Raw genomic sequence first — 40,603 nt, 5'->3', positions numbered from 1 at the left:
CCCCGTCCGGCGCGACCCCCGCGAACACCGCCCGCGCCGCCTCCACCTCGCGCCGGAACCGGATCCTGAAGTCCCTGTTCGCGGCCAGCTCAGGCCGGATGACCTTGACGGCCACGGTCCGCTGCTGGTCGTCCCGGGCGAGGAAGACCTCCCCCATCCCTCCGGCGCCGAGTCGCGCGACAGGACGGTACGGTCCCAAGTGCTCCGGATCCGTGGGACGAAGTGGCTCCATTGCCCTCAGCTCGCCTGTTCATCGTCGAATGGACTTGAGGCGAGAGTAGGTGCTGGAGGGACAGTTGGTGTACGCAACCGAGCAACCTATGGCCATTACTTGACGTTTCAGATAGATACCGCCCGGACGGTCTTCCAGCCGGTCGCGGCGGATGCGTACGGGAGCGTCAAGCCCGTCCGCGGGCCTGCTGGGAGCGTCGCGACAGCGAGTCGATCAGCACCGCGGCGAAAAGCACCCCGCCCGTGATGATGAACTGGACGGCGGTGGGGGTGTCCGTGATCGCCATGCCCGAGGCGATCGACTGGATGATCAGCATGCCGAGCACCGCGGACCAGGTGGTGCCGCGTCCGCCGAACAGGCTGGTGCCGCCGATGACGGCCGCCGCGATGGCGTTGACCAGCAGGACGCCCGAGCCCGAACCCTGGCTCACCGACGTGATGCGCGAGGCCAGGAACAGGCCGCCGATCGCGGCCATGGTGCCCGATACCGCGAGTACCGCGGTCTGCACCCGCGTCACACTGAGGCTGGCGCGCCGGGCCGCCTCCACGCTGCCTCCCAGGGCGTAGACCTGCCGCCCGTAGTGCGTGCGGCGGAGCACGAGGTCGAGGCCGGCCACCACCACGAGGAAGATCAGGAGCGCGAGCGGCAGCCCCTGGAAACGGTTGAGCAGATACGCGGCGGTGAACGCCACCACCGCGACCACTCCCGTGCGCACCGTGATCCACTGGAGCGAGCGGTGCGGCATGCCGACGGCCTTGCGTCGCCGCATGTCCTGGTAGGAGACCAGGAAGACGACGCCCGCCGCGACCGTCGCCAGACCGTAGGCCGCAGCGTCGTTGGTGAAGTAGTAGCTGGTCAGCTTGGCGACGAGCCCGTTCTCGTCGAGGTTGACGGTGCCGCTGGTCCCGAGGATGTAGAGCATCAGCCCGTTCCAGGTGAGCAGCCCGGCGAGGGTGACGACGAACGCCGGCACCCGGGTCCTGGCCACGGAGAAGCCCTGGACGGTTCCCGCCAGGGTTCCCGCGAGCACCGCGATGATGACGGCGAGCCATTCCGGCACGCCGTGGTTGACGTTCAGCACGGCGAAGGCCGCCGCCGCGAGACCGCTGATCGAGCCGACCGACAGGTCGAGTTCACCGAGCAGCAGGACGAAGACGATGCCGACCGCGATCAGACCCGTACCCACGATGTCCACGCTGAGGTTGGACAGGTTCCGCGGGGAGAGGAAGTTCGAGTTGAGCGACTGGAAGGTGATCCAGACCGCGGCGAGGACGAGGACGACGGGGAGCGAGCCCAGTTCGCCGGCGCGCAGTTTGCGCCGGAAGAGAGTGACTCCCCTCTCCGCGGCACGGGCGACGGCCCGCCCGCGGTGCGGCCGACCGTGCCCGGCGCCCGGTGCGGGGGGTTCGGACCGTGTGGTGTCCGCCGTGTCGCGCATCCCTTTCACCATCCCGCCTCCTGGGAGGCCGTCCGGCGGGGCTCGTTCTCCGTGGCGCCGGTGATGGAGGAGATGATCTGTTCCTGGGACGCGGTGTTCACGTCGAAGAAGCCGTTGTTGCGGCCCAGTCGCAGGACGGCCGCCCGGTCCGCGAGGGCCTTGATGTCCCCCATGTTGTGGCTGATGAGCAGGACGCCGAGGCCACGGTCACGCAAGTGGTCGACGAGGTCCAGTACCTCGCTGGTCTGCTCGAATCCCAGCGCCGCGGTCGGTTCGTCCAGGAGCAGCACTCGCGGGTCGCCGAGCAGCGAACGAGCGATGGCCACCGTCTGCCGCTGACCGCTGGACAGCGAGACGACGGGGGCGCGCAGATCGGGGATGCCTCGGGTCAGACGGTCCAGCAGGGTTCTGGTGCGGCGCTCCATCTCCACCTCGTCGAGGAACCCGAGCCTGCGGATCTCCTGCCCGAGGAACAGATTGCCGACGACGTCGAGGTTTCCGCACAGCGCGAGGTCCTGGTAGACGGCGGCGATGCCGAGGTCCCGGGCGTCGTGGGGACGCCTGATGTGGACCGCCCGGCCCTCCCACTCGATGGAGCCCTGGTCCGCGGGGGAGACCCCGGAGATCACCTTGACCAGGGTGGACTTGCCCGCCCCGTTGTCGCCAAGCAGAGCGACGACCTGCCCGGCGTGGATCTCCAGCTCGATGTCGTCGAGGACCTCGATGACGCCGAAGCGTTTGCATACGCCGTGCAGTGCCAGCAACGGGGGACTCGGCACGGAAACCATCTCCTTCCCGGGGGCGGGCCGGACCTGGTCGGAACCTGCTTGTCAGGTGAGTCCGGCCTCTTCGCAGGCGGCCCCGAGTTGGGGGGTGCAGATCTGCTCGACCGTGTAGGCGCCGTCCTTCACCAAGGTGTCCTCGATGGTGTCGACCGTCACGGACACGGGGGTGAGCAGGACGGCTGGAACCGTGTGCCCGCCGAGGGGTGTCACCTCGCTCTTGGCGACCCGGTCGAGGCTTTCGTCGCGGGCCGCGGCCACGGCCATGGCGGCGCCGGCGGAAGCCTCGGGTCCGAAGGGCTTGTAGACGGTCATGTACTGCTCGCCGCCGACGATGCGCCGTACGGCTCCGAGCTCGGCGTCCTGCCCGGTGACCGGGGGCAGCGGGGCGACCTTGTTCGCCTTGAGGGAGGAGATACAGCCGGCGGCGAGGCCGTCGTTGGCCGCGTACACCCCGTCGATGTTCTCGACCCCGAGGGCCGCGATCGCGGCGGACATGTTCATGTGTGCGGTCTCCGTCCTCCACTGGAGGGTGTCGTACGCCTCGCCGATCTTCACCCGTCCCTGAAGCACGGACAGCGCGCCCTTCTTGAACGACACCGCGTTGGGGTCGGTGGGATCGCCGTTCATCATGACGATCTGGTCGTCCGGCGCCCTGTTGCCCATCGCTGTGAGCAGCGCCCTGCCCTGGAGTCTGCCGACCTCCTCGCCGTCGAAGGACGCATAGCCCGCGATCGGGCCCTCGGCGAGGCGGTCGTAGGCGATGACCGGGACGCCCGCCTGGTCCGCCTTCCTGACGGCGGGGCGGAGCGATCTGGCGTCCACGGCCACGAGGATGATGGCGTCGACCCCCTTGCTGAGCATCGAGTCCATCTGTTCCTGCTGGATGGCCACATCGCCCTTGGCATTGGCGTTCTCGACCGCGCAGTCGTCGCACAGCTCCGTGATCCTCTTCTGGAGCAGGGGCCGGTCCTGTGTCTCCCAGCGGGCCGTGGTGGAGTCCGGAAGCAGTACGCCGATGCTCAGCGTGTTCCCGGTGTCGGAGTTGTCCTCGGCGTCCTGCCCGCAGGCCCCGAGGGCGACAACCGTCGAGATCACGGTCATGACGACGGCCGCGCCCCGGATGCAGGCCTTCATGTGAAAGACCTCCCTTGTCCTTCACCTCGCGTGACGAGGGGCGCTCACGGTTGCCTGCGCCCGGCCTGAGACGGTCAGGGGATCCGGGTGCCTCGTGGCGTCAAGGGCTGGCGTGTGATCGGCGTGGCAAGACGAACACGTCGTAAGTGTGGCACCGGCCGTGGTGATCTGCGAACGCAGCGGCCCGGCTCCGGCCGTCGGTCGCGGCGGTTCCGCTCCGGCCGTCGGCGAAGGGCGCGGGATACCGCGCGAAAGCGGCTGTACGGCGGGCGTCGAGACGATTTCTCATGGCCGGCGCGGATGCCCGTGAGGCGGTCTGCCACTGACTGCGATCAACTGGATCTGTCGGGTTAGTCACGATATGCGATTCTGGTAAGTGGGCGCCCGATCTCAACCCAGCGGCACCTGCCGCATGGACCGGAGGTAGGTCGCGGACATGCATCATGACGGCCGCGCCCTGGCCGGAGTCTCGGAGCCGCGGGAGTCCCGGGCCGGCGCCGACGACAACGGTTCACGGCCACCTCTGCCGGAGGCCGCCGCGAGCGACAGGCCCCTGGCCTTCGCCGGAGTGGCGTTGGCAGCGGTCTATGTCCCCGATGCCGGGAACGGCGATCTCCGGCTGGTGGAGACGGCCGGCCGCGCCACGTCCCAGTACCTGCCGCCGGAGCGTCTGCCCCTGTCGGGTGATTCACCTGCGGCGCACGCCTTCCGCACCGACCGGCCGCTGTGGCTGGACCTCGCGGACTTGGCTACCCGTTCGGAGGGTCGGGACTCGGAGGGCCGGAACTCCGAAGGCCGGCTTTCCGAGGGCGGGCTTGCCGGGGGCGGCCCGACGCCGTCCTCGCCACAGGCACAGGCACAGGCACAGGCACAGGAGCAGCAGGCGCAGGCGCCGCCGACAGAGGCACCGCTCGCCGCCCTGCCGCTCGGGACGGAGGGCAGGCGGCTGGGCTGCCTCGTCGTCGTGGGAGCGTCTCCGGTCGGCTTCGAGGCCGAGCAGCGGCGCTTCCTGGAGCGGTACGCCGACGCGATCGCAGGCATGCTCCGGACCGAGGCCGACCGTCCCGCGCCCATGTCGCTCCTCAGTCCCGCCCTGCGGAGTCTGGGCGTCGGCTCGTTCGTCCTGATGCCGGACACGGGTCTGATCGAGGCGGACGAGGCGCTGCTCGATCTGGTCGGCATCACACCGGCCGACTTCGACGGCAAGGTGGACACCCTGCTCGCGCACGCGCTCCCGGAGGACATGCACGCGCTGATCTCGGTACTGGAACCGTCCACGGAGGCGTTCGGCCGCCGGGAGCTGGAGTTCCGTGTCCGCCGCCCCACCGGTGGAATGCGCTGGCTGAGCCTGACCTGCCGGGTGGTGGCGAGCACCGACGAGCGTCCGGAGCAGGTGCTGGGCGTGGTGACGGCGACCTCGGTCCTGCGGCAGAGCGCGGACGACGTGTCCCGGATCCAGTGGCTGACCGCCGCACTCGACGACGCGACAACGGTCCGTGACGTCGGCCGGGTGGTGGTCACCGCCCTGCGCGAGCCGCTGGGCGCCGACCGGGTGGCACTCGCCGAGTTGCGGGACGACCGGCTCATGGTCACCGTGCTCGACCCGCCCCAGCCCGCCGCCTGGCCCGAGACATGGCGTTCCGAGTGGCGTTCGGAGTGGCCCGACGCACCGGTCAGCGCCCTGCCCACCCTGCAACTGGCCCTGCGGGACGGACGGATGAACCTGTGGTCCGCCGGCACGGCCCTCGAACCCGGACTCGCGGGCATCGGTGCCGGAGGTCTGGCCGTGCTGCCGCTGCCCGCCAAGGGCCGGGTCGCGGGCGTGTGCCTGGTCGGCTGGGACGAGCCCCACGACTTCGTCCCCGAGGAGCGGTCCCTGTTCACCGCCACCGCGGCGCTGGTCGGCCAGGCCCTCAACCGCGCGCACGCACACGACGCCGAGCAGGAGCTCGCGACGATGCTGCAGCGCAGTCTGCTGCCCCGGCGCCTCCCGGAGCTGCCCGGCGGGACGGCTGTCGCCCGCTATCTGCCCGCCCGGCGGGGACTGCAGGTGGGCGGTGACTGGTACGACGTCATCGCCCTGTCCGAGGACCGGGTGGCGCTGGTCATCGGAGACGTGCAGGGACACAGCGCCGGAGCCGCGACGATCATGGGGCAGATGCGCACTGCGGTCAGGGCCTACGCGGTCGAGGGCCACCCGCCCGACGTGGTCGTCTCACGCGCCAACCGGCTCCTCGTCGGCATGGAGACCGATCTCTTCGCCACCTGCTGCTACGCCGAACTGGACCTGGAGGAGGGCAACACCCTCTTCGTCCGGGCCGGCCACCTCGCACCGCTGATACGCCATCCCGACGGCAGGACCGAGGAGGTGCAGGTAGAGGGCGGGCTCCCGCTGGGCATTCTCGCGGAGGCCGAATTCCCCATGACCACCGTCGCGTTGACTCCCGGCACGGTGCTCGCCCTGGTCACCGACGGGTTGGTCGAGGCCACCGACCTGCCTCTGGACGAAGGCATGCGGCGCACACGCGACGCGCTCGCCGCCGCCGATCCCGCGGATCCGGGGCGGATGGCCGACGAACTGCTCGGCGGTGTCGACCGTCGCGAGGACGACGTGGCGCTGTTGCTGCTGCGCTACGACGGGATGAAGTCCCGGCCGATCCGGGCCGGTTGGGCGGTGTGGCGGCTGCCCGACGCCGTCATGCACGCCCGCCGGTTCACCGCGCGCACGCTGCGCAAGTGGGAGGTCGAGGACGTGGCCGACTCGGTGCTGCTGGTCGTGTCCGAACTCGTCACCAACGCCCTGGTGCACACCCAGGGTCCGGTCCGCGTCGATCTGATGGTCCGCGGGGACCGGCTCCGGGTCTGCGTGACCGACTCCTCGCCGCGCGCGCCCGCCAAACCCGTGTCCGTGGACTGGGAGTCGACCGGCGGTCGGGGCCTGCTCCTGGTCGAGGCGATGTCGGAGGCCTTCGGTTCGATGCCGGTGGCCGACGGCAAGCAGGTGTGGAGCGAGATCGTCGTGCCGCAGCACGAGCCGGCTCCCGCGGACCCGGAGCCCGGGGCGGAACAGGAGCCAGGGACGGGACCGGAGCGCGGGACGGGACAGGAGCCCGGCACGGAACAAGGGGCTGCGCCATGAGAACGCGTACGAGGCGTCTCGTCGCGGCGCTCGTCGCCGGGCTCATGGCGATGTCCCTGGCCGCCTGCGGAGGAGACGACGTGGCGGACACGGACAGCTTCACCATCGGTCTGCTGCTCCCGAGCCGGGCGGTCCCCCGCTGGGAGCATTCCGACAAGCCCCTCATCGAGCAGCGCCTCAAGGAGCTGTGCCCCCGGTGCACCATGGAGTACGCCAACGCCGAGAACGACGCGGCGAGGCAGCGGGAACAGCTGATGTCCATGATCACCAAAGGGGTCGAGGTCCTGATCCTCGACGCCGCCGACACCAGAGCGGTCCGCTCCTCGATCCAGGAGGCGCGCAAGGCGGACATCCCGGTCGTCTCCTACGACCGGCTCGCCGAGGGCCCGATCTCGGGCTATGTCACTGTCGACGGCGGACAGGTCGGCAGGCTCCAGGGTGAGGCACTCCTGAAGGCCATGAGTGACAGGGGGAACGGCGAGAACGTCGTGATGCTGAACGGCGATCCGACCAGCCCCAACGCGGCGTGGTACACGCGGGGCACGCTGTCCGTCATCAAGGGCAAGGTGACGATCAGCAGGTCGTACGACATCCTGGGCTGGAGCAAGGACAACGCCCACACCAACATGTCCGCGGCCATCGCGGCCCTCGGCCCCGACCGGATCGACGGCGTCCTTGCGGCCAACGACTCCATCGCCGCGGGCGCCATCGCCGCCTTCAAGAGCGCCGGCGTCAGGAAGCTTCCTCCCATCACGGGCCAGGATGCCGACATCGAGGCCGTGCGGCGCATCATCAGGGGCGAGCAGTACATGACGGTGTACAAGCCCTTCGCGGCCGAGGCCGACGCGGCCGCCGCCATGGCCGTCGCCCTCGCGCGCGGCAAGGGTCTCGACGATGTCGCCACCACGTCGACCGACAGTCCCACCACCGAGCGAATCCCGTCCGTCCTGCTCACTCCGAGCGCGGTGACCGTCGACAACATCGAGCAGACACTCGTCAAGGACGGCGTGTACACCGTCGACCAGATCTGCACCCCGGAACTCCGGCGCGCCTGCGAGAAGGCCGGGCTGTCTCCGTAAGGGGGTTGGGGCTCGGAGGGGCAGGCGCAGGGGATCCGATCCCGTACGCGGAACGGCCCGGCTCCGGTCAGCGAACGGGACGCCGCTTGGCGCGCCGGGACCAGCGGAAGGCGGCGACGATCACATCGGCGGCCAGGAGCATGATGCCGATGACCAGCAGATAGCCAAGGCCGTCCGCCGCCACGCCGATGATCCCCAGGACGACGGCGGCGAGTACCAGTAGCAGGAAGAGCACCATCGCCCGCCCACCTCCCTTCGAGTCCCTTCGAGTCCTTCGAGCGGACTGCCGTCTCAGCGGCGCGCGAGCTGCCGCTCGCCGTTGGCGCCCGGCTTGTAGGCGATGCCGTAGTAGTGGAAGATCTCTTCCTCCCGCTCGGCGGGCAGAATGTCGTCCGTGCCGATCGAAGGAGCCTTCTTCACCAGGCTCTTGGCGTAGGAGACCTTGAGGTAGCCCGGCCCGAGGGTCGTCTCGTCGAGGGGGACGAAGACCAGCCGCTGCCGGGTGGGCAGTCCGGTCCGGACGGTGGCCACGGCCGGTTCGTCGGTGGCGGTGTCCACGTAGACCGCTTCGAGCACGCCGATCCTGTGCCCCTTCGGATCGACGACGTCCTGGTTGCGCCATTCTCGGATGTCGGCCGCCTGGATCATGCCGTTTCCCCTCTGAGCGAGGCGCCTGCCGTTTGCAGGTGAGCGTGCACCAACCGCGACAATTTTACTACGGTCTGTGCTGGTCGGACATTTGCGAGTGCTGCATCGGCATCAGCAAACCTTGGGCAGGCTCAGGACAGGATGACGCGCCGTGACGTACACGCCACGCACCCGGTGACCACGCACCGCGAAGAGCAGCGGCTGCTGACGGCTGTCACTTCGCGGGGGCACGGCCCCGGTCGCCACGACGCGGTGGGCTCCAGCGGATGGCACCGGGAGCTGTGAACTCAACTCTCCGGTGCCTTCATCCGGGCCGGCCGTCGGACGCCTCTGCTGAGTAGCCCTGTCGACGGATCCCAAACACCCCCACGAATCTTGGCCGGCTCGGCTACTCGGGCCGTTGGGTCCGGTCGTTGTGGGCGAGGCCGTCCGGATGCTCCGACGTACGCTCGCCGAGCGGAAGAACCAATACCTGTAGGGCCGTTGGGCCGGGCAGCCGGTGGAGCTGGCCCGCTTCCTGCCAGCCCCAGGTCGTGAGGGCCTCACAGGTCGAGCGATCGGAGCGGTCCACCAACGTGACGCCGAGCGAGGCCTCGTGGTCACCGAGCAGGCGCTCCTGCAGCCGGCGGGCGAGCCCGTGGGCGTGCTGGTGGGGGTGGACGAGGGTGTCGAGGATCGCGAAGACATGTCCGGACGCGGTGAGTTGCTCCAGGTTCTGCGGCAAGGGTCCGCGGAACCCCTCCCACCAGGAGCCGTCGCGCGGTACCGGGACTCCGAAGGCGCAACCGGTCAGGGACTGCGCCTCGGCCACCAGCATGTCGAATCCCGGCAGTTGTACGTCGTCCGCCAGGCGGAGCAGGAACTTCTGCCGGTCGCGGAACTCCTCACCGGGCGAGGCGGCGGACGACTCGACGTACAGATCCGCCAGGTCCTCCCGCAGGCCCTCGGCCTGCCAGCGGTTCAGTCGGCGCAGCCGCACCGTGTCCATGGCGGACGGCTCGGAAACTTCGGAGGCTTCGGGGTCGTGTGGTTGCGGCGGGGTGCGCATGGGGCGCCTCGGTTCCAGACACTGGGAGACGTGTGGGGCAGGCATCGATGCCGACTGGCAGTGCACCGCCGGGGTCTGGGACGGGTACTTCGCAGCATAGCCCCGAATCAGCCCTGGACCGGGGCCCGTTGGGTGTTTGAAGGCGTGCTGCCCGGGAACCCGTCCGACGTGCTTCAGACCGGAGGCACGCCCGTGGGAGCAGCTGTCGCTGCTCCCCAGTGTGCTGCGGTCCGACGGCTCCCACGGTGAGCGATGCCACCGATCAGGGAGACACGTGCCCATGCCGAACGCACCCACGCGGAACCGGCCGACCAGACGCCTCTACGACGACGCCCCGGACACCGACGCCGCGTTCCGCCGCATCGCGGCTTTGCCGAAGGGCCCGGCGCGCTCGGCCCTGGAACAGGAAGTGGTGTGCGCCTGGGTGCCGATGGCCGTACGGCTGGCCCGGCGCTTCCGGCATCGCGGCGAGTCCTTCGAGGATCTCAAGCAGGTCGCCCAACTGGGCCTGGTCAAGGCGGTGTCCCGCTTCGACCCGGCCCTCGGCACCGCCTTTCCGAGCTTCGCCATACCGACGATCCTCGGGGAGGTGAAGCGGCACTTCCGTGACGACCTGTGGGTTGTGCATGTACCGCGGCGCGTACAGGAGCTTCGCAGCCGGGTCCGCTCCGCCGGCAACGAGTGGGCTTCGCTCAACGGCCGCGAACCCTCGACCCTTGAGATCGCCGAGCACACCGGCCTCACCGAGGCGGACGTACGACTGGGCCAAGGAGCCCTGGAGGCATACACCGCGCTGTCCATGGACGCCCTGCCGGGCCATTCAGCGGACGGCTACGCCTTGACCGACACCCTCGGTGGCATGGAGCCCGGCTTCGACCGGGTCGTCGACCGCGAGGCGCTCCGGCCGCTGCTGCAGGCACTGCCCGAACGAGAGCGGCAGATCCTGTACATGAGGTTCTTCTGCGAGATGACCCAGCAGCGCATCGCGCTGCAACTCGGCCTCTCCCAGATGCATGTCTCCCGTCTGATCACCCGCATCTGCGCGGGCCTGCGCGATCAGGTGTGGGCCGAGGCCCACGATCTGAGGAGGGTGTCGTGACGACGTGCCGAGTGCACGCGTGGCACGTGCACGGGTGACATGGGGCGACGGCCGGGGTGCGGGCCCGGGATGGTCAGGCGCCCAGACCTACGAGGGGCTCGGAGCCGTTGATGAACGCGCGGGCCACATCGACCAGGCGCCGGTTGTGGGAGCGGGCATAGCCGCGCAGTGCGGTGAAGGCCTGCTCCATGTCGATGTTCTGGCGTTCGGCGAGCTTCCCCTTGGCCTGCTCGATCAGCACCCGGCTGTTCAACGCCGTCTGGAGTTGTTCGTTGAGGACGGTGCTGCGGTGGGTGGTGCGCTGCTGCAGGAGGCTGATGGTGGCGACGTCGGCCAGGGCCTGGGCGATGAGGGTGGCGGCCGGGTCGAAGGGGCCGGGCGTGGCGCGGAACAGGTTCAGGGCGCCGACGACCTCGTCCCGCAGACGCATGGGCAGCGCCTGGACGGCGCCGAACCCGCTGCGGTGGGCCGCCGTGACGAAGCGCGGCCAGCGGTCGACCTCGCGGGTCAGGTCGGGGACGATCACCGGTGCGCCGGTGCGGAAGCACTCCAGGCAGGGGCCCTCGTCGTTCTGGAGCTGGAAGAGCTCCAGCAGGCGTACCTGTTCGTCGGAGGCGGCCATCACGCGCAGTTTGCCGTCCCGGTCGGCGAGCAGTACCCCGGCGGCGCCCGCGCCGAGCATGCCGACGCAGCGGTCGGTGAGCAGGCGCAGGAAGTCGATGAGGTCGAAGTCGGCGACCAGGTTGTCGGCCAGCTCGACGAACGTCTTGGCCAGGAGCTGCTGATTCATCGTGACACCCTTGATTGAGGCTGGTCCCGCCGGGAGGGGGCGGGAGGTGCGGCACGTTCGCCGGTCGGGGCCGATGCGTCAGGTTTCCTCGTCGGCCCGGTCGGGTTCCGTGTCCGGGGAGAGGCGGAGCCGGTGGGCCACCACGTCGGCGGCCACGTCGGCGAGCCGGAGCCCTTGCACATAGGCGTGGGCGCGGAGCCGGACGAATGCTTCCTCGATGCCGACGCCGAGCTGGACGGTGAGGATTCCGCTGGCCTGGTCGATCTCCGCCCGGTACGCGCCCAGGTCCTCGATGCCGTGCTCCGGCGCCGGTCCGCCACCCGTTGCGCCGGCCTCGACGATCTGCGTGTCGAGCAGGAGCAGCGTCGCGAGGTCGGCGAACGCCAGCGCGTCGGCCAGTTCCTCGGCGTCGAGCACGGTCGGCACGTTGGCGTACAGGTCCAGAACTCCCGGGATGATCGCACCCATCTGCAAGGGGAGCGCGAAGACGGCGCGCGCTCCGGCTTCCAGAGCCGCGTCGGCGAACACGGCCCAGTGCTCCTGCAGTTCACCGGTAAGCAGATCGGGCGTCAAGACGGCGGAACCCTGTACGAAGGCGTCCACGCACGGTCCCTCGCCCAGCGTGAGCTGGAGCTCCTCCAGCTGTGCGCTGATGTCGTCCGTGCTGCACAGCGGATGGCTCGCCGCGGTCCGGGACATCGCCGACAGCCCGGCCCCGCCGACCGGCAGCGCGGCCACGGCCGCGGCACACACGTCCACCACGCCGGCCCGGGCGCCGCGTCGGGCCGCCTGCTCGGCGACCAGCACCTGGATCCGGTCCGAGCGCCTGTCGGGCCTCACCCGGGCCACCGCGTCCGGGCCCCGGAGGCGAGGTGGTTGAGGAACCTCTGGCGGTCGGCGCGGCGGTACGGCTCACGGGGCGGCGTCTCGCGGGAGGCAACGTACGGATCCGCCGGTTCCCCGCTCATGTCCTCCGCCTGGGACGAACACCCATGCTTCTCACATCCTCACGTCGAGGCTGTCTCCCGGACCCGAGCGGTCCGGGAGACACTCGGCACGGGAAGACCCCGGCCTGTTGTCCGTGGTGCGGCGGCCGGGGTCCTGGGCTGCGGGCGGTGCGACTGGCTGAGCTCTGCGGCTCCCGCCGGAGCTGTCAGCCGGGAGAGCGGGACGGTACGACGGTCCGGGCGGCCGGGGTGACACCGGCGGCGGCGAGGACATGTTCGGCCGAGACGGCGTTGTCGTCCCGTACGGCCATGGCCATCGCGGTGTGGGCGGGGCCGGGGGCCGTCTGCGGAGGGACGACCAGGAACAGGAAGTGGTCCTGGGCGCCCCGGGTGACGATCATCGTGCTGTCCCCGACGGCGGACCAGTCGATACGGACCGTGTGCCCCGCGACGACCAGGTGGCCCGGGGTCTCGTCCCAGCCGCTCGTGTCGAGGCCGACGCGGGAGATGGTGCCGAGGCGGGCGGTCAGGGCGATGAGCAGGCCGGACAGTTGGCTTCCGATGTCGCGGGACCTTGGCCACCAGGCGCCGTCGAACGTCCCCGTGCGCTTGGAGGTGGTCTCCAACCGCAGCACCGCGGTGCCCGGACGCACCGGCTCATCGCTGGTGTCCGCCAGGAGCCGGACGGGGTCCATGACGACTCACTTCCCTTGTGTCCGGGCCCAGGCCCAGGTCCGGAGTCGCCCACGTCCCCCGCCGTCATGGCCCTGGCGATCACTCGTACCGCTCGTCGCGGCGCGACCCGGAGCCTGCTCCGGGGCCGATGGCGCGGGTCCTCGGACAGCCGGCAGCGAGCGGCTGAAGCGGAACGCCGCGATGCGCTCGTCGTGCTGGTTGTTGAGCCGATGGATCAGGAACGCGCCCAGAGCGACCATCGCCAGGATCACCACTACGGTCACGAAGGTCTCCATGGCCGTCACACCTCCTTCGCCGGATGCGGCGTCGCAAGAGCGACCGCCGGGATGCCGATTACCGGAGCAGCCACTGCCGGGATCCGCGGAGTCGAGAGCTGGCCACCGGCCTGATGGCCTCCTTCGGAGTCCCAGACCGCCTCCACCGCCCGGTCGGTCTCCGTCACCGTGCCCAGGCGCGCCGCCTCCGCCATCAGCTCGCTCGCGGTCGACGTACGCATCGGATCGCTCGCGGCGGCGAGCAGCCAGGCCGCCGAGACGGGATTCGTCTGCGGAGGGATCACCAGCAGGTCCCAGCGGCCCACGCGATAGGAGAGCAGCAACATCTGGTGCGGGTCCTGCTGGGCCATGAACGAGCCCACCTTCACGACATGCCCCGCGACGGGCACCTTGCGAGGGACGGTGGGCCAGTGCGCGGGATTCACCGTGACCCTGGTGATCCGCCCCCACAGCGAATCGAGCACTGCGGTCAGTGAGGGAAGTTCCGCTCCGAGATCGCGGGAACGGGGCCACCAGGCGCCGTCCAGCAGAGCCGGTGCGGAGCCGCTGGGAGCCAGCGACATGCGCAGGGACGGAGGAGAAGTCCGGTCTTCGAGTGTCGGCGCGTACGAAACGGTCGCAGTCATGATGCGAACCCTGCTCCGGAGCGGTCGAAACCGGCCCCGGGGTAGTCAATCGCCGAAAACGACACGAGCATGGAGGCCGGTGCGCGAAGTACTCTCGGTAACCCCAGCCTACTCCTCCGGCGATCCTCACGGACCGTGTCCAGGCGCAGCAGCGGAGACGGGCGGCTACGCGTCGATGACGAGCCCCTTCGCTTCGAGTACGGCGGCGAGGTTGCTGACCTCGATGACGCTCTTTCCGGAGCGGTAGGCGGCGATGTAGGCGTCCTCGGCCTCGACCCGTTCCTGGGACTTGCGCACGACGTCCGCCACGTCGTCGCGCCGCACCGCCACCACGCCGTCGGCGTCGGCGCGCACGACGTCGCCGGGATGCACGATCTCGCCGCCGATCAGCACCGGCTCCGCCATCGGCCCCACGGTCTCCTTGACGGTGCCCTTCATGCAGACGCTGTACGAGAAGACCGGGAAGCCGAGTTCGCGGAGTTCCCGTGTGTCCCGGACGCCGGTGTCGGTGACGAGGCCGCCCAGCCCCTTGGCGACACACGCGTTGGCCAGCACGTCGCCGAAGGAGCCCGCCTCGGCGTACTCGCCGGCGGAGACCACGATGACGTCACCGGGCCGGGCGTGGGCGATGGCGACCTGCAGCATGATGTTGTCGCGGGGAGCGCAGCGCACGGTGAACGCGGGGCCGCACAGTGACATCGCGGGGTCGACCGGCTTGATGGTCGAGTCGAGGGCGCCCAGGCGTCCCTGCGCCTCGTGGATCGTGGCGGCGGAGTACTTGCTCAGCTGCTCGACCAGGTCCGGGTCGGGCCGGTCGAACTTCGTGTTGACGCGGATCATGACGCTCCTTCGGGTCTTCAGGAGGGGCGGGCAGGTCTTCAGGAGGGGTCGGCCGGGGACAGGTCCGCGCAGGCGCGGCCGATCCGCTCGCAGGCCTCGGTGAGGACGTCGGTGGAGGTCGCGAAGGAGATCCGGAAGTAGCCGGGTGATCCGTACGCGGCACCGTGGATGACCGCCACCTGCTGCGACTCCAGCAGATGGCGGGCGAAGTCCTCGTCCGAGCCGATCACTTCACCCGCGGGAGTCCGCTTTCCCAGTACGGCCGTGCAGTTCACGAAGGCGTAGAAGCCGCCGCTCGGTGGCGTGCAGGACAGACCGGGGATGTCGTCGACCCGCTTCACCGTCACGTCGCGGCGGCCGCGGTAGACAGCCACACAGTCGCGCACGAAGTCCTGGTCGCCGGTGAGGGCGGCGGTCGCTGCGGCCTGGCTGATCGACGACGGGCAGGACGAGATCTGCGACTGCAGGGTGTTGACGGCCGAGACCAGCGAGGCGGAACCGGCGCCGTAGCCGATCCGCCAGCCGGTCATCGCGTAGGCCTTGGAGACGCCGTTGGTGAGGAACACCCGGTCGGTCAGGCGAGGTTCGACGGCGGCGAGGCTGGGGACCTGACCCGGCTCGAACCAGATCTCGTCGTAGATCTCGTCGGTCAGCACCTGGACGTGCGGGTGGGCGAGCAACACGTCTGCCAGGGCGCGGAGTTCGTCGACCGTGTACGCGGCTCCCGTGGGGTTGCCCGGGGCGTTGAGGATCACCCAGCGCGTCCGGTCGGTGATCGCCGACTCCAGCCGCCGCGGAGTCAGCTTGAAGCCCTCCGACTCCGGGCAGGGCACGACGACCGGTGTCCCGTCGTTGGCGAGAACCATGTCCGGATACGACACCCAGTACGGAGCGGGGACGATCACCTCGTCGCCCGTGTCCAGCGTGGCCATCAGCGCCAGGAAGATGACCTGCTTCGCCCCTCCGCCGACGGCGATCCGGTCGGCGGAGTAGCGCAGCCCGTGCCGCTGCTCCAGCTTCTGGGCGATGGCGGCCCGCAGTTGGGGGGTGCCGTTGACCGGGGTGTACTTGGTGTCGCCCCGCCGGATCGCCTCGACGGCGGCCGCCTTCACATGCTCGGGGGTGTCGAAGTCGGGTTCGCCGACAGTCAGGTCGAGGATGGCGAGTCCCTGTGCCTTCAGCTCGCGGACGCGCTGGGCGGCCGCGGTGCTCGGCGAGGGCTTGATGCGCTGAACGCGCAGGGCGGTCAAGGCGGTTGTGGAGGTCGCCATGTCAGTCGGTCCGCCTCTCGAAGTTGAGGCCACCTGGTACCTGGAACGTCGGCAGGATCTCGATGTGGCCGATGTTCACGTGGCGCGGCGAGCCGACGGCGAACTCGATGGCGTCCGCGATGTCCTCCGGCTTGAGCGACTCGTAGCCGTCGTAGAACCGCTTCTGGGCCTCCTCCATGTCGCCGAGGAGCCGACCGAAGATCTCCGTCTCCACCCGGCCGGGGCAGATCTCGGTCACCCGGATCCGGCGGCCGTATCCGTCGACGCGCAGCTGCCGGGAGAGCGTGTGCACGGCCGCCTTCGTGGCGTGGTAGACGGTGTTCCCGCCGAAGTTGTAGACGCCGGCGATCGAGCTGATGTTGACGATGTGCCCGAGGTCGCGCTCGACCATCCCGGGCATGATCAGGCGTACGAGGTGCAGTACGGCCTGGAGATTGACCGCGATCTGCTCGTCCACGGCGAACTCGTCGGCGGAGAGGATGTTCCCGGTGCGGGAGACCCCGGCGTTGTTGACCAGGACGTCGACCTCGATGCCCCGCAGGGTCTCGGTGAGGGCGGCCGTGTCGGTGATGTCGACGGCATGAGGGGTGCAGCCCGTACGCCGGGCGAGGTCGTCGAGCCGCTCGGCGTTACGGGCGACGGCGTGGACTTCGAGCCCCTGCTTGGTCAGCCGCTCGACGACCACGGCTCCGATTCCGGTGGAGGCTCCTGTCACCAGGGCGGTGTTGTAGTCGGAAAAGGGCATGTGGATGCGCTCCTAGAGATCCTGGAGAGAGGTGGGGGGTGAAAGAGGGGTGGGGGGTGAGGGCGTTCGGCCGGCTGCGCGTCGTCGGCGTTCGACCGGTTACGCGTCGCGCAGCGGCAGGTGTGCCCTGTCCTTGACCCGGGACACGGCGATGAGCGTGCCGAGTGCGGTGACGACCGCGTAGAAGGCGGGCATGTTGACGTTGCCCGTCTTGTCGATGAGGTAGGTCATCAGCAGCGGAGCGGTACCGCCGAAGAGGGCGGCCGAGACGTTGTAGCCGAGCCCGTAGGCGGAGTAGCGCACCCGGGTGGGGAAGAGCTCGACGAGCAGGACGTGGATGACGCCGGTGTGCCCGGCGAAGATGACCGCCATGATGCAGGCGCCCAGGATGGCGAGCGGGACACTGCCGGTGCCGATGAGCAGGTAACAGGGAATGCCGGCGACTGCCATGGCGACAGCGGCGCCCGCGAGGACCTTTTTGCGGCCGATGCGGTCGGAGAGGCTGCCCATGTACGGGATGGCGATCGAGATGGCCACCAGGCTGGTCGCGGTGACGAGCAGGCCCTGCACCTTGCTGAAGTTGAGCTCGGTGTTCATGAAGGTCGGCATGTAGCTGAACAGGACGTAGTAGCCGGAGCCGTTCATGAGCGGGATGAACAGGGCGAGCAGCATCGCCCGGCGGTGCTCGGGGGAGGAGAAGGCCTCCTTGAGCGGGTTCTTGGACAGCCCGCCCTCTTCCTTGAGGCGGTTGAAGTTGGGGGTGTCGCTGATCCGCTTGCGGATGTAGATGCCGGTGATGCCGAGCGGCACGGCGAGCAGGAACGGGATGCGCCAGCCCCACGACTCCATACGGTCCTGGCCGAGGCCGCTGGTCATGGCGGCGGCGATCAGTGTGCCGGTGAGCAGGGACAGGAACGAGGCGATCTGGGCGTAGCTCGTGTAGAGACCGCGCTTGCCCTCGGGGGCGTGCTCGGCGAGGAAGCTCATCGCGCCGGATGCCTCGCCGCCGACCGAGAAGCCCTGCGCGACACGCAGCAGGATCAGCAGCGCCGGGGCCGCGATGCCGATGCTCGCGTACGTCGGCAGAATGCCGATCGCCGCGGTCGCGACGCTGATCAGCATGATGACGAAGACGAGCATCCGCTGGCGGCCCATGCGGTCGCCGAGGTGGCCGCAGATGATCCCGCCGAGCGGGCGGAAGAAGAACGAGACGGCGTAGCCGAGGAAGACGAACTGGACGGCGGTCGCGTTGTCCGCGTTCGGGAAGAACACGACGGCCAGGGTGCCCGCCATGAAGCCGAAGATTCCGTTGTCGTAGAGCTCGGCGAAGATACCCACGCACCCGGCGAGGGTGACTTTTCGCGCGGTTTTCGGATCGACGGTGTTCGGCACCGGCTGAGCGGCCACGGTACTCATGACGTTCTCCTGTCTGCTGGCAGGTTACGGGGGGACGGGGACGGTGCGTGCGGGGCTTGAGGGGATGCGCAGGGCGTCGAAGACGGTGCGCACCCGGGTCTGGAGGGCGTGGACGGCGCTTCGCTGGGCACGGTGGGCGGCCACCGCCTCGGCGACGGTCCGGCGCCGGAAACGGACGGTCTGGCCCGGTCCGGCCTGGCCGAGCGCGGACAGGCCGGTCGCGGTCACGACGGCCAGTACCGGATAGCCGGCGGTGACGCCGCGCCCGCGGTGCAGGACGAGCAGCTCGTCGCCCGCGGGGACCTCGACGGCACCCACGGGGACACCGCGCGAGAGCACCTCGCCGGTCGCCACGCGCCGGGGCACGTCACCGGCCATCCGCAGTCCGATGTGGTTGCTCTGCGGGCTCACGGTGAACTCCGACCGGAACAGCCGGTCCGCCGTGTCACCGAACTCCGCGAGGTCGGGGCCATCGGTCACGTCGATGGTCCACGGCGACGGGAGGCGGGTCATGGGGAAGCGGGTTACCGGTGCGCGCAGCCGGAACAGCGGGATGCGGTACTCCGGGTGGTCGACGGGCGGGCAGTGCCGCTGGAGACCGAGCTCGTCCCCGTCGCGCAGCGAGTGGCTGAAGCCGAGGATCGTGTCGGGGGCGCAACTTCCTTGCAGGTACGGGGTGTTGAACGAACCCAGCACGGCCAGGTAGACCCGGATGCCGCTCCGGATGCCGCCGATGCGGATCGTCTCGCCGGAACGCACGGAGAGGGGCTCCCACTGCGGTCGTACGACGCCGTCGACGGTCAGGTCCGCGGTCGCGCCGGTCACCGCGACGAGTACGTCGGTGGACGGTGCGCAGCTGAAGTCCAGGGCGGTGATCTCCAGCAGCGGCGCGCCCTCGTCGTTGCCGCAGAGCACGTTGGCGACGCGGGCGGAGTGCTGGTCGAGCGCGCCGTTCACCGGCAGGCCGTAGCGCGAGCGCCCGAACCGGCCCAGATCCTGCACGGTCGCCAGACCGGCCTTGAGGATGTTCAGGGTGTCAGCCATGCGACACCGCCAGGGAGCGGCCAGCGTGGTCGTCCCACTGCTCGGGCGTGATGGGTACGAAACGGAAGGTGTCGCCGGGCCGGTAGGCGGTCAGCGGGTCGGCGTCGAGGTCCTCCAGGACGCGCAGGGGAGTGCGCCCTAGCAGCGGCCAGCCGCCGGGCGACGGCATCGGGCAGATCACGGCCTGCCGCCCGGCCACCGCGACCGAGCCGGGCAGCACCCGTGTACGGGGCGAGGACAGTCTCGGTACGGGCCGGGGGAACGCCGGGCCGTCCATCATCGGGGCGCCGGCCGGTGCGCCGAGGCAGCGGACGGTGAGGTCCGCGGCGGAGTGCAGCTCCACCACCTCGCGCTCGCTCAGCCCCAACTGCTCGGCGACGACGGGAAGATCGGGCCCGAACTCGCCGCCGTAGACCACCGGGACGACGAAACGCCGGGCCGCGGGAGGCGTCACCGGACCCTTGCCGAGCCGGTCCGCCTCGTGCCGCAGCACGCGCCGTACCGTGTCGTGATCGGTGTCGGCACAGTCGAACTCGACGAGCAGCGAGTCGTAGGTGGGCACTATGCCGTGCACCCCGGCCAGCCGTACCGCGTCGAACGCGTCGGCGAGGGCGTGCACGGTCTGCCAGGCGCGCTCGGCGTCCATGCCGACGGCCTTTGCCACGACGGCCGAGTCGCCGCAGTCCACGATCACGACGCTGCCGCGCGCGGTGTCGGCGCTGTCCACGACGCCCGTGCCGCTGTCCATGTCAGGTGGCCTTTCCGTCGAGCACGTCGGCCAGGGCCGTGATCTCGACGTCGGCGGCGAGCAGGTCCTGGCGCACGCGGTGGGCCAGGGAGATCGCGCCCGGGGTGTCTCCGTGCAGCAGCACGGTGTCGCAGTCGACGGGGATGTCACGCGCGCCGACGCTGCGTATGACCCCCTCGGTCACCATGCGGATCGTCCGCTCGGCGATCTCCTTCTCCTCGTGGATGACCGCGCCGGGCTCGCTCCGCGGCACCAGCGTGCCGTCGTCGCGATAGGCCCGGTCGGCGATCCCGACGATGCCCACCCGCAGGCCGCGGGCGCGTGCGGCGTCGGCGAGCTCGCCGTCCTGGGCCAGGACGATCAGCGACGGGTCGAGGGAGGCGACCGCGTCCACGACGGCCGCCGCGTAGTCGGGCCGGGTCGCGACCAGGTTGCCCAGCCGGCCGTGCGGCGCCACATGCCGAAGCCCGGTGCCGTTCGACACGGCGAACGCCTGGAGCGCCCCGACCTGGTAGAGCACGTCGGTGCGGACCTCGTCCGGAGTCACCTCCATCGCGCGGCGGCCGAACCCGACGAGATCGGGAAAGCTGGGATGCGCGCCGACGGCCACGCCGCGCCGCACACAGTGGCGGACGGTGGCGTCCATGATCCGCGGATCGCCCGCGTGGAATCCACAGGCGATGTTCGCCGATGTCAGCACATCGAGGAGGGCCTCGTCATCGCCCATCGTGTAGGCGCCGAACCCCTCACCGAGGTCGGCCACGAGATCAACCCTGTGCGTCATGACATCCTCCGGACAGAAGAAGAGAGCGGCGGCGCATTGCCGATCCGGCGCTCTTCGGGCGGGGTCGGTACGCTGCCTGAAAAGAGGGATTAACGGGGCCGTTACATTCCCTGTGAGATATGCGAGTTGTTCGGTCGAGCGACCTGGAAATCGCGTTTCGGTGAACGTAGTCCGAACGCGAGGGGGCGGCAAATACATGTTGTGCGTGACGTAATCACCGTTGGATATGACGTGGAGCACACGCGCCAAGGGCCGTCAGGCGGCCCCGCGCCTACCATGAGGCTCCGCCCCCGCTGGAAGGCCGCACATGGACACCAGGCGTCTCTACTCGTTCGTAAAGATCGTGGATGCCGGGAGCATCACGCGCGCGGCGGACATCCTGCACATCGCGCAGCCCGCGCTCAGTCAGCAACTCTCGGCGCTGGAGGCCCAGTTCAAGCAGCAGCTGCTGATCCGCAGCAAACGAGGCGTGGCCCCGACCGAGGCGGGCCGCGCGCTGTACCGGCACGCGCAGCTCATCCTGCGCCAGATCGACCTCGCCCACGCGGCGGTCGACATCTCCGGACGGGCGCCCGCGGGCAGCGTCTCGGTGGGCCTCGCCCCCTACAGCATGGGCGCGGCCCTCGCGCTGCCCCTGCTCAGGAGCGTGCGCGAGCGCTACCCCGACATCCTGCTGCACATCAACGAGAACTTCGGCGGTGTCATCAGCGAGGCGATCATGACCGGCCGGATGGACATGGCGTTCATCTACGGGGCCGGGCCGCTGCGGGGCGTGCAGTTCGAGCCGCTGCGCACCGAGGACCTGTTCCTGATCGCCGCGCCGGGCGGGTCGGTGCCCTCCGGGGACGGCGACGTCTCCCTCGAGGAGCTGGCCGGCGTCCCGCTGCTGCTGCCCAGCCGCATCCACACCATCAGACAGGTCGTCGACGCCGCGTTCCAGCACGCCTCGCTCGAACCCAGAGTGGTCGGCGAGATCGAGTCGGTCCTGACCCTGATCAGCGCGGTGGGCGCCGACGTCGGGGCGACGGTCCTGCCCTGGTCCGCGGCGCGCGCGACCCTCGACGTACGGAATCTGGTGGTACGCCGGATCGTCAATCCGGCGATCACGGTGAAACTGTCGCTGTGCACCTCCGACCATCAGCCGCTTTCGGAACCCGCACATGCCGTGCACGACCTCTTCCATGAATTGATCACGGAATTCGGTGAGGACGCCGCCTTCGGGGACGCGGCGATGGAGCCTTCGGCATCGTCGGATTCTTCGAGGGTGTCAGATTAATGCATCCCGATTTTCTATGACGTCACGCAAAGTGGCTATTTGTTGCTCTGGAATGTGCTGACTAGCGTCTTCACGAATCGAATCAAGTCAAATCGACTTCACTGATTTCGTGAAACGCGGATCAAGCAGGGGAGAAACAGATGAAGCAGCGTGTGCTCACCACCCGGGCCGCCCTCCCCGGCGGGGGCATCGCCCGCCTGGCGTCCCACGCCGAGGTCGTGGCGTGGCCGGGGACGGGCAAGCCCGAACCGCGGGACCTGGCGGAACTGGCGAAGGGCGCGAGCGCCATCCTGGCCCTGGGCAACGACCGGGTGGACGCCGCCCTGCTGGACGCGGCCGGGCCCACGTTGAGGGTCGTCGCGCTGGCGAGCATGGGGTACGACGCGGTCGACCGGGAGGCGGCGGCCGAACGCGGCGTCGTGGTCACCCACACCCCCGGCGTGCTCGCCGAGACCACCGCCGACCTCACCTTCGCGCTCATCCTCATGGCCCGCAGGCGACTCGGCGCCGCCCGCGACTCCCTGGCCGCCGGTCAGTGGGGTCTGTTCCGGATGGACGACTACCTGGGCCTGGACGTGCAGGGCGCCACGCTCGGCCTGATCGGCTACGGCCAGATCGGACGAGCCGTGGCGCGCCGCTCCCAGGGCTTCGGGATGCGGGTCCTGCACCACGACCCGTACGCACCCGACGACGCCCTCTCCACATCGGTGGACCTGCCCACGCTGCTCGCCGAGGCCGACGTGGTCTCGCTGCACGTCCCGCTCACCCCGCAGACGCGTCACCTCATCGGCGCCGCCGAACTGGCGGCAATGAAGCCCACCGCCACCCTCGTCAGCACCTCGCGCGGTGGTGTCGTGGACGAGGACGCCCTGCTGCGGGCCCTGCGCGACGGGAGCATCCACTCGGCGGGCCTCGACGTCTTCGAGCGCGAACCCATGGGCCAGGAACTCTCCCCGCTGGTCGCCGAGCCCCACGCGGTCACGCTTCCGCACATCGGCTCCGCGACCGAGGCCACGCGGGCCGCGATGGTGGACCTCGCAGTGGACAACATCCAGGACGTACTCGCCGGAGACCCGGTACGCACACCGATCCCGGGCGGCGCGGCCACCCCGGGACAGGACAGGGCCCCGCGCCCGGTGGGTGGGCGCGGGGCCAGGTGACGCGGTGGGCCGGAGCCGCGGCCCGCAAGTGGGTCAGAGCGCGGCCGCTGCGCTGTGCAGGTTCTTGGCCGCCAGCGCGAGTCCCTCGGTCTGGGAGTAGGCCGCGTCCTCGTGCTCGATGTTCACGGCCATGTCCGGGTCGATCTCCGCGAGGGCACGCAGGAACTCGGTCCAGTAGGGGACGTCGTTCCCGATGCCGACGGCGACGAACTTCCACGCCGGGTTCTCGGGCCAGGCGTTGCACCAGAACCCGTAGCCGGTGGGCACCTTGTCGGCCGCGTCGGCGGGCACGCGGGTGAACGACGTGTCCAGTGTTGCTGCCGGGGGCAGGACCGCTCCCGCCCGGCAGCAGGACCCGCCCCACTGCGCAGCCGATCATCGTGCGCCGAAAACCCGTCGCGAGACGTGCGGCGGGTTGTTAGCGTGAACGCATGAGTTACGTCCTCTACATCTGACCGGGCCCCAGGCTCCGCCCCTCACACCGCAGTTGAGGTGCCGGGAGCCGTGATGCCGCCCACGGCCCGCCCTGTTCCGGGCCTGGCCGTCCGTCAGAGCGAAGGCGCGCTTCCACCCCGACGACACAGGGGTGACGTGTGCCTCCTTCCGGAGGAAGAACAACGTGACCACTCTCAACCTGCCTGCCCGCGATCGGGCCCAGCTGACCTGCACGGGCGTCCGCGTCGACCGCGGTGGCCGCACCGTCCTGCACCAGGTCGACATGAAGGTCGCGCCGGGTTCGCGCTGGGGCGTCGTCGGCGAGAACGGACGCGGCAAGTCGACCCTGCTGCACGTACTCGCGGGCACCTTGACGCCCGACGAGGGGACCGTGCACCGCGTCGGCACGCTGGCCCTGGCCGAGCAGGAGATGCCGGCCGAGGACGAGCGGACGGTCGGCGACATCGTCGACGAGCACCTCGCCGACGCCCGCGCCGCCCTCCGACGGCTGGACGCCGCAGCGACGGGCCTCGCCGAAGCGCGGCCCGGTGCCGATCAGGACTACGCCGGCGCCCTGGAAGCGGCGCAGGCGCTGGACGCCTGGGACGCCGACCGCAGGGTCGACGTCGCCCTCGCTGGGCTCGGCGCCGTCAGCGACCGTACCCGTCACCTCGCCACCCTCTCCGTCGGACAGCGCTACCGGATCCGGCTGGCCTGTCTGCTGGGCGCCGAGTACGACCTCCTGCTCCTTGACGAGCCGACCAACCACCTCGACCTGGCAGGGCTGGATTACCTCACCGCCAGACTGCGCGCCCACTCCGGCGGTGTCATCGTGGTCAGCCATGACCGGGCGCTCCTGTCGGACGTGGCCACCACGATCCTCGACCTCGATCCCACCCGCGACGGCAGCCCGCGCGTCTACGGCGGCGGGTACGCCTGCTACCGCGAAGGCCGCGAGGCCGAACTGGCCCGGTGGGAGGCGGAGTACGAGCTGCAGCAGGCCGAACACACCCGCCTCGAGCAGGCCCTGTCCGAATCGCAGAACCGCCTGAGCACCGGCTGGCGCCCGGACAAGGGTACCGACAAGCACCAGCGAGCCACCCGCGCCGGTGCGCTGGTCCGGTCGGTCCACCGACGCCAGGAGGACCTGGAGCAGCACAAGGTCACCGCGCCCGTCCCGCCCCAGCGTTTCCGTCTGCCCGACCTGCCTGCACGGCCCGGCGTCAGTCTGCTGCGCGCGGAGGAGGTGACCGTCGACGGGCGGCTGCACCGGCCGACCGGCCTGTCGCTGACATCCGGCGACCGGCTGGTGGTCACCGGACCGAACGGGGCGGGCAAGTCCACACTTCTGTCCGTCCTGGCCGGTCAACTCGCCCCCACCACAGGCCGGATGCACCGCTCGCGCAAGCTGCGCCTGCACCTGCTCGGACAGGAGGCGCCGCGAGCCACGTACCGGCGGGCTCATGACCTGTACCGCCGACACACCGCACGACTGGTCAGCGCCGGTGTCCTGAAGGAGAGCGAGGTGACAGGACTCGGCGCGCTGGGCCTGCTCACCTCACGCGACGCCAACAAGGCCGTCGCCGAGCTGTCCATGGGACAGCAGCGCCGACTCGACCTCGCCCTGGCCCTCGCGGCCCGCCCGCACGTCCTGCTGCTGGACGAGCCCACCAACCACCTGTCCATCGCCCTGGTCGACGAACTCACCGAGGCTCTCCACACCACCGAAGCGGCCATCGTGCTGGCCACCCACGACCGCCAGATGCAACGCGACATCCACACCTGGCCGCACCTGTCGCTGCAGCTCCCCGTCGAGGCTGTTCGCGTGCAGAAGACGCCGATGGAAGAGGCGGACGCCACGGCCCAGCTGTCCTGACCCGGACAACGGCACGGCGCAGACCGGACCTCGCGACCGGTCTGCGCCGACTTCCCCGGTGGCACGTCGGTGGTACGTCAGACGCGGTCGGCCGCGATCAGCAGGTACTGGAAGCTGCCGTTCTTGTACGCGGTGAGGAACGTGTCCTCGATGCCCGTGACCAGATGGTCGGCCTGCTTGCGGAGTTCCCAGTAGGGGAGGGCGTCGGCGGTCAGGTCCTGTACGTGGACTGGCACCAGCCGGTTCCGGGCCATCGCGCGGAAGTACTCCGACCCGGGTCCCGCTCAGATCAGTCGGGGATCGACGTGGATCTTGGGACCGGGCCCGGCGTGGGCCGGGCGGATCCCGGCCAGGACGTCACCGACCTGATCCAGGCCGACGGTCGCGGCGACGAGGGGGCCGGGGTCGACGGAGCCGTCGGCGTAGGCGCGGATCGTGGCGTCGAGGCCGGGGGAGGCGGACAGGATGCCGACCGCCGTGATGTCCTTGAGCGCGAGGGCGCGGGTGTCGATCCGGCTCGGCTCACCGGCCAGTCCCACGTACACGACGCGGCTGGCCGGCTCGACCAACTCCAGGGCCAGGCCGGGCAGATGGACGGCGTTGGAGGCGTCGATCACTGCGTCGAACGGCAGGTCCGGGACGGAGTCCTCCGTCCATACGTGTGCGAAGCCCAGCGTGCGGGCGAAGGCGAGCGACTCTTCGGTGCGGCCCATCAGATGCACCTCCGCACCGGCGGCGCGGGCGAACATCGCGACCAACAGCCCTATGGTCCCCGGACCCAGCACCAACGCCCGGTCACCGGACCGCAGTTCGGCGGCCTGTGCGGCGCGCAGGGCGTTGCCGCCCGGCTCCACCAGAGCGCCGAGTACGGGACCGACGGAGTCGGGCAGAGCGTGCAACGAGGAGGCCGGTACCGCGAGTTGCTCCGCCAGAGCGCCCGGCCGCTGCCCGCGTATGCCGACCTCCTGCCGCTTCTCGCACACATGCTGGTGACCCCGGCGGCAACGACGGCAGAGGCCGCAGCCGAGCATGGTGTCGCCCATGACCCGCCTGCCGATCCAGGCGGGATCGACGCCGTCGCCGACCGCCGCCACGCGACCGGCCCACTCGTGGCCGATCCGCGTCGGGTAGCTGGAGTGGCCCTGGTGGAGGTAGGCCATCGCTCCGGTGAAGAACTCGACATCGGTGCCGCACACGCCGACCCGCTCGACGTCGACGACCACCTCGCCGGGAACGGCCACCGGCACCGGAACCTCCTGGACCGCGTACTTCCCGGGGCCGGTCAGTACGAAGGCACGCATCAGGCGGGAGCTCACCGCGGCCCGAGCACGTGCTGGCGCTGGGTGCCGAGGTCCTTGATGCCCAGCTCCATGACATCACCGGGCTGCAGCCACACCGGCGGGGTGAAACCCATACCGACGCCGGGCGGGGTGCCCGTGTTGATGAGGTCACCGGGTTCCAGGACGAGGAACTGACTCAGGTAGTGCACGATGAAGTACGGGTCGAAGACCATCGTCTTGGTGCTGCCGCTCTGTCGGCGCACCCCGTTGACGTCCAGCCACATGTCCAGGGCCAGTACGTCGCCGACCTCGTCCGGGGTGGCCAGCCAGGGACCGGCGGGGTTGAACGTCTCGGCGGACTTGCCCTTGGTCCACTGCCCTCCGCGTTCCAACTGGAAGGCCCGCTCGCTGACGTCGTTGACGACCACGTAACCGGCGATGGCGTCGCGTGCCTCGTCCACCGAGTCCAGATAGCTGGTGCGGCGGCCGATCACTATGCCGAGCTCCACCTCCCAGTCGGTCTTGGTGGAGCCTCGCGGGATGCGTACGTCGTCGTTCGGGCCGACGAGGGTGTTGGGCGACTTGGTGAACAGGATCGGCTCGTCGGGAACGGGCATGCCGGTCTCGGCCGCGTGGTCACGGTAGTTGAGGCCGATGCACAGGATCTGGTGCGGGCGCGCGATCGGGGCGCCGACGCGTTCCCCGGCGAACCGCGACACCTGACCCGCGGCCGTCCGCTCGGCCACGACGGGGCGTATGCGGTCGAGGCCGCCCGAGCCGAAGAACGCCTCGTCGAAGTCCGTGACGACATCGGAGAGATCGACGTACGTCTCGTCGTCGATACGGGCGACGGGCTTCTCGGCGCCGACGGCGCCGATACGCATGAGGTGCACGAGGTCAGTCTCCAATGGTGGGACGGCGAGGCAGGGGAGGGAGAGATGAGGGATCAGTGGGTTCGGCCTGGACAGTCGACCCCGGGACTGGGTCGGTCACCGGTGCGGCTCTCCCAGAGGCCCGAGTACGGCACGGATCTCGTCGAGGGTGCCGACCAGGGTCTCCAGGGGAGTCCGGTACGCCAGCGCGCTGATGCTCAGAGCGCCGGAGGGGGTCGTCGGCGAGGTCGCGTACACGGGCAGGGAGAGGCAGTTGACACCGGTCTCGTTCTCCTGGTCGTCGAGGCCGTAGCCGCGCTCGCGCGTGATCCGCAGTTCGCCGTGCAGGGCGGCGGCCGTGCACAGGGTCCGCGGAGTGCGGCGCACCAGGGGCGTCGAGCCGATCCATGCCTCGACGTCGTCGAGAGTGTCCAACTGCTGGGCGAGCAGCAGCTTTCCGACGCCGGTGGTGTGCGCTGGATTGCGGCCCCCCACTGTCGAGGTCAGCCGGACGGCTCCGGTGGGCGGGTCGACCTTGGCGCGGTAGACGACCTCGCGGCCGTCCAGGACCGCGTAGTGCGAGGTCTCGCCGAAACGGTTGGCCAGCGCTTCGAGTGCGGGACGGATACGTACGTGCTCGGGGCGGGCCTCGTGGTGGGCGAAGGCCATCCGCAGGAACTCGTCGCCGAGCACATAGCGGCCGCGGACGTCCTGGTCGGCCAGACCGGCCCGGCGCAGCGCACCGAGCGCCCGGTGCACGGTCGGCTTGGGGCTGCCTATCACCCGCGTCAGCTCCTCAAGACCCACCCCGTCGGGATACCGGGCGAGCTCCTTGAGGACGGCGAGCACCCGGTCCGATCCCACAAGTCGGCTGCTGTCGGCGCCTGTTGAGCCGTCCACGCCGAGGTCTGTCGATCCTTCGTACGTCTGCGTATGCTTCATGGCGTTCCAAAGATTAGACCCCTGTGTCGATTATTGGAAGGAGCTCAATGGTGACGCTCCGCAGCGCCGAGTGGTACGCGGGCCAGGACCGCAACGCCTACATCCACCGGGCGTGGATGCGCCGTGGTGTGCCCGGTGACGCCTTCGACGGCCGTCCGCAGATCGCCATTGCCAACACCGCCTCGGACCTGACTCCCTGCAACGCGCATCTGAACGAGGTGGCGGCCTCGGTCCGCAACGGCGTCTACGAGGCCGGTGGCATCCCGCTGGACCTGCCCGTGGTGTCGCTGGGCGAGACACAGGTGCGGCCCACGGCGATGCTCTGGCGCAACATGGCGGCGATGGCCACGGAGGAGATGCTGCGGGCCAACCCCATCGACGGTGTCGTCCTGTTGGGAGGCTGCGACAAGACGATCCCGTCGCTGCTGATGGCCGCCGCCTCGGTGGACCTGCCCGCCGTCGTCGTGCCCGGCGGCCCGATGCTCACCGGCACGTTCCGCGGTACGCCGCTGGGGTGCGGCACCGACGTGTGGCGGCTGTCGGAGGAGGTGCGGGCCGGCACGCTCTCGCAGGACCAGTTCGTCCGTTCCGAGTCGGCGATGATCCGCAGCCGGGGGCACTGCAACACCATGGGAACCGCCTCCACGATGGCTTTGGTGGCGGAGGCCCTCGGCACGGTCGTGCCCGGAGTGGCCGGTACCCCCGCCCCCGACAGCCGACTGCTGGAGGCCGCGCACGGCACCGGGCGCCTCGCGGTGGACATGGTCGCCGTCGACCGGCGGCCGGGCACCTTCCTGACCAAGGCGTCCTTCCACAACGCGATCGTCGCGCTGGCCGCGATCGGCGGCTCGACCAACGCGGTCGTCCATCTCCTGGCGATCGCGGGGCGGTTGGGGATCGACCTGTCGCTCGACGACTTCGACCGCATCGGCTCCCGGGTGCCGGTCCTGGTCGACCTCCAGCCGGCCGGACGCTTCCTCATGGAGGACTTCCACCGCGCCGGAGGGCTGTCCGCCGTCCTGCGCGAGGTGCGCGACCTGCTCGACCCGGACGCCCTCACGGTCACCGGCGAACCGCTCGTGAACCATCTCGACGACGCGCCGATCTGGGACGGCGAGGTCATCCGCACCCGCGCCGAGCCGCTGGTCGCCGAGGGCGGCATCGCGGTGCTCCGCGGCAACCTCGCCCCGGACGGCGCGCTCATCAAACCCGCCGCGGCCTCCGCCCACCTGCTGCGCCATCGCGGCCGGGCGGTCGTCTTCGACTCGATCGAGGACTTCCACGCCCGCATCGACGACCCGGATCTCGATGTCGACGCCGACTCGGTCCTCGTGCTGCGCGGCTGCGGCCCCAAGGGCTACCCGGGCATGCCCGAGGTGGCGAACATGCCGCTCCCCAAGAAGCTCCTGGAACAGGGAGTCCGCGACATGGTCCGCGTCTGCGACGGCCGTATGAGCGGCACGGCGTACGGCACCGTCGTCCTGCACGTGGCCCCGGAGGCCGCGGCCGGCGGCCCGCTCGCCCTCGCTCGTACGGGGGACCACATCAGCCTCGACGTCCCGGCCCGCCGCATCGACCTCGACGTATCGGCCGACGAACTGGCCCGCAGGACCCCCACGAAGGCCACCGTCACGGGTTTCGCGAGCCCCCGGCGCGGCTGGGAGCGCCTCTACGTCGACCACGTCCTCCAAGCCGACACGGGCGCCGACCTGGACTTCCTCGTCGGCTCCAGCGGCTCGGAGGTGAGCCGCGAATCGCACTGACTCACGCCCGCCGCACCGGACGACCTCCTGGGCACCGTGAACACCATGCGGATGTTCGTCCCCGGCATGCGCGACCGTGGCTGGGGCCGTGTGGTCAACTTCGCCAGCATGGCAGGCAAGGACGGCAACGCCGACCTGTCGGTCTACTCCGCGTCCAAGGCGGCCGTGATCGCGTTGACCAAGTCAGCAGGCAAGGAACTGGCCACCAGCGGCGTCCTGGTCAACGTCGTAGCTCCCGCCGTCATAGCGACACGCATGAACGACAGCACGGCTCCCGACGTGCTCGCCCGCATCGCCGGCCTGATCCCGATGCGGCGGATCGGCCGCCCCGAGGAGGTGGCCGAACTCGTCGCGTTCCTGTCCTCCGACCGGGTCAGTTTCTCCACCGGAGCCGTCTACGACATCAGCGGCGGAAGGGCGACCTACTGACTGCCGGGACCCTCCGGGCCCTCATGAAGACCGCTGGTCGGCCAGGGCCTCGAAGTAGGCCTGCTGCGAGGGGTAGTAGTCGTCGAAGCTCGGCATCGGAGTGCTGTCGCGTGAGGCGACAAGCATGTCGAGGTAGTACTCCCAGCCCGGTCCGATCTCGCCGATTCCCTTCGTGGTCGTGAGGTGATGGACGAACTGCAGCTCCGTCGTCCCGGCCGACTCGGACAGCCGCAGTTCCATGCGCCAGTCGCCCGCTTCGTCGGACGTGGAGACGGCGAGATGCCGCGGGGGCTCGCACGCGTCGACGCGCACCTCGGTCCACGCCTCGCCTTCCTCGAACGCCATCCGGACGCGGATGGTACGACCCGGCGCCGCGTCCCCTTCCCAGGGACCGAACCACCGTGCCGTGCGCTCCGATTCGGTGACGCTCGCCCAGACGTCATCGATGGGCGCCCGGAACGTACGGGTCAGGATCAGGTCGTTGCCGTCGGCGGTGGGCACGAGCCGGGCACTGGGCAGTGGTTTCATGCGGTGTCCTCCGTACGTTCTCCATGTGGTGCCGTGCGACGCATGGACCTCTCACGGCGGGTGCGACGAACCTCTGTCTCAAGGGCGTCCAGGCGCTGATCCCAGCCGCCCGGCGCGCGGATCACGGCGACCCACTCGGCGACCTCCGCCAACGGCGCCGCATCGAGCCTGTACATCCGCTGCCGCCCCACGAGCTCGTCGCGGACCAGCCCGCACTCCCGCAGCACCCGCAGATGACGACTGATCGCCGGCCGACTGATGGTGAAGCAACGCGCGATCTCCCCCACCGTGAGCGTGGCCCCACGCAGCATGAGAAGGATTTCCCTGCGCACGGGATCCGCTATCGCGTGGGCCACTTCGTCCATGACGGAAAGCGTAACCCCTCAGTTACGGGTTTGCTTCCAGTGGGCGTGCCTCGGACGACCGCTTCGAGGATCTGCCCCCGCGTCCGAGGTCCATCTCCCGCCATTCCGGCCGCAACCCGGTCAGGTTCGTGGCGAGGAAATACGTGACCCCGCAGGTGACCAGCACCGGCACGAGCCCGACGGCGGCCACCGCGGCCCCGGCGATCAGCCCGCCGAGGGGGATACCGGACCAGGCCAGCGAATCACCGAGCGCGTTGACCCGGCCCAGTAGGGGGCGGGGCACCCGCTCGAAGAGGACGGCCCCGATGATCGGGTTGAGGAAGCCCGCGCCGAGCCCGCTGACGGCGAACACGGTCAGTACAAGGCCCATCGGCGCATCGGCGGCGAGGACCAGGAAGCGCGGCGCCCCGGCGACCAGGAACCCGGTGAAGAACACCGCCCGGCGCCGCAGCCGGTGTGCGACCGCTGTGGCCAGCAGGCTCCCGCCGATCGCCGCGGCTCCAGCCATGCCGCTCATCAGGCCGATCGCTGTCGGCCCGTTGCCGGATTCCTTGGCCCACACAGGGATGAGTACCGCGCTGAAGGCCGCATCCAGCAGGTTGGTGATCCCGACCATGACGATGAGGGTGAGGAGCAGCGGATCGCCGCGCAGGAAGGCGAAGCCTTCGCCGAACCGTCGCCAGTAGCCCGGCTCCGGCTCCCCGCCAGGCGACGGGGGCGCCGCGGTTGCGCGTCCCACGTCCCGGGGCAGTGCCACCGCGACGATCACCGACCCGGCGGTGAAACAGGCCGCGTTGACCACAAGACCCGTCAAAGGACCGAGCAGCGCCACCAGGGAGCCCGCGGCCGCGGGGCCGACCGTGGAAGCGAGCCGCTCGATCACGCCGGACAGGCCCGCGGCCCGCTCCAGCGGCACCCGGCTGCGGTCGGCCGCCTCCGGCACCATGACTTCCTTGGCGAGGTCGCCCGGACCGCGGGCCGCGCCGATCAACGCGACCAGGGCCAGCAGCAGGGGAAAGGAGAGCAGGCCCAGGCTGTGGAGCAGGGGAACGACGGCGGCGGCCGTCGCGCTGGCCAGGTCGGTGACCCAGGAGACGACGCGTGGGCCCACCCGGTCCACCAGCGGTCCGGTGAGCGCCTTGACCACCACGTACGGGGCCATCTCGCAGAAGGCGACCAGCCCGGTCTGGGTCGCGCTGCCGGTCGTGACGAGTACGAACCAGGGCAGCGCGATGCCGGAGATCCGAGTGCCCGTCAGCGACACGGCCATCGCCGCGAGCACCCCGCCCAGCGCACGCAGGGTGCGCGCGTCGGCTAAGTCGTCCGTACCGGAGGCCTTCTTCGTCATGGCCTCTCCGTGCCCGCGCCTGCGTCGGCGTCTGCGCCTGAGTCCGCGCCAGCGTTCGTGCCCGTCGAGGTGGCGGGCGCGTCGGGTTCGGGCAGGAGGTGGGTGATCACGGAGAACCGCTCGGCGCCCTCCGGGGCCTGCCCCGCCGCCCCCGGTGTGTCCTGCCGGTAGCGGGAGATGACGGCCCGCAACTCCTCGTAGAGCGCGGAGGCCTCCTCGGGGGTGATCCGCAGGGGCCAGTCGCTCATGTCGAAGGTGTCCCGCCAGACACGAGGCATGGTCTGAAGCTCGTTGAGCGCCTGCTGGGTGCGTGAGGTGTAGGTGGCGGCGACGGACTGCAGGTAGGCCAGTGCGGCCTCGGGTTCCCGCTCGACCAGCTCGTGATCGTTGAACCACGTCCGCTGGTGCACCGAACGCCACCAGCGCTCCCGCGCGTTGCCGCGTTCCGTGTCCTCCTCGACGAGACCGGCCGCACCGAGCTGGCGCAGGTGATAGCTGGCCGTGCCGGAATTGACGCCCAGCCGCTCCGCAAGCCGGGTGGCCGTCGACGGGCCGTGCTTCCGCAGCAGGCCCACCAACTGCACCCGCACCGGGTGAGCGAGGGCACGCAGCCCCTTGGCATCCAGAACGACCGAGTCCGGATGGGGAGTCAAGTCCTGTTGCTGCTCGCTCGGTTCAGTCATACCGCGTGACTCTAGACCGCAAAGGGTTCTTCGCAAAGACCTCTTTGCGAAGAACCCTTTGTGGTCCATGCCGTCCTCGCGGCACCACCGCTTCTTGGCATCATGAACGCAGTGAATGCGACCGGCGCTTCAGACGATCGTGACCAGTTTCTTCGTGCACGGCTGGCGAGTCTGCTGGAGGGTGTTCGTCCCTGGGACGAGCAGGAGCGTGCCCATCTCGCCGAGGCGGTGGAGTGGGTTGCCGGCGGAGCTCCGCTCCATCGGGTACGGAAACCCGATGTGCCGCCGGTCCATCTCGTCAGCTACTTCGTGGTCCTGGACGAGAAGCGCGGCGAACTCCTGCTGGTCGCCCACCGGAAGGCCGGTCTGTGGCTTCCCAGTGGTGGTCATGTCGAGCCGATGGAGGACCCGTGGGACACGGTGGTGCGTGAGTGCCGCGAGGAACTGTTCATCGACGCCGTTCCGTCGATGGTCGCCGGCAGGCAGCCGTTCTTTCTGACCATCACGCAGACGCGCGGGCAGGGACGGCACACTGACGTGTCGCTCTGGTACGTCCTGCGGGCGGATGCCGGCAGCGTCGTCATCTTCGACGAGGACGAGTTCTCGGCGATCAAGTGGCTGTCCCTGTCACAGGTCCTCGCCGAGCCCGGGGACACTCTCGACCCGCACATGCACAGGTTCACCCGCAAGCTCATGGCTGCGCAGCCAGGGTGAGCGGAGTGGCAGAACGCCTCCTGCTCAGTCGATGATCGCGGTGGCCTCGACCTCGACCAGGAGGTCGGGGGCGGCCAGGGCGGCGACGCCCACCCCGGTGAGCGGTGCGGCCGGGGTGACCCCAAGCTTCGCGGCGGCGCGTGCGACCCCCTCCGCGAACAGGGGCATCTTGTCGGGGGTCCAGTCGACGAGGTAGACGGTCAGTTTCACCACGTTGTCGAACGAGGCGCCGACCTCGGCCAGGGCTGTGCCGACGTTGAGGTAGGACTGTTCGACCTGTGCGGCGAAGTCACCTTCGCCGACCGTGACACCGTCGGCGTCCCAGGCGACCTGCCCGGCGAGGTGGATCAGCTTCGACCCTGTGGCGACCGACACCTGCCGGTAGAGGTCGACCTTCGTCAGTCCTTCGGGGTTCACCAGAGTGATGGCCATGCTGACTCCTTGTTGTGGAGCCCGAGGGCTCGCTTTCCATCGAACCACGATGTTCGTGGTCTCTTGTGGTTACTGGGGAACCGTAGGAGAGTGGGCGCTGACATGGAAGAACGCACTTTTCAGTGACTGGGGAACCTGATGGTGACCAAGCAGTTCAGCGACTCGCCCGACGAAGCGGACTTGACGCGCGCGGACTCTCTGGCGCGGGAGATCTTCTCGGACGTCGCCAACAAGTGGGCGCTCCTGATCATCGAGTCCCTCGGTGAGCGCACCCTGCGGTTCAGCGAACTGAGGGACGAGGTCGAGGGCATCAGCCACAAGATGCTCACGCAGAACCTGCGCATGCTGGAGCGCAACGGCCTGGTCGACCGGAAGGTGCACCCCACTGTGCCGCCCCGGGTCGAGTACACCCTCACCGAGCCGGGCCAGGGCCTACGGGCGACGGTGGACGGTATGTGTGACTGGACCCACCGGTACTTCGGCCACATCGAGGCCTCTCGCCGCAGCTTCGACGGCTGAAGAGGCACTTGCACGCGAGGCCGTGGGGTCATGGTCCCGGTTTTGGGCCTGGTCCCCGTCCTGGGCTTGGGCTTGGGCTTGGGCCTGGCCTGGGCTTGGGGCCGGTCCAGGTTCTGTAATGGTTGTCATGCCTCGCGGTGTTACATCAGCCTGTCGGTATGCGCCGTACGACTCCCAGTGCCCAGGCCACTGACTTCCCTGCCGGCGTCGCCACTCCGGACGGGGCGTCGGCGTGATCGCACTGACCATCAAGGCGCTCGTTCCGGTCGTCCTGCTCATCGCGCTGGGCTACGCGCTCAAGCGAACGATGATCACAGCCGAGAGCTTCTGGTCGGAAGCCGAGCGGCTGAGCTATCGGGTTCTGCTGCCCGCGCTGTTCCTGCACAGTCTGGCGACCGCCGACACCGACGATCTGCCGGTACGTGCCCTGGCGGGCGTTCTGATCGCCTCCACGGTGGCCGTGGCCGTACTGGTCGTTGCGTGCAGGCCCATGCTGCGGCTGAAGGACGATGCCTTCACCTCGGTCTTCCAGGGCAGCATCCGGTTCAACAACTACATCGGCGTGACGATCGCGGGCGGCCTGTACGGCACCAAGGGCATCGCCATCGCCGCGGTCTGCAACGCGGCGATCGTGCCCACGGTCAACGTGCTGTGCGTGCTGGTCTTCGCACGGTTCGGCAGCGCCCGTCCGAGCTTCTCGGGCGTCGTCATGCAGTTGGTGACCAACCCGCTCATCCTCGCCTGCGCGGGAGGCATCCTCCTTCAGGTCCTCGACCTGAGCCTGCCGCCGGGCATCGCACCGGCGATCCAGGCACTGGGCACCGCCTCGATGCCGCTGGGTCTGCTCTGCATCGGTGCCGCCCTGCGCTTCGGCGCCGCACGGTCGTGGACGGCGCCGATTCTCGCGTCCTCGTCGGCCAAGTTCGCGCTCATGCCGGCCGCGACCTTCCTGGCGGCTCAACTGGTCGGCCTGGGCTCCCACGCGCTGATCATCGCCGTACTCTTCCAGGCCCTGCCCACGGCATCGTCGTCGTACATCATGGCCAGGCAACTGGGCGGCGACGCACCGCTGATGGCCGGGATCACCGCGACGCAGACGCTCCTGGGCATCGCCGCCGTCCCGCTCGTCGTGGCCCTGGTCCCGGCGTAGGGCCGCCCCGGCGGTTGGGCAGAGGCAGAGAGCCTGCTGCCGAACGACGCGCCCGTCCTCCGGGGAAGGCGGTCCGTGCTCGCCGGCCGGGCTAGCCCTGGGCTAGCCCTGCTTCGTACGATGGCGCCGCACCGCGTCCGTGTTGGCGCAGCGCGAGCGACAGTAGGCACGGCGGCCGTTGCGGCTGGTGTCCACGAAGACGGTCCGGCAGGAGTCGAGCGCACATGCGCCCAGCCGGGCCCCCTCGGCCTCCATGGTGAAGATGGCCAGGCCTCCCGCGGTCACGGCCTTCACGCGGCTCTGGAGGTCCTGGCCGTCCGGAGCGAAGTGCAGATGCGGCCGCAAGTCGTTGTGCGTGGTCAGGTACACGCTTCCGGCTCCGTCCGCGAGCAGCGCGTTGATGGTCTGGCACAGCCCGGGCTGCGAGGACGTCTCGAAGACCGGCCTCAACCGCCGCGACCACGCCCGGATCTCCTCACCGGCGGCAGCAGTCACCCGCGGACGACGGATCTGATGCTCCCGCAGCGCCCGCTCCAGCGCCTCGGGCGTCCACGAGCCGCTCGATTCGAGATTCACCAGGGCCACGGCCAGATGGACCCCGACCATGTTGTCATGCTCAAACTGCACTCAACCATTACAGCACAGGCTCTGCGGCGGGGTCGTGAGCGACGGCGTTCAAATTCGTCAACTGCCTTTCCTGTCAGGCAATTTGGCGGTCCGGCATTGGCGCCGGCGGCCGGTGTCCCTACCCTCGAAAATACCTATGGGGGTATAGCGTGAAGATCGTGAGGAGTCCTTCGTGCCGTCCACGTCCTCCGCCCGCCGTTCCGCTCGGAGGCGCCACCGGGTGCTGATCGTCGGAGGCGGCACCGCCGGTATCACCGTCGCTGCACGCTTGCGCCGGGCCGGTGTCACCGACGTCGCGGTGCTCGAACCTGCGAGCACCCACTGGTACCAGCCGCTGTGGACCCTGGTCGGCGGCGGCCAGGCCCGGCTGGACATCACCCGGCGCCTCGAGGCTTCCGTGATGCCGAGGCGGGTGTGCTGGATCCGCGAGGCCGCCGCATCCGTCGACCCCGAGGCGCGGACGGTCACCACCACCGAGCACCGCACCATCGGGTACGACCACCTGATGATGGCTCCAGGTCCCCAGCTGGACTGGGGCGCGGTCCCCGGCCTGGACACCGCTGTCGGACACGGGGCTGTCTCCAGCAACTACTCCTTCGAGCATGCTCCGTACACCTGGGAACTGATTCGTGGCCTGCGCTCGGGCACCGCGGTCTTCACCCAGCCGACCGGCCCGGTCACGTGCGGCGGCGCCCCGCAGAAGATCGCCTACCTGGCCGCCGGCCACTGGCGCAGGCAAGGAGTTCTGGACCGCATCCGAGTGGTCCTGGTCCTGCCCGCGGACTCCATGTTCGCCGTACCGGTCTGGCGCCGGGCCCTGGAACGGGTCGCCGAGCGCTACGGCATCGAGGTGCGACTGAACTCGGAGATGACCGCTGTCGACGGCGCTGCCCGCCGGCTGACCGTGACCGATCACTCCTCGGGCGACGAGGAGACCCTCGGCTTCGATCTGCTCCACGCCGTTCCGCCGCAGAGTGCCCCCGACTGGGTCAAGCACAGCCCGCTCGCCGATCCCGCCAGTCCGTACGGCTATGTGGAGGTCGACAAGCACACCCTCCAACACCCGCGCCACCGCAATGTGTTCGCCCTTGGCGACGTCGCGAACCTGCCCACCTCCAAGACCGGCGCCGCCGTCCGCAAGCAGGCCCCCGTCGTGGTCGCCAACCTGCTGGCCCAGGCCGAACCCAAGGGTGAGCGCCCTGAACCGCGCCGCTACGACGGCTACACCTCCTGCCCGTTGGTCACGGCCCGCGACAGGATGCTGCTCGCAGAATTCGACTACGACCTGCGCCCCGCCCCCAGCATCCCCTTGGTCGACACCACCAAGGAACGCCGGGACATGTGGCTGCTCAAGCGCTACGGTCTGCCCGCCCTGTACTGGCACGGCATGCTCAAAGGCCTTGCCCGGAAGGTCGGGTGATCCGCGTCCCGCCCAGGCCTGCCCAACCCGGCCCCGCCCAACCGCTCCACGAAAGCCGCGGCTCGAACCTGTGGGATACGTGAACTGGTGTACGCACCAGGCCAGTTGGGACGTACGTTGTCCGGTGAACCATCCACGCCTCGGCCGAGAGACGGGCTGCACTCATGACCGATCACGCGACGACGCCCGGACCCGAGTCGCATCAGAAGATCGACACTTCGGTGCCGCACTCTGCGCGGATCTGGAACTACTGGCTGGGCGGCAAGGACAACTACCCCGTGGACCAGGAGGCCGGCGACGCGTACACCGCCGTCTTCCCCGGCATCGTGACCATCGCCCGCAGCAGCCGCGCCTTCCTGCGCCGCAACATCACGTACCTGGTCGCCGAGGCGGGCATCCGGCAGTTCCTGGACGTCGGAACCGGTCTGCCGACCGCTGACAACACCCACGAGGTCGCCCAGCGCATCGCGCCGGAGTCCAGGATCGTCCACGTCGACAACGACCCGCTGGTGGTGGCCCACGCCCGCGACCTGCTCCACTCCACCCCGGTGGGAGCGACCGCGTTCGTCGCCGCCGACGTGCTGGACCCGGAGCGCATCCTGGCGGCCGCAGCCGAGACGCTGGACCTCACCCGCCCCACCGCCCTCGTCCTGAGCAACATCCTGGGCCATGTCGCCGACCACGACCAGGCGCGCTCCATCGTCGCCCGCCTGATGGACGCGCTGCCGTCCGGGAGCCACCTCTCCATCAACGACGGTTCGCGGGGCATCGATCCGGTCTTCGAGCAGGCCCAGGACGCCTACAACGAAAGCGGCGCCGTCCCGTACAACCTGCGCACCGTCGACGAGATCACGGCGTACTTCGACGGCCTGGAACTCATCGAGCCGGGGGTCGTCTCGGTCCCCCTCTGGCGCCCGGAATCCACCTTTGCCACCCCCGAACCAGTCGGCGAGCACGGCGGCCTCGCCCGTAAGCCGTGACCGTCGGCTGTACGGGCGTGCCTCAGGGCCCGAAGTGCTCCACGCGCGCCTGCGCGGGTGGGTAGGGGGAGGACGAGGTCGTGCCGACGGACCAGTACTCTCCGGTTCCGGGTATCCGGGCAAGTGCGTTGAGGACGACCGGTGTTGACGCGAGCGGGCCGCGTTCGCTCACCCAGGCCGTGCCGTCCCGGCGCAGATGGTGCGCCCGTGTCTGGTCCCAGAAGTCCCAGCCGGCGATACGGTCCGGCCGCCCCTGGTCGTCGTCGGTGATGCCGCTGAGCAGGCCGACGGTGAACGGCGGGGTGACATGGCTCCAAGTGGTGCCGTCCCAGTGCCGCAGGACGCAGCTCGGGGGCTTTCCGGGCGGCCCGCCGACCCCGTAGTCGTAGGCGGTGAGCCAGACGTCGTTGTCGGCGCAGGGGAGAAGCCCGGTGACGCCGAAGCGGAACCCTGTGGGCGGCGGCAGTTCGGTCCAGGCTCCGTCCCAGCGAGCGACGACACCGGTTCCGTACACCCATATCTCGCCACCCGGTGTGCGGTGGACGCCCGACGGCGCCTCGGTCGCCGTGCTCGGCAGTGTCGCGCACCAGCGCCATCGCTGCTTGTTCCAGTGCAGCAGCCCCTGCCTGTCACTGTTGCGGCCGGAGACCCAGGCCCGCCCGTCGGGTGCGACCGCCACGCCGGTGAGTTCGGTCCCGGTGTCCTCCTGCCCCGGGTACGCCACTTCCTGCCAGGTGACGCCGTCCCAGGCCAGCAGGCGCCCGTGGCCGGAGGTGTCGGTGCCGACGGCCCACGCCGCGTAGGGAGCTGCCGGCGACGGAGTGCAGTTGTCCGGAGAACCCCAGATGGTCCAGGCCGGTCCGTGTCCACGCCGTCCCGTCCCAGACCATCGCCAGGGGCCTGCCCCGTGTGGAGCCGTTGCGGCCCTCCTCGCCCACGGCCCACGCGAGCTCCGGCCCGGCGGCCGCCACGTCGACGAGCTGCGCGGCCTCCTGCCCGTTCGGCACGGGCACGGGCTGC

43 protein-coding genes and 2 pseudogenes are annotated in these 40,603 nt (G+C 70.0%); 14 read left to right on the top strand and 31 right to left on the bottom strand.

Annotated features, from left to right (window positions below; genetic code table 11):
- The 4 genes and pseudogenes from O3Q52_RS07510 to O3Q52_RS07495 all read right to left on the bottom strand — a co-directional run.
- Positions 1-232, bottom strand: a pseudogene (locus O3Q52_RS07510) (hypothetical protein); the annotation flags it as partial.
- 166 nt (positions 233-398) lie between these two features.
- Positions 399-1,670: a sugar ABC transporter permease gene (locus O3Q52_RS07505; protein WP_269648017.1), complete on the bottom strand. Its 1,272-nt coding sequence runs from the start codon at positions 1,668-1,670 to the stop codon at positions 399-401.
- Positions 1,671-1,675: 5 nt separating this feature from the next.
- Positions 1,676-2,458 carry an ATP-binding cassette domain-containing protein gene (locus tag O3Q52_RS07500; RefSeq protein WP_269648016.1) on the bottom strand — a complete coding sequence of 261 codons (783 nt, stop codon included), beginning with the start codon at positions 2,456-2,458 and terminating at the stop codon, positions 1,676-1,678.
- Positions 2,459-2,500: 42 nt separating this feature from the next.
- Entirely contained in the window at positions 2,501-3,589 is a 1,089-nt protein-coding gene (locus O3Q52_RS07495) for a sugar ABC transporter substrate-binding protein (protein ID WP_269648015.1), read from the bottom strand.
- Between the two features lie 436 nt (positions 3,590-4,025).
- Between O3Q52_RS07495 and O3Q52_RS07490 the strand changes: the two genes are divergently transcribed.
- Together O3Q52_RS07490 and O3Q52_RS07485 are read left to right on the top strand one after the other, a co-directional pair.
- The gene (locus O3Q52_RS07490; RefSeq protein ID WP_269648014.1) at positions 4,026-6,728 is read left to right on the top strand and encodes a SpoIIE family protein phosphatase; all 2,703 of its coding nucleotides are present in this window, start codon (positions 4,026-4,028) and stop codon (positions 6,726-6,728) included.
- Positions 6,725-7,807: a sugar ABC transporter substrate-binding protein gene (locus O3Q52_RS07485; RefSeq protein ID WP_269648013.1), complete on the top strand. Its 1,083-nt coding sequence runs from the start codon at positions 6,725-6,727 to the stop codon at positions 7,805-7,807. Before O3Q52_RS07490 ends, O3Q52_RS07485 begins: the two co-directional genes overlap by 4 nt.
- Before the next feature lie 67 nt (positions 7,808-7,874).
- Here O3Q52_RS07485 and O3Q52_RS07480 read toward each other — a convergent pair whose 3' ends face one another.
- Together O3Q52_RS07480 and O3Q52_RS07475 are read right to left on the bottom strand one after the other, a co-directional pair.
- Positions 7,875-8,045: a hypothetical protein gene (locus O3Q52_RS07480; protein ID WP_269648012.1), complete on the bottom strand. Its 171-nt coding sequence runs from the start codon at positions 8,043-8,045 to the stop codon at positions 7,875-7,877.
- Positions 8,046-8,098: 53 nt separating this feature from the next.
- Positions 8,099-8,455, bottom strand: a complete 357-nt coding sequence (locus tag O3Q52_RS07475) for a PRC-barrel domain-containing protein (RefSeq protein ID WP_269648011.1) — start codon at positions 8,453-8,455, stop codon at positions 8,099-8,101.
- Between the two features lie 141 nt (positions 8,456-8,596).
- Here O3Q52_RS07475 and O3Q52_RS07470 point away from each other — a divergent pair, with 141 nt between their 5' ends.
- Positions 8,597-8,740: a hypothetical protein gene (locus O3Q52_RS07470; RefSeq protein WP_269648010.1), complete on the top strand. Its 144-nt coding sequence runs from the start codon at positions 8,597-8,599 to the stop codon at positions 8,738-8,740.
- A 103-nt stretch (positions 8,741-8,843) separates the two neighbouring features.
- On the opposite strand, the gene O3Q52_RS07465 is transcribed toward O3Q52_RS07470, so the two are convergent.
- The gene (locus O3Q52_RS07465; RefSeq protein WP_269648009.1) at positions 8,844-9,503 is read right to left on the bottom strand and encodes a hypothetical protein; all 660 of its coding nucleotides are present in this window, start codon (positions 9,501-9,503) and stop codon (positions 8,844-8,846) included.
- Positions 9,504-9,783: 280 nt separating this feature from the next.
- Here O3Q52_RS07465 and O3Q52_RS07460 point away from each other — a divergent pair, with 280 nt between their 5' ends.
- A complete protein-coding gene (locus tag O3Q52_RS07460) occupies positions 9,784-10,602 on the top strand; it encodes a SigB/SigF/SigG family RNA polymerase sigma factor (RefSeq protein WP_269648008.1) in 819 nt (272 codons plus the stop codon).
- A 73-nt stretch (positions 10,603-10,675) separates the two neighbouring features.
- On the opposite strand, the gene O3Q52_RS07455 is transcribed toward O3Q52_RS07460, so the two are convergent.
- The 12 genes from O3Q52_RS07455 to O3Q52_RS07400 all read right to left on the bottom strand — a co-directional run bounded on the left by O3Q52_RS07455 (position 10,676) and on the right by O3Q52_RS07400 (position 20,784).
- On the bottom strand, positions 10,676-11,392 hold the full coding sequence (locus O3Q52_RS07455) for a GAF and ANTAR domain-containing protein (protein ID WP_266756123.1): 717 nt from the start codon (positions 11,390-11,392) through the stop codon (positions 10,676-10,678).
- Between the two features lie 78 nt (positions 11,393-11,470).
- Positions 11,471-12,232, bottom strand: coding sequence for a GAF and ANTAR domain-containing protein (locus O3Q52_RS07450; RefSeq protein WP_269648007.1), 762 nt, complete (start codon positions 12,230-12,232; stop codon positions 11,471-11,473).
- Positions 12,233-12,545: 313 nt separating this feature from the next.
- Complete coding sequence (locus O3Q52_RS07445) at positions 12,546-13,034, bottom strand: DUF5994 family protein (protein ID WP_269648006.1); 489 nt, start codon at positions 13,032-13,034, stop codon at positions 12,546-12,548.
- A 6-nt stretch (positions 13,035-13,040) separates the two neighbouring features.
- Complete coding sequence (locus tag O3Q52_RS07440; RefSeq protein ID WP_269648005.1) at positions 13,041-13,310, bottom strand: hypothetical protein; 270 nt, start codon at positions 13,308-13,310, stop codon at positions 13,041-13,043.
- A gap of 5 nt (positions 13,311-13,315) precedes the next feature.
- Positions 13,316-13,936 (bottom strand): DUF5994 family protein, encoded by a 621-nt coding sequence (locus O3Q52_RS07435; protein WP_269648004.1) that lies wholly within the window; start codon positions 13,934-13,936, stop codon positions 13,316-13,318.
- A gap of 165 nt (positions 13,937-14,101) precedes the next feature.
- Positions 14,102-14,776 carry a 4-carboxy-4-hydroxy-2-oxoadipate aldolase/oxaloacetate decarboxylase gene (locus O3Q52_RS07430; protein ID WP_269648003.1) on the bottom strand — a complete coding sequence of 225 codons (675 nt, stop codon included), beginning with the start codon at positions 14,774-14,776 and terminating at the stop codon, positions 14,102-14,104.
- 38 nt (positions 14,777-14,814) lie between these two features.
- Entirely contained in the window at positions 14,815-16,047 is a 1,233-nt protein-coding gene (locus O3Q52_RS07425) for an aspartate transaminase (RefSeq protein WP_269648002.1), read from the bottom strand.
- A 1-nt stretch (position 16,048) separates the two neighbouring features.
- The gene (locus O3Q52_RS07420) at positions 16,049-16,792 is read right to left on the bottom strand and encodes an SDR family oxidoreductase (protein ID WP_269648001.1); all 744 of its coding nucleotides are present in this window, start codon (positions 16,790-16,792) and stop codon (positions 16,049-16,051) included.
- Between the two features lie 99 nt (positions 16,793-16,891).
- The gene (locus O3Q52_RS07415; protein WP_269648000.1) at positions 16,892-18,208 is read right to left on the bottom strand and encodes an MFS transporter; all 1,317 of its coding nucleotides are present in this window, start codon (positions 18,206-18,208) and stop codon (positions 16,892-16,894) included.
- Positions 18,209-18,232: 24 nt separating this feature from the next.
- Positions 18,233-19,252, bottom strand: a complete 1,020-nt coding sequence (locus O3Q52_RS07410) for a biotin-dependent carboxyltransferase family protein (protein ID WP_269647999.1) — start codon at positions 19,250-19,252, stop codon at positions 18,233-18,235.
- The gene (locus tag O3Q52_RS07405) at positions 19,245-20,000 is read right to left on the bottom strand and encodes an allophanate hydrolase subunit 1 (protein ID WP_269647998.1); all 756 of its coding nucleotides are present in this window, start codon (positions 19,998-20,000) and stop codon (positions 19,245-19,247) included. The genes O3Q52_RS07410 and O3Q52_RS07405 overlap by 8 nt, the downstream gene beginning before the upstream one ends.
- A 1-nt stretch (position 20,001) precedes the next feature.
- Entirely contained in the window at positions 20,002-20,784 is a 783-nt protein-coding gene (locus tag O3Q52_RS07400; protein ID WP_269647997.1) for a LamB/YcsF family protein, read from the bottom strand.
- Positions 20,785-21,091: 307 nt separating this feature from the next.
- On the opposite strand from O3Q52_RS07400, the gene nac reads away from it, so the two are divergent.
- Together nac and O3Q52_RS07390 are read left to right on the top strand one after the other, a co-directional pair.
- On the top strand, positions 21,092-22,060 hold the full coding sequence (nac, locus tag O3Q52_RS07395) for a nitrogen assimilation transcriptional regulator NAC (protein WP_269647996.1): 969 nt from the start codon (positions 21,092-21,094) through the stop codon (positions 22,058-22,060).
- Positions 22,061-22,200: 140 nt separating this feature from the next.
- Entirely contained in the window at positions 22,201-23,220 is a 1,020-nt protein-coding gene (locus O3Q52_RS07390; RefSeq protein ID WP_269647995.1) for a D-glycerate dehydrogenase, read from the top strand.
- 33 nt (positions 23,221-23,253) lie between these two features.
- Here the strand turns inward: O3Q52_RS07390 and O3Q52_RS07385 are convergent, their stop codons facing one another.
- Positions 23,254-23,511, bottom strand: a complete 258-nt coding sequence (locus O3Q52_RS07385; RefSeq protein ID WP_269647994.1) for a hypothetical protein — start codon at positions 23,509-23,511, stop codon at positions 23,254-23,256.
- A 328-nt stretch (positions 23,512-23,839) separates the two neighbouring features.
- Between O3Q52_RS07385 and O3Q52_RS07380 the strand changes: the two genes are divergently transcribed.
- The gene (locus O3Q52_RS07380) at positions 23,840-25,531 is read left to right on the top strand and encodes an ABC-F family ATP-binding cassette domain-containing protein (RefSeq protein ID WP_269647993.1); all 1,692 of its coding nucleotides are present in this window, start codon (positions 23,840-23,842) and stop codon (positions 25,529-25,531) included.
- A gap of 77 nt (positions 25,532-25,608) precedes the next feature.
- Here O3Q52_RS07380 and O3Q52_RS07375 read toward each other — a convergent pair.
- From O3Q52_RS07375 to O3Q52_RS07360, 4 genes and pseudogenes are all read right to left on the bottom strand, one after another.
- Positions 25,609-25,803 (bottom strand): annotated as a pseudogene (locus O3Q52_RS07375) (SAM-dependent methyltransferase); the annotation flags it as partial.
- A gap of 12 nt (positions 25,804-25,815) precedes the next feature.
- The gene (locus O3Q52_RS07370; protein WP_269647992.1) at positions 25,816-26,832 is read right to left on the bottom strand and encodes a zinc-binding dehydrogenase; all 1,017 of its coding nucleotides are present in this window, start codon (positions 26,830-26,832) and stop codon (positions 25,816-25,818) included.
- 11 nt (positions 26,833-26,843) lie between these two features.
- The gene (locus O3Q52_RS07365; protein WP_269648018.1) at positions 26,844-27,704 is read right to left on the bottom strand and encodes a fumarylacetoacetate hydrolase family protein; all 861 of its coding nucleotides are present in this window, start codon (positions 27,702-27,704) and stop codon (positions 26,844-26,846) included.
- Positions 27,705-27,800: 96 nt separating this feature from the next.
- Positions 27,801-28,625, bottom strand: coding sequence for an IclR family transcriptional regulator (locus tag O3Q52_RS07360; RefSeq protein WP_269647991.1), 825 nt, complete (start codon positions 28,623-28,625; stop codon positions 27,801-27,803).
- Between the two features lie 47 nt (positions 28,626-28,672).
- Between O3Q52_RS07360 and O3Q52_RS07355 the strand changes: the two genes are divergently transcribed.
- On the top strand, positions 28,673-30,388 hold the full coding sequence (locus tag O3Q52_RS07355) for a dihydroxy-acid dehydratase (protein WP_269647990.1): 1,716 nt from the start codon (positions 28,673-28,675) through the stop codon (positions 30,386-30,388).
- 36 nt (positions 30,389-30,424) lie between these two features.
- Positions 30,425-30,817 carry an SDR family NAD(P)-dependent oxidoreductase gene (locus O3Q52_RS07350; protein ID WP_269647989.1) on the top strand — a complete coding sequence of 131 codons (393 nt, stop codon included), beginning with the start codon at positions 30,425-30,427 and terminating at the stop codon, positions 30,815-30,817.
- Between the two features lie 21 nt (positions 30,818-30,838).
- On the opposite strand, the gene O3Q52_RS07345 is transcribed toward O3Q52_RS07350, so the two are convergent.
- From O3Q52_RS07345 to O3Q52_RS07330, 4 genes are read right to left on the bottom strand one after another with little or no spacing between them, the layout of a single operon-like run.
- Positions 30,839-31,345 carry an SRPBCC family protein gene (locus O3Q52_RS07345; RefSeq protein ID WP_269647988.1) on the bottom strand — a complete coding sequence of 169 codons (507 nt, stop codon included), beginning with the start codon at positions 31,343-31,345 and terminating at the stop codon, positions 30,839-30,841.
- Positions 31,342-31,710 (bottom strand): metalloregulator ArsR/SmtB family transcription factor, encoded by a 369-nt coding sequence (locus O3Q52_RS07340; protein ID WP_269647987.1) that lies wholly within the window; start codon positions 31,708-31,710, stop codon positions 31,342-31,344. Before O3Q52_RS07340 ends, O3Q52_RS07345 begins: the two co-directional genes overlap by 4 nt.
- Before the next feature lie 22 nt (positions 31,711-31,732).
- Positions 31,733-33,058 carry an MFS transporter gene (locus O3Q52_RS07335; RefSeq protein WP_269647986.1) on the bottom strand — a complete coding sequence of 442 codons (1,326 nt, stop codon included), beginning with the start codon at positions 33,056-33,058 and terminating at the stop codon, positions 31,733-31,735.
- Positions 33,055-33,741 carry a winged helix-turn-helix domain-containing protein gene (locus tag O3Q52_RS07330; protein ID WP_269647985.1) on the bottom strand — a complete coding sequence of 229 codons (687 nt, stop codon included), beginning with the start codon at positions 33,739-33,741 and terminating at the stop codon, positions 33,055-33,057. The genes O3Q52_RS07335 and O3Q52_RS07330 overlap by 4 nt, the downstream gene beginning before the upstream one ends.
- A 102-nt stretch (positions 33,742-33,843) precedes the next feature.
- On the opposite strand from O3Q52_RS07330, the gene O3Q52_RS07325 reads away from it, so the two are divergent.
- Positions 33,844-34,455: an NUDIX hydrolase gene (locus O3Q52_RS07325; protein WP_269647984.1), complete on the top strand. Its 612-nt coding sequence runs from the start codon at positions 33,844-33,846 to the stop codon at positions 34,453-34,455.
- 24 nt (positions 34,456-34,479) lie between these two features.
- On the opposite strand, the gene O3Q52_RS07320 is transcribed toward O3Q52_RS07325, so the two are convergent.
- Entirely contained in the window at positions 34,480-34,887 is a 408-nt protein-coding gene (locus O3Q52_RS07320) for a RidA family protein (RefSeq protein ID WP_269647983.1), read from the bottom strand.
- 138 nt (positions 34,888-35,025) lie between these two features.
- Between O3Q52_RS07320 and O3Q52_RS07315 the strand changes: the two genes are divergently transcribed.
- Entirely contained in the window at positions 35,026-35,406 is a 381-nt protein-coding gene (locus O3Q52_RS07315) for a helix-turn-helix domain-containing protein (protein ID WP_055616014.1), read from the top strand.
- Between the two features lie 232 nt (positions 35,407-35,638).
- Positions 35,639-36,556 (top strand): AEC family transporter, encoded by a 918-nt coding sequence (locus O3Q52_RS07310; protein WP_269647982.1) that lies wholly within the window; start codon positions 35,639-35,641, stop codon positions 36,554-36,556.
- Between the two features lie 102 nt (positions 36,557-36,658).
- On the opposite strand, the gene O3Q52_RS07305 is transcribed toward O3Q52_RS07310, so the two are convergent.
- Positions 36,659-37,183: a CGNR zinc finger domain-containing protein gene (locus tag O3Q52_RS07305; protein WP_269647981.1), complete on the bottom strand. Its 525-nt coding sequence runs from the start codon at positions 37,181-37,183 to the stop codon at positions 36,659-36,661.
- A 172-nt stretch (positions 37,184-37,355) separates the two neighbouring features.
- Here O3Q52_RS07305 and O3Q52_RS07300 point away from each other — a divergent pair, with 172 nt between their 5' ends.
- Positions 37,356-38,603, top strand: a complete 1,248-nt coding sequence (locus tag O3Q52_RS07300) for an FAD/NAD(P)-binding oxidoreductase (protein ID WP_269647980.1) — start codon at positions 37,356-37,358, stop codon at positions 38,601-38,603.
- Positions 38,604-38,767: 164 nt separating this feature from the next.
- Positions 38,768-39,583: an SAM-dependent methyltransferase gene (locus O3Q52_RS07295; protein ID WP_269647979.1), complete on the top strand. Its 816-nt coding sequence runs from the start codon at positions 38,768-38,770 to the stop codon at positions 39,581-39,583.
- 22 nt (positions 39,584-39,605) lie between these two features.
- On the opposite strand, the gene O3Q52_RS07290 is transcribed toward O3Q52_RS07295, so the two are convergent.
- Positions 39,606-40,307 carry a hypothetical protein gene (locus tag O3Q52_RS07290; RefSeq protein ID WP_269647978.1) on the bottom strand — a complete coding sequence of 234 codons (702 nt, stop codon included), beginning with the start codon at positions 40,305-40,307 and terminating at the stop codon, positions 39,606-39,608.
- Positions 40,308-40,603: the final 296 nt, after the last annotated feature.

It is taken from the genome of Streptomyces sp. ActVer (assembly GCF_027270795.1).
Lineage (GTDB): Bacteria > Actinomycetota > Actinomycetes > Streptomycetales > Streptomycetaceae > Streptomyces > Streptomyces umbrinus_A.
This window is presented reverse-complemented; position numbering and strand designations above follow the sequence as displayed.

Coding starts and splice junctions, on each gene's coding strand:
- O3Q52_RS07505 (WP_269648017.1), bottom strand. CDS start 1,670: ATGCGCGACACGGCGGACACCACACGGTCCGAACCCCCCGCACCGGGC.
- O3Q52_RS07500 (WP_269648016.1), bottom strand. CDS start 2,458: ATGGTTTCCGTGCCGAGTCCCCCGTTGCTGGCACTGCACGGCGTATGC.
- O3Q52_RS07495 (WP_269648015.1), bottom strand. CDS start 3,589: ATGAAGGCCTGCATCCGGGGCGCGGCCGTCGTCATGACCGTGATCTCG.
- O3Q52_RS07490 (WP_269648014.1), top strand. CDS start 4,026: ATGCATCATGACGGCCGCGCCCTGGCCGGAGTCTCGGAGCCGCGGGAG.
- O3Q52_RS07485 (WP_269648013.1), top strand. CDS start 6,725: ATGAGAACGCGTACGAGGCGTCTCGTCGCGGCGCTCGTCGCCGGGCTC.
- O3Q52_RS07480 (WP_269648012.1), bottom strand. CDS start 8,045: ATGGTGCTCTTCCTGCTACTGGTACTCGCCGCCGTCGTCCTGGGGATC.
- O3Q52_RS07475 (WP_269648011.1), bottom strand. CDS start 8,455: ATGATCCAGGCGGCCGACATCCGAGAATGGCGCAACCAGGACGTCGTC.
- O3Q52_RS07470 (WP_269648010.1), top strand. CDS start 8,597: ATGACGCGCCGTGACGTACACGCCACGCACCCGGTGACCACGCACCGC.
- O3Q52_RS07465 (WP_269648009.1), bottom strand. CDS start 9,503: ATGCGCACCCCGCCGCAACCACACGACCCCGAAGCCTCCGAAGTTTCC.
- O3Q52_RS07460 (WP_269648008.1), top strand. CDS start 9,784: ATGCCGAACGCACCCACGCGGAACCGGCCGACCAGACGCCTCTACGAC.
- O3Q52_RS07455 (WP_266756123.1), bottom strand. CDS start 11,392: ATGAATCAGCAGCTCCTGGCCAAGACGTTCGTCGAGCTGGCCGACAAC.
- O3Q52_RS07445 (WP_269648006.1), bottom strand. CDS start 13,034: ATGGACCCCGTCCGGCTCCTGGCGGACACCAGCGATGAGCCGGTGCGT.
- O3Q52_RS07440 (WP_269648005.1), bottom strand. CDS start 13,310: ATGGAGACCTTCGTGACCGTAGTGGTGATCCTGGCGATGGTCGCTCTG.
- O3Q52_RS07435 (WP_269648004.1), bottom strand. CDS start 13,936: ATGACTGCGACCGTTTCGTACGCGCCGACACTCGAAGACCGGACTTCT.
- O3Q52_RS07430 (WP_269648003.1), bottom strand. CDS start 14,776: ATGATCCGCGTCAACACGAAGTTCGACCGGCCCGACCCGGACCTGGTC.
- O3Q52_RS07425 (WP_269648002.1), bottom strand. CDS start 16,047: ATGGCGACCTCCACAACCGCCTTGACCGCCCTGCGCGTTCAGCGCATC.
- O3Q52_RS07420 (WP_269648001.1), bottom strand. CDS start 16,792: ATGCCCTTTTCCGACTACAACACCGCCCTGGTGACAGGAGCCTCCACC.
- O3Q52_RS07415 (WP_269648000.1), bottom strand. CDS start 18,208: ATGAGTACCGTGGCCGCTCAGCCGGTGCCGAACACCGTCGATCCGAAA.
- O3Q52_RS07410 (WP_269647999.1), bottom strand. CDS start 19,252: ATGGCTGACACCCTGAACATCCTCAAGGCCGGTCTGGCGACCGTGCAG.
- O3Q52_RS07405 (WP_269647998.1), bottom strand. CDS start 20,000: ATGGACAGCGGCACGGGCGTCGTGGACAGCGCCGACACCGCGCGCGGC.
- O3Q52_RS07400 (WP_269647997.1), bottom strand. CDS start 20,784: ATGACGCACAGGGTTGATCTCGTGGCCGACCTCGGTGAGGGGTTCGGC.
- nac (WP_269647996.1), top strand. CDS start 21,092: ATGGACACCAGGCGTCTCTACTCGTTCGTAAAGATCGTGGATGCCGGG.
- O3Q52_RS07390 (WP_269647995.1), top strand. CDS start 22,201: ATGAAGCAGCGTGTGCTCACCACCCGGGCCGCCCTCCCCGGCGGGGGC.
- O3Q52_RS07370 (WP_269647992.1), bottom strand. CDS start 26,832: ATGCGTGCCTTCGTACTGACCGGCCCCGGGAAGTACGCGGTCCAGGAG.
- O3Q52_RS07360 (WP_269647991.1), bottom strand. CDS start 28,625: ATGAAGCATACGCAGACGTACGAAGGATCGACAGACCTCGGCGTGGAC.
- O3Q52_RS07355 (WP_269647990.1), top strand. CDS start 28,673: ATGGTGACGCTCCGCAGCGCCGAGTGGTACGCGGGCCAGGACCGCAAC.
- O3Q52_RS07345 (WP_269647988.1), bottom strand. CDS start 31,345: ATGAAACCACTGCCCAGTGCCCGGCTCGTGCCCACCGCCGACGGCAAC.
- O3Q52_RS07340 (WP_269647987.1), bottom strand. CDS start 31,710: ATGGACGAAGTGGCCCACGCGATAGCGGATCCCGTGCGCAGGGAAATC.
- O3Q52_RS07335 (WP_269647986.1), bottom strand. CDS start 33,058: ATGACGAAGAAGGCCTCCGGTACGGACGACTTAGCCGACGCGCGCACC.
- O3Q52_RS07330 (WP_269647985.1), bottom strand. CDS start 33,741: ATGACTGAACCGAGCGAGCAGCAACAGGACTTGACTCCCCATCCGGAC.
- O3Q52_RS07325 (WP_269647984.1), top strand. CDS start 33,844: ATGAACGCAGTGAATGCGACCGGCGCTTCAGACGATCGTGACCAGTTT.
- O3Q52_RS07320 (WP_269647983.1), bottom strand. CDS start 34,887: ATGGCCATCACTCTGGTGAACCCCGAAGGACTGACGAAGGTCGACCTC.
- O3Q52_RS07315 (WP_055616014.1), top strand. CDS start 35,026: ATGGTGACCAAGCAGTTCAGCGACTCGCCCGACGAAGCGGACTTGACG.
- O3Q52_RS07295 (WP_269647979.1), top strand. CDS start 38,768: ATGACCGATCACGCGACGACGCCCGGACCCGAGTCGCATCAGAAGATC.